Consider the following 57,671-nt stretch of genomic DNA (forward strand, 5'->3'; position numbering starts at 1 on the left):
TTAAATATGAAACAAGTTCATGGTAAACCAGGACATCCGCAAACGCAAGGTAAGATTGAACGCTATCATCGAACGATAAAAAATGTCGTTAAACTGGATAAATATTATTGTCCCGAAGAATTAGAAGCAGCTTTAGAAAAGTTCGTGAAAAAATACAACAACGAGCGTTACCACGAATCTTTAAACAATCTAACTCCGGCTGATGTCTATTATGGACGAGGTGACTTGATCTTGAAAAGACGAAAGGAAATAAAAACAAGAACTTTAAATGAAAGAAAAACTCAATATCTTAATCAAAAATTAATAGATTTATAAAACAAAACTCTCTCTAAGTGATTGTCCACTTTATTTTGAATACGTACAGCCCTAAAATACTGTTCAGATCCGTAAAGACAAGACTCTTCCGGTATTCAAAATGTTTCCTGCCAACTTGAAGAGTATAACACATATCCGAAAGATTTGGATCAGGATTATCTCTCAGAAATTTCTATAGTTTTCTCGCATACGACAACTTAAATGACTCAATAATAGGTGATTAAAAATCAAGTTCGAATCCCTCACTCTCCGCAAAACAAATCAAAAACCCTTTCATGCAAATGAGAGGGTTTTGTTGTTATTAGACCTTCTGATAGTTCTTCCAAACAGATCAGGCCAGCACTACAAAATAAACAACAAAAGTCACTTTACGCACAGCTACATGCAGCTAGCATCAAGACCATAAACCTTTCAATCAACTATAAAAATACGACGACTAAAAAGAACAACAGTTCGTCCAATTTCCCTTAAAAAGATGGCTAAAATCGATAAGTATACGCCATACACACTGTTTTTATTTAAATTAATTCTAAGGGTAAAAAGGCATTTAATTCCTAGAAATAAATATAAATTAGCCATTTTTATATAATTTTTAAAAGAAATAACACATTATTTAAGAATAATTAACAAAAGTCTTTGTGTAAACATGAATTTTTATTAAGTTGCTGCTATTACTTTTTGAAAAACTATAAGACTCCAAACTGAACCATGGATTTTTACTTAATAGTACTGGCTGTACTTGTATTGATCATTCTAGTTGTGTTTATACTTATCCTTAAATTTAAGGACAAGATTGCTATGATGTCTTCCGAAAATCGAAGACCTCCTGTAAGCTTTCTACCCAAAGTACCCGTTAAGAATGATAAGGTGGTATACATTGAAGGTCTTCCAGAAAAAGAGATCCAACATACCATACAAGAATTTTGCGATATATATAATCAACACAATTTCCAAGCCATTGTACGAATCAATACCATAAATGAAGAGTCTTTTACCATAACATTTCCATTTGATGTAGAGTTTCCTATTTTTTGCTACTTCATCAACTTTCTTACCTATCCTCAGCATATCGATGCAAAATTCAAACCTATAGGTTGGATGAGTTTAGATGAAAAACTCTTTTTGACTAAAGATATTATTTCCGAACAACCAGTAATGATATATGTAGACGAATACGATCAAGATTACGATCATGTCCATATGGTAACTGCGGAGCAAAGGGGTTTTATTTACGCATTGAATGAGCCTAAAGAAAATTTAATTGAAATCCAAAATCATGATCTATATTTAAGTCCCAGTTCTGTCATTCAACAAGTCTATCATCCTAAATTTATAGAAATACAATAAAAATCCTGCTTCTAATACAGGTTTTATTTATGTTAAGAGTTCATCAAGATTGAGTGCTGTTCATTCCCGATGAAAGCGTTAATTGCCTAAAATATAAATCAACAACATAAATATTGAGATTCATCAATACTTTACTCCTCAATTCTTTTTAAACTTACTTCCACTTCCCTATCCAAACTTGCTATTTATCATTTCCATGCGCCGCAGCAAGATTAGAGATGTTAAATAAATTAAATTATTATATTAAGAAATTAATTTTCTTTAACATCATTGTCGAAAAAAACGATATTTAAACCATTCACTCAATAAAGAACAAAGCCCTATGAAGTTCCTAGACAGGAAATTTATCCTCTATACCCCTTTAATAGTTATACTTATTAATGTATTTGTAGCCGTGTTTTTTGGTAGATTGTTTGGAAAATGGGTATTTATTCCCATTATTCTATTCGAATGGTTAGTATATGTACTCTTTATATCCTTGTTCAGTAGCAAAATCCAGCTTTTAAATTGGTTAAAACCCTCCAAAAGACAATTTGCGTGGCAAATACTAAGCATACTTATAGCCTTCATTCCCTTACCTATTTTCTTAAAATTCAATCATTTATTAAATCATTGGACCATATTTATACCATGGATTATATTAGCGCTGATCAACCCTTGGTTAGAAGAATTCTTTTGGAGAGGCATTTTACTGGAGGCGACAAAGAAATGGAGCACCCTGCAATCGGCCATGTATAGTTCTATCCTATTTTCTATCAACCATGCTGTTTTTGGCTTGCATTCAGAACTATTTAGAGGGCCTGAGGTATTTATTTCCACTTTTATTATGAGCGCCATTTGGACCATTACTTTTATGAAAACAAAAAGCTTACAATGGGTCATTGTCGCACATATGGTCGTTGATATTCTTAATTTATCCGTTCCAGCTTTCTTAGATTTATTCGAAGCAACTTTTTAAATAGCTCCATAAACAATTCATAAGAATTAAAATATAGCACTATTTCATTTGCTAAAATGTTTTTTCTCTACCAAAATCCTTTTATTATTAAATCTAATTAATTAACTTACTTCCTGTTTAGTTGATTTTACTTTATGGATAATTCCTTAAATCAATCACGAAACACCTTTGCAAGACAAGAATAAACTTAATTTTTTTGACCAGAAATAACCTATTTATTTCTTTAAATTCCTCATATACCTATGAAAAGGCGTCATTTTCTTAAATCCATGAACGTAGGATTAGCATCCTCCCTTCTGCTTAGCAAAGAATCAACTGCTTTAGATTTTATGGCTAATACATCCCATTTATCCAATCAAGCTGATTTAGCTTATCATACCATTGATAAGATCACTTACGGTTTTGTCAGGTTACAATACCCACGTCTCGTTGGAAAAAATGCACGATTAGATTTGCATGGCTATGGACCTAATGTAGAGATTTGCTGTATCCACAGCAAACAAGGGGCTATGGGTTGGTCTTCCCTTAGAGGCAACCGAAGAGATGCTGAACAACTAGCCAAAGAGCTAATTGGAAAAAAAGTATCTGACATATTTCAACCCCAATTAGGCACCCTACAAGATCGGCATATCCCTTTCGATATCGCCTTACATGATCTAGCGGGAGTCATTTTAAAAAAGCCCGTTTATGCTTTATTAGGATCAGAACAACCACAGATTACCGACTATTATAGCGGAATGATTTATTTTGATGATTTAGAACCTGCCAATAAGCCTATCGGAATTGACAAGATTCTCGAAGAATGCCGATACGATTACCAAGTCGGCTACCGACAGTTTAAATTGAAAATAGGTAGAGGAAATCGTTGGATGTCTTACAAAGAAGGACTTCAACGTGATATCGATGTCACCAAAAAGGTTGCTGAAGCATTTCCAGATTGCCAGGTTTTAGTAGACGGAAATAATGGGTTTGCCGTGGAAGAATTCATTAAGTATTTAAAAGGCATTGGTTCCATACCTTTATTTTGGATAGAAGAACCTTTTCACGAGAATATTCCCGAATACCAACGGTTAAGGTCCTACCTTCAAGAAATAGGTTCTAAAACCCTATTAGCCGATGGTGAAGCAGATCCTGACCCACAATTATTAAACAGTTTAATCGAGCATAAATTATTGGATGTTCATTTAACAGATATTGAAGGTTTAGGATTTACAAACTGGAGAAAATTAATGCCCGAATTGAAGAAGACGGGAACTTTGGCCTCTCCACATGCATGGGGAACGATCCTAAAATCCAACTATACCGCCCACTTAGCGGGAGGATTAGGCAATACAGTAACCATCGAAGGTGTAACAAGCACCTCCGACGATGTAGACCTTTCAGGATACCAAATTAAAGATGGTAAATTAATTCCAGCCAAAACAGCAGGATTTGGGATGGAATTGTTGAAAAAGATTTACTAAAAAAATAAAAGTATTATTCCTATATTTAAAGTAGAAGAAGGGCGCATTCATGGACTTTATAATAAATGAATATGCCTTTCTTCATTAAATGCCAGATAGAATATCAACCTAAATTGAATGGCTATGAAAATCATCATTACAGGAACGACAGGGATGATTGGAGAAGGAATATTATTATCCAGTTTAGATCATCCTGCAGTAAGTGAAGTATTATCAGTTAGTCGTAAACCTTCAGGAAAACAACATCCAAAATTAAAGGAATACCTTGTTGCAGATTTTCTAACCTTAACTTTAGACGACCCACAATTGCAGGGATACGATGCTTGTTTTTTTTGCGCAGGTATAAGTTCTCTAGGAATAGACGCTGCCCAATATAAACAAATTACCTACGACACGACCCTGCATTTCGCGAGGGCATTACAACCCAAAGAGCCGATGACTTTTATTTACGTTAGCGGAGGTGGTACTGATAGCTCTGAAAAAGGTAAATTGGCCTGGGCAAGAGTGAAAGGAAAAACAGAAAACGATTTAATGAAATTAGGCTTCAGACAAACTTTCGGATTTCGTATAGGTATGGTCCAAACATCACATCCTCAAATGCATGTATTATCTTATTATAAATATCTTAATTGGTTGATACCAATTCTAAAAATGCTTTCACCAAATATGATTAATACCATGGACGAAGTGGCAAAAGCGATGATTAAATTAGCACAAACCACCTACCCCAATACCATTATTCATGTAAAAGATATTCATCAACTCGCCAAATAAAACCATGATGAAATTGCTATTAATTAGTTTGTTTTCCTGTCTTTTTATGTGCACTCAGGCACAAGATAAATTGGACATCATAAAATCTCTTCAGGAATTAAAAAACAAATCCCACATCGATGGTGAAGATAGCACCATGTTAAAGCTATACCATGAACTTTACTTCAATTCATTACAGAAAGACGTATTTTCCTTGGATCCTGAACTGCTTAATAGAATCCAATCCTTGATAAAAGGCCCAAGGACTAAAAACGTTCACTTACTCGTGAGTCTGTTGAAATACCAAGATGCTATTCGGTTACGTGAAGAAGGGAAAATTAAATTTGATCAAGAAATGCAGCTAGCCATGATCAATTTTATGGATCAAGAATTCCTCGAGATCTATAATCAAACTCCGGCGTTAGTTTATATTTATAAAACCGAAACTTTAGAAATGAATGGACAATCTCCTGAACTGTTAGAAAATATAGAACAAGGATTAAAAGCATTTCCAGATTGCATACCCTTAAAATTATATTTATACAACAATTACAAAAACGAAGCGCTTAAAAAGGAACTCCTTCAAAATCATGCCTCACATTGGTTAGTAAAACTTAAATTAAGCCAAGCTAAATAAGGTCCTTCTACTTATTTATTAGGCTGCTTCCAAGCAATTTCCACACCTTGGTTTTGAATGAAAGCTTGAAAAGATTTAAGTAATTCTTGGTCCTCTCGAACCTGCTTTGCAGTAATTTGATTTTTTTTGATAAAATGAATTAATAAACCTACCGCTTCACCTATACTCCACTCTACAGGATGCAAGCGATAGCATCCATTGGTAATATGCGTAGTTCCAATATTTTTATTGGCAGGAAAGAGGTTCTCTGTTTTCTCAGGAATTAATGCGCCCAAAGGGATTTGAAAAGGTAAAGAAGGGAAATCCACATAATTTCTATGCATGCTTGGGTGCAAATCGATATGGTAATAGCCTATCCCCACACTATCTTCAAAAATCGCCGCATGATCCGCATCCTCGTTTGCTTTTGCAGTAAGCTTCCGCTGTTCCTTTCCTACATGCTCTTCTTTAATCGTAAATAAGGCTTTAATTCTTCTGGATTCTCGAATGTAAGGGTATTTAGCAAGACCATCTGCTGTTCCAACAGCCTCCTTATTTAAACGTAAACCTGGCCATCCTCTACCCCCATCTGGTCGTTCAACTTCCGTTTGTAACCAATACAGCAAGGAGAGGCTTAGTTGTTTAGCCGCATCGATATGTTTATGAAATTCCTTTTTAGGTACATCGATTAGATTACCGAGCATATAATCATTTTGCGGCCAATTAATGATAGTCGTATCTCCATTAAGAAATCCAGGTACAAAATTTCGCTTACTTAAAATCCTGCGATAATTCCATAAATTCAACACTTCTCCAGTTGGAATACCTTCTGGATGAAAGCCCAATGTTTTTGGAACCAATGTTTGTGGTAAAGAATACGTCAAACTTAACAATTTACCAGGCCATGGGGGTTGAATTTGAGGAATGTAATTTCTCCAAAAATCATATGATTTCGGTTTAGGGATTGTATGATTTTCTCCTGGATGATAGTCCACCGCAAACACCATCGTAAAAGATTGGTTATCTTTCGAGTTTCCAATCGCTGGTGCATGTAGCTCACCACTTTCTTCCTTAGACTCAGTTCCTGTTACATATGCCGTGTTGGTTAAAGGCAATACATCCCCTAATTCTGTAGCATCAACAAAGTAATTTGCTTTCAAAGCCACCATATGTTGGGTCGAAGTATGTCTCAAAAAAACCTCTTGCACTTGCTCTCCAACCTTTTTCGCATGAGTGACTTGATAATTCAACAATACACGAAGTTTATTATTCGCTATATAAGGCGCTAACATTCCTTCCAAAACAACTAAAGCAACTCGAGGTTCATGACATAACCTGGAAACGGCACCGTCACCTGGGTTTAAAAATTCCTTACTTTTTGCTTCTTCCGATAAGGGATAAAATCTGCGGTAATAATCGCGGATTTCGTTCCTGAATGTCCTATAGGATGCTGGAGCCCCATGCGTCTCAATCCAAGGATGTTCATCTGGAGGAACCGCTTGTTGCGTACATTGCCCACCAATCCAATCGGTTTCTTCTGTTAAAATAACAGACTCTCCATTTCGCAAAGCTGCCAATGCAGCTGCTACCCCCCCCAGACCAGCGCCTACAATAAGCACGTCCGATACTAAAGAGCTTGAGTTAACTATTAAAGATTTTTTATATTCAAAATCCTTTGCAGATAATACATTATTTCTTGTACTTAGGCCAAGTCCAGATATCAGTGTCAATCCTCCTAGAAATCCTCTTCTATTCATAAATAGGTTTATTTTTTTATAGCGATAAGCAAGATATGGTTTTCCGATTGGATCTACCTAAAAATAGGCTATAAAAGAAATATGTGAAAAGACCTAAGTTAACCTAAACCTCATTTACAATAAATTATACAACTATAATAAATCAAAAAATACGATATATTGTGTGGGACTGTACTTTGTTTTTTCTTTTACGAATTTTGCAAATTTACCATAGGAGGAAAAACCACAGATACTCGCCAAATAAGAAAGTTTTAAATTTCTACCTTCGGGAACGGTACGTAAATAATTATTTAAATATTCTAAACGAAGTTGATTTACATAATTCGGAAAATCAACCTTCATATGCTTATTTACGACATACGATAAGTATTTGGTGTTACAACCGATTTCTCGAGCTGCGGTGATGATTGAGCATGCAGGGTTTAAGAAATAATGGGATTTTTCCCAATCTTCCAGCGCTTTAAAAATCTTAAGCTCTGTTTCTAAACTCATGTAAGATTTTTTCTCAAGTATGGCATTCATGTTTTCCATAAGTAATAAGTTGGTTTTAGTGATAATAGGTGTGATTTTGGTTTTATTTTAATATTTCATCCTTAGAATGATTTATTTTATCTGTTTGTTTTCTTAAATAAGTAGCTTGAACTATTAACCTCAAAACTACTGGCTTTCCAACAATCATTGTTTCCAATATTAAAAATGAAACAGTTGATTTTTAGGAAATATGCCCTTCATCATTAGGTACGAAAAAGCTGATTGAAAAAATGATTTATGCCTGTTATTCGATTCAATGGATTTTAATTGATTCCCAAGATATAGGCTCCACGGATAATAATCCAAAATGAATACAGCATCATTCTTATCAACAACACAGGCCTTATCATAAAGACCTTTAACATCTTTAATTAAACAACATGTTAACAGTACGGATTCCGTCAATTGAGTAATCCTGATCAATAAATGCTGGATAAATTGCCTTATGTTTTCTCGTGAAAAATAGATAATCGAGGCCAATATGCGCATCATGACGTTTTTTAAACGATGATTAGCTCCTACAATAGTAGAACTATAGGGTTTAAACACTGATGTAAACCATAATTTATTCCGAAGATTTAGGACAAAAACAAATACACTTAAAATGATTAGAACTTCCATAAAATTCAACCAAAATGGGAATTCTAAAGAATAGATTTTCAATTCAAAAACGTAACGTTTTAGGTGTTCTGCAAGTTCCATAATGTGACATAAATTAAACTCAAGGGTAATTGCGCGGACGCTATATGAATTTAATTGGCCTGTTAATAATTAATAATTGTGCTTGTTTAAACAAATATACACTCAAAACGAATCATATTTGTCTCAATTTCAAACTTACTCGTCCAAAACACAAAATGAGACAAAAAATAACAGGCTAATATACTGTAATTAAACGAGTTAATAATACAAAGGGTAGTTCAAAAACTATACTTTCTATTTTCAAAAAATCAAAAAAATGAACTGGAAACAGCCATTTATAAGCAATAATTGGATTAATATTTAACTTTATAAGTAAGCTGAAGCTGTCGCAGAAAAGAAAAACATTAATTATGTGTTCAAACACTTAAATTGAATAGAAATTTATTTTTCTAAACTAAAAAAATGCATTTAGACGAATATAACGGTTTTTTGTTTACTAAATTTTAAATAATTTTTCCCTGAAAGTATTGCGAGAATTTAATTCAATTAATTGCTTAAAATCTAAGGATAAATCGTTCAAATTTTGAAGAGTTTTTCTTTGTAAAATCGCTTGATAAATTATACCCCAATTGGGTAATCCACCAAAATAACGATCATCAATAAATACATCAAAAGTGTGGTTAGTGTGTTAAACTAAGAATTTGGATCTCCTTAATTTATATTTAAGTCGTAATAAAAGTTTGTAACAGGTAAATAAAATATAATCTTAATCATTTACCAATATTCAAACCAACTAATAAGAAATAAATATTGCATACTACATTGAAAAACAATTAACTGTGTTTCAATATGGTATGCAACAACAGGCTCCGTATTGAATTAGTGACACCCAATCATTTACTTTTATATAAATGATTCAATAGGGCAAAACATAAAATAAAACTCATGATAAAGCCAAACCAGGAGAGTAATGGTATGCCCCACAATAAATAACCTACGCGTCCATGCGCTAAGATGCTTGCCCCTACTCCAAAGGTCATCGCTAAAATGGATAATAAAAACTTATTGCCCATCCGATGCAGAATCAATTGCAAATTATCAAAGTCTTGCATTCGATGGTTTAACGTTATTTTATCATTTTTGACTTTATCCAATAGTGTCAACAGATCATCAGGCACTTCTTCTAACACATCCTTAATCATCTTTGCTTTTTCCTTCAACTGTCCAAAGATGTAATCGGATGATAATTTTTGAGCAGCTATCTTCTGTGCAAATGGAGAAATGCTTTCAGGAATATTTAACTCCGCATCCAATTGCCGTCCAGTACCCTCTAATATCGATACTCCTCTGAGCAAAATGTAAACAAAGTCCGGTAATAGAATGTGATTGGTTTGCAAAACAATATTTAATTTTTGCAGCATAACTGAAATTTCAATGTCCTCTAAAGCATTCTGCTTAATCATTTCAAAAATTTCATAGGCATCCCTTTCTAACCTTCGCTCATCTTGAATATGATGAACAATAGCCAGTTTTTTAATGTTTTTTATTAAAGACCTTGCGTCATTAGCAAGAAAATCAATAACCATGGCTTCGATGATTTTACGATCTTCTGGAATCATAAAGCCCATGGCACCAAAGTCGATGAATACAATCTGCCCTCTTTTATTCACAAAAACATTCCCAGGATGCGGATCCGCATGAAAAAAACCATGCATGAGCACTTGCTCTAAAAATAAATCCAATACATTTTGTAAGATCGATTTGCGATGCAATCCATAATTTTCGAGCCCAGCAATATCATTTATTTTCACACCATCTATATATTCCATGCAAATTAACGTGTCCGTAGAATATTTACGATATACTTTGGGTATATACACATCCTTATTTCCTGAAAAATTACGCCGAAATCGTTCAATATTATTCAGTTCATTGGTAAAAGACAGTTCATTTAGGAGCGAACTTTCAAATGACAAGGCAATTTCATACAAATTCATCTTATTAATGACTTCGTATTTTTTACGTAATAAACGAACCAAGTCTTTTATAAAATCTAAATCTGCACGGATAATTTCATCAATGTTTTGTCTTTTTACCTTAAAAATAATGTCCTTCCCATCTTTCAATTCACCTTTATACACCTGTGCAATGGAAGCCGAAGCTAAAGGAACGGTTTCTATGGAAAGAAAATGATCATCCAAATCAATAGCCAGCTCTTTCTCCAAGCGCAATTTCAAATCTAATTCTTCGGTATTTACATTATCTTGAAGCTTCACCAATTCTTCTTGCAGATCTTTAGGAATAATATCTGGGCGATTACTTAATAATTGACCCAGTTTAATGAAGGTGGGCCCTAATTCCTCAATCGCTAAGCGTATGCGTACATTAAAATCTTCCTCAAATATCTTGCGCGTATGATTATTCCAATATAAAAAGCTATCGGGTAATATCCGATCTAAATTTGATCTGGATATTATTTCATCAAATCCATGCTTCGATAAAATTTTTAAAATTTGACCTACTCGTTTTATTTTTTGGAATCCTTGGATATACATCATAATCAATATGTTTTGATGAAATTTCTATTGCGATTTGGTATTAACTAGCAAATTTTTGTCCAAATTTTAACAATTAAAGTATATGTTATATAATGTAAATATTAATTCTTGAATTAGCTGCAAAATTTCGAAATGCGCTACAATTTCTAGGGAAGGCAACAATTCAAATGTTAAAATTAAAACAATTAAGTGCAATTCTTATTTTATTAACATAGATCAATAAATTTGATGTTAAAAGGTATTTAATTTGTATAAAATTAGATTATAATTAAATATTTAAAGTTCATGAAGCTAATTTTAATGCTAGTTTATGCTATTCTTTCCTCCTGGCAATTTGAATTTGCTTGAATGAATTGAATTGTGAAACTTATGCACAGCATTGGAGCCAAAAGTAGATACCAATGGTCCATCATGATTTATGCGGAAGTAGTCTTTTATAAACGATGCATTCGCACATAATATTGAAATCACACTAACAATCGTAATAAATGAGAAGGTTACCATTTCTAGGTACCTTCTCTCTTTTTATTTCCACCGCATTTAGAGGTAACCAAGTACATGGAAAATCTAAAAACACTATACATACTTTAAATTCATAATAAACTTATTAATAACACGATAGACAATATTATTCGAAGTATCACATTAAATAAACCGCTCAAGCAGTTTATCATTGACATAACGATTTTTTAGGTCCGTATTTTTTTTATTTCATCTATTTAATATCCAATTTCTAGTACGAAAAAGCGTATTAGATTCGAATATTGTTTGGATCTTCTTCGCAAAAATTCGTTCTTGATCCAAAGGAGATCCGAACAAGTTCCGAAGAATATGCCTACGATTAGAAAATTAGACTCCCATAAAATACAAAACGTTAATTTATTAGAAGTCAGGAAAATAAACTAAAATGAGGGTAAAAAATGGATTGAAAAGTCTTGTTAGGGGAAGGTTATCTTAAAATATTTCAGGTCTGCAACCAATTTGCCTGACCTGAAATACATCATAGATTCGATCTGAAGGATATACAACTTGCTCAGCATAGAGTTGTTTTCGTCTAAATATCCGAATTACTAATTTTATATTCACCGACCTTATTCGATGGTATTATCCGTTTCATAGGTCCACTGGGCTAATTTTTCTTGAAAAATACGAGAAATCTTATTAAAATAACGCTTGTGTTTGTATCCCATCACCCATTGCACGCCTTCTACGGCATTTGTACAAAAGATTTCATCAGCGACTTTTAAAATCTCTGGTTTGATTTCTGCTTCTACGACTGGGATTTCTTCCTGTTCAGCAATATCCATGATTACTCTTCTCATAACTCCAGCAATACAACCCTCCGTCAATGCTGGGGTATACAACACTTTATCGTAATAGATGAAAATATTGGATGCCAAGGCTTCACATAAGTTGCCAGATTGATTTAAAATAAGCACTTCATCAAAGGCGTTTTTTTTACGGAAAAGTCCCGCCATTACATAGATTAACGCATTATTGGATTTAATTTTTGAAAGTTCAGAATAGGCTTTTTTATATTCCGTATATACATCGATGATAAGGCCTGTTTTCTTATCCCTTAAGCTTTCAGGTTTGCGATCTACCTGCAGGATATAACTCGCTGTATTGCTTTCCGGTCCATAAAGCCCAGCTCCAGTTCTAAACACAATGAGTCGGACCCGAGCTTGTTGACCTAACATATTATTTTTCCGAACTAACTCTTCCACTTTCATACGGATAAAATAGGCATTAAAATGCTCTATATCTTCAAAATGAAGCATATTCATTCCATCCAACAACCTTTCCATGTGCAAGTTTAGAAAACGAATATCCCCGTCTTTCCAAAGCATCGTTTCAAACAATCCATCACCATATCGAAAGGCTCTACTGTCTGCATTAAGTATGGTCATATCTTCTGGAATGACCGATCCGTTAAAATTAATATAGTGTATAGGCATCATGTGTTGTAGCTAATTTAAGAAGTCTGTTCCGTCGTATAGGCTTTCCATTTCTCTAAACCTAAACGAAAATCTTCAGGAACTGGTACTTCAAAATGTAAAAATTCTTTAGTCTTCGGGTGTTTAAACCCTAAAGAGGTGGCGTGAAGGGCTTGGCGTGGTAACAAGGCAAAGCAATTTTCGACAAATTGTTTGTATTTGGCAAATTGCGTTCCTTTCAAAATTTTATGACCTCCATACGATTCATCATTAAAGAGTGGGTGGCCAATGGATTTCATATGCGCCCTAATTTGATGCGTTCGACCAGTTTCCAATTGACACTCAATTAAAGTAACATACCCAAAACGTTCCAATACGGTATAATGCGTTACCGACCATTTTCCCTTCTCGGGATCGTCATAGATGTCCATGATCCGACGGTCTTTGGCGTTGCGGCCTATATAGCCTGAAATCGTTCCAGCATCGGATAAATCTCCCCAGACCAAAGCGAGGTATTTGCGACTTATGCTGTGATCAAAAAATTGCTTTGCCAAATAAGTCATGGCCCATTCATTCTTTGCAATAACCAATAATCCGGAGGTATCTTTATCTATACGGTGCACCAAGCCAGGTCTACCCGTATTTCCTGGTAATATAGGCAATTGTTGAATATGAAATGTCAAGGCATTGACTAAGGTACCTGAATAATTATTAAAACCTGGATGAACCACCATTCCTGCTTGCTTATTGACTATTAATAAGTCATCATCTTCATAAATGATATCCAATGGAATATTTTCAGGATACACTTCCGTATCGCGTGGTGGATCTGGTAAGACGATCGTAATACGATCGAATGGTTTGACTTTATAACTGGCTTTAACTTCTTTTTCATTCACTTTAACAGAACCAGCATCAATCGCATTTTGGATACGATTTCTAGACGTATTTTCCACCCGATTCATTAAGAATTTATCTATTCTCAATAAGGCTTGGCCTTTATCGGCGACAATACGTAGGTGCTCGAATAATTCTTTTTCCTCCTGCTCAATTTCTAAGTGATCAACCATGCTACAAAAGTAGCATTTTTAGGTATTTATACGAGCTGCAATAAAAAGTTTCCCGAGTTTAATCCACAGCAAGGAAGGGTTTGATTGCTGCGGAATATAATCTTACCTTTACACATGCCTTATGAATTCCCAATCTATAGTCCAGAAGAAAGAATAACACATTCCGCTTTACGTAATCAAGGTGTCGAATTGTTTATCAAAAGGGATGATAAAATACATCCATTTATTTCCGGTAATAAATGGCGTAAACTAAAATATACGTTAGCAGATGCGCAATCCAAAGGATTTAAGCAATTAGTTACTTTTGGAGGTGCTTGGTCCAACCATCTCCTAGCGACAGCCGCTGCAGCTGCACAATTTGGTTTTCAAGCCCATGCATTTGTTCGCGGGGAATCGGTTGATAATCCAGTATTAGGGATGTGTCAATTGTTTGGCATGAGTCTTACTTTCGTAAACAGAACCGCCTATAAAGACAAAGTTCAATTGTTTAATGCTTATTACTCATCAGAGAATGCCTATTTTATAGACGAAGGAGGCAAGTCTGCTTTGGGCTTAGCTGGTTGTGCAGAACTAATTACAGAGTTGGAACAACGCTATGATTACATTGCCGTTGCTGCCGGTACAGGCACCACCACTGCTGGTATAAAGTTGGGTATCGAACAACAAATGCTACCTTGTATATTACAATCATTTCCAGTTTTGAAACTTGGTGATACTTTGCAATCGGAATTTGAACATTGGGGATTATCGTCCTCTCAATTTGAAATTCATGCGGATTATCATGGCAAGGGTTATGCAAAAGTCCATGAACCTTTAATCCAATTTATCCAAAATTTCACACAAGAAACCGGAATTATGATTGAACCAACCTATACTGGAAAACTATTTTATGGGGTCTTTGATTTGATTCAAAAAGGATATTATCCAGCAGGGTCCAAGATTTTACTCATACACACTGGAGGATTAACCGGCTTATTAGGTCATTTAAAACATTTTAAACAGAACAATAATCCCATAATCCCTGTTAATAAAGAGGATAAATAGTTTCATCAGCTGCAGTATATGAAAGCAAAATTAGCGTGCTAGAAAAACAAATATTTTGCAGTACTTTGCAGCGTTAACCTGAAGCTATTTTAGCATCTTACATGTATATAACTATGTCATTACGTCTTTTACCGTATTGTATTCTCCTGCTGAGCATAATTCTTAGCGTCAAATTAAGTGCTCAGGTGCAAGTTCAAGATTCTATTAGTACGAAAGCGCAAGTAGATAGTATCTACCCAACCGCGCCCCTATACGATATCGTCGATTTATTTAAAGATATTAATCCTTTTAAAAAGAAGAACGAACTGGATGTCAAACCTTCCAATAAGCGATCAGCAATCACTTATTTACCCAATTTAAATTATAATCCATCCATTGGTGGACAAATCGGAATTAAAGCGGTAGGTGGTATGGTATTAGGTAACCAGCCCAAAACAGCGATGTCAATCGCTGCGGCAGCATTAAGTGCTACTACACGAGGGATTTTGGTAGGCTATGTGATGCACGATGTTTATACTCCAGGGAATAAGTGGAATGTTAAAGGATCCGCTATGATTGCGAAAGCAGTAGGTTTAGATTATGGCTTGGGAATAGGTTCAGTTTTGGAAAATCCTAGCCAGGAGGAAGAAATTCTCAACAATCCGGAACGCAACAGGTTTGTAAATAAGTTCGTTACCTATTCCTTTAGCGAGCGGGTTTATAAACAATTATTGCCAGGAGCCTTTGTTGGGGTGGGTGTGTTTTTTGAAATGAAGCGTAAATTAGAAACGGTAGGCAGCGAGGAAGGAATGTCGCCTGTAGAAATTTACAGCCGTTGGAATAATTTTAATCCTAGCCGGGTAAATAACAATGGCTTAATGCTGAATATGCAATATATGACTCGAGATAATCCTAACAGCGCCTATAAAGGGTATTATGTCGATGTTGTATTGCGGATGAATCAGGCTTGGTTGGGCAGTGCCCATAATGCTTATCAATTACAAACCGATATTCGAAAATATTGGCAACTTTCCACTTTAAGACCCAATCATGTTATTGGATTTTGGAATTTTGCTTCCTACAACTTAGGAGGTGCGCTGCCCTATGTGGATTTACCAGGAACTGGCCGTGATCCTTATGCACGTAGTGGACGTGGATATACTATGGGCTACTTTAAAGGAAAATCATTTTTTTATACCGAGTTAGAATACCGTTTTCCCATATTAAGAAATCAATTTTTAAGTGCTGTGGTATTTGGGAATTTACAAACTGCAAACGATCAAATGGGAACCAAATTATTTAAAGTATGGCAACCCGCAGCAGGTACAGGCTTACGCATATTATTCAATAAAGCAACGCGTACCAACCTCTGTATTGATTATGCTTTTGGAAAATTTGGTCAACGTGGGCTATTCCTAGGGTTAAATGAAGCCTTTTAATTATATTTAGTGCTTTAGCAGATAACATGTTTAAAAAATCAAAACCTATTCTCCTTTTTTCAATCGCTACTCTTTGTTTCTCAACGAGCAGTTATGGACAAGGGCAAGCGCCCGATAGTAGTATCAATGAAATTGCCCCTGTAGAGGTCAAAGCCTATTTTCATAAACAGATGATGCTTCAATTGAGCCATTCAACCCAAGTAATTAGCCAACAAAGCATTAGTTCGCAAAACCCTTCTAGCCTTGTAAGTGCCTTAAACTCCAGTGCTGGATTGCGTATTGAAGAACGCTCTCCAGGCAGTTATCGCTTGGCTTTACGAGGAAGCATGTTGCGATCTCCTTTTGGTGTACGTAACAGCAAAATTTATATGGATGAAATTCCATTGACAGATGCCAGTGGGAACACCTACCTCAACTTACTGGATCCCATAGGGATCGAACAAGTATTGGTGATGAAAGGTCCTGATGGGTCTTTATTTGGGCCAAATTCTGGGGGTGTCCTTCAACTAACTCCGAATGGATTAGGCGAACGCCATTCAAGGAAAAGTTTTCATGTAGGTGGAGGGTCTTTTGGTTTATTTCAACAACAGTTGAGTTTCAGCCAGGAAGTTAATGATCGCTATCAATTCGCATTTGATCAAGCCTATTTGCGTTCCGATGGTTATCGTGAACAAACGGGAATGCAGAAAAAATATTTTCAGACTAGCCATCAATGGAATTACGCTAACAACAAACAGTTCAAACTGTTTGCAATCTATAGTGATTTAGGTTATGAAACCCCTGGAGGATTAAATGCTCAGCAAATGGAAGAAAATCCTCGCCAAGCAAGACCGGCTACAGCTACTCTTCCTGGAGCGATCCAACAACAAGCAGCCATCTATAATAAAACATTATTGGGTGGAATAACCCATGAAATTAACTTCAAAGATCATTGGAAGCATGTAATTGCCCTATTTGGTTCTACTACCGATTTTAAAAATCCATTCATTACCAATTATGAAGTTCGTGATGAAAAAAACATAGGCTATCGCACCTATTTATCCTATCAACAAGAAGATAATCCTAATTGGACTTATGAAATGCAGTTAGGTACGGAGGCCCAGCAAGGTCATTACCATATCCTTAACCATGAAAACAACTTGGGTATAAAAGGCACTTTAACAGACGATGATCAATTGGAAAATTTTCAGCACTTTTATTTCTATCGAATCAAAACGCAGATAGCCAATCGATTTTTAGCTGAGGGTTCTATTGGACTGAGTTATTATGACATGGAGTTTAATCGAAATATTCCTAATCAAGCTGCCGTAAGTGGACAAAAGAAATTAGACCCCAACTGGATGCCTCGACTGGGTCTATCCTACCTATTCAACCCGTTATTTGCTATCCGAGGAAGCATATCCAAGGGCTATTCCACCCCTACCATTGCGGAGGTTCGTTCATCAGATAATCAGATTAATGAGAACCTTCAACCGGAAGAAGGGACCAATTATGAGCTTGGCTTGCGCTTTGAATCTGTCAATCGGACGATTATTGCCGATATCAGTGCTTATTCTTACCAGATGAAGGATGGAATAATTCGCCAAGTGAATGAGCAAGGCAACGAATATTTTGTCAATGCGGGAGAAATAGATCAACAAGGGATTGAAGCAAGTTTATTTACGCATTTACTCGATCGTGAGCAGGCGAATTTCTTTAAAAACATGGTGTTTAGCAGTCACCTCACTTATCAAGATTACACGTTTAAATCCTATCAGTTAACGGATCAAAATTATAGTGGCAATCGGGTTACCTCTGTACCACAATGGATTTGGGTGAATAATTTAAATCTTCAATTGAATAAACAGTTCAATTTGACAATGATGCATAATTTTACTTCTAGAATCCCTTTAAATGATGCGAATTCAGTTTATTCCAACAAATACCATTTATTACAGGCTAAAGTTTCTTGGATAGTAGGTTTAAATGAACAGTTGAAATTGCAAGTATTCTTAGGAGGAGATAATCTTTTGAACGAAAAATACAGCCTAGGAAATGATATCAATGCTTTAGGAAATCGCTATTTCAATCCGTCTCCTACTCGAAATTATTATGCAGGAATTAAAATTATGTATTAACTATGCAGGTCATAATTTCAACTTATAGATTATAACTATCTTAATCAAAATCAATAAAAAAAATAAAAGATGCTGGATAGTTATTAACTCTATTCAAAGAGTCATTGCATCACTTCCAATCCTTATTTGGCTATAGGTTGTACAGCAATCTGTTTTTCATCTCCCTGCACATCGAGAATACTAATTTCCAACAGGTCTTTTGCAATTATAGACCCTACACGTAACCTCATTACATAATTTAATTAAGCTATCCTTACTTATTCCTTGCAGATTTTACTAGCAGCTTACAAGGCAGATTTTCAACCTAAAATTCCTAACGATTGAATTGTTAATTTATCTAGAGAAAGCGGAGTGTATTAAACTAAAGATCGTTGGTAAAAGAATTTTCAAGAATTGTGGTATAACTCAATGCGCAAATATCCTTTAAAATGCGGAAATAAAGCATATCAACTTCATCCATGAATTAACATAAGCACAAGAAATTCTATCTCACTAATTTCAATGATTGTTAGAAATTAATCAGCGTAAATTACTTTACTGGTATAAAGATCAGTCAAAAAAAAACGTTTAAAAAAATGGAATTAATTTAAACGAACCTATTAATAGTTAGAAATTTTATATTTTTCTGCCGTCCAGCCCCCTAATTCAGAAAGTTTTCTTCCTGCTTCTTTCAATAGTTTTGCAGGTTTAGCGTCTATTCGATCATCAAAGAGATCAATCTTACCCATTATCGTAATACCAGCATAGATCATATTAGAAAAATCTAAAATTGGCACAGATAAAGAAGTATAATCCGATAATAATTGTCCCCTAGAGGTACTTATTCCTTTTAGTTTTATTTGATCTAACATATCGTAAACCTCGGATAACGCGATAGGCTTTCCATTCAAGGTACCTTGTTTCTCAATTTCCTCCACAATAAAAGGTTCAATAAAAGATAAAGGAAGATGAGCTGCAAAATTTTTCCCCAAAGCAGAACTCAACAGTGGCAATACACTACCAATCCTTAAATCAAAGATTGTTTGAGAATATGGACCATCTACCCTATTGACTATCGTTGGGCCCCTATTCCCCCAAACACCTAAGAATACCGTTTGGCCAATTTCTTGAGCCAATTCTAGCATAATGGGTTGTGAGGACGTTAGAATATTTACTTGATCCAAATATCCTAATCCTAATTTCAAGCAGGTAGGACCTAGACTATAAAATCCAGTATTCACATTCTGTTCCACCATACCTAGCGTAATAAAACTCGTTAAATACGAGTGAATCTTACTAGGAGACAATCCGCTTTGCGCTGATATTGTCTTTAGTGGCAAGGGTGTAGCAGAATGTACTAAAACAGTTAGTATGGAGAATCCAACATCAATAGATTGAATTCCGTTCTTTTTTTTCTCCATGGAAGTTTAAGGAAATAACAAAAGGCGAATCTAAATGTTTTTTCTGAAGAGAAGAAACAAATTGAATCGCCAATTGCTAAAAATTAGTAATTACCAGAGAGCAAGGCCCCTCCCAAGGGAACGTGAGTCTTCAATCCTAGCTCTTTCAGCATTCGATAAGTGGTGCAGATCGCCGCTGTAGTAACAGGAATATTAATTTCTTTTTCTATATCATCTACTGCAGCAAGAGAAGGCATTTGTACACAAGCGGAAAGCACAAGTGCTTCAACATCGGTTAAATCGAGTTGTTTATAGATTGTTTTTAAGTTTTCTGGATCTAACGCCGCTACTTTAAGATTATCTGCAACTTCCAGAGCCACCCAATCTTTAACTACAAAACCCTGATCTTCTATATAATCAACTACCAGTTGAGTTAAGGGTTTCATATATGGCGCTACCAATGCAATCTTTTTGACACCTAAAGCCTTTAATCCTTCTACTAATGCTCCTGCACTGGTGACAATGGCTGTGGGGTAGTTATTTTCTACCGTTTTTTGATGCAATCTATTTTGGGAGACGCAATGATAGCCCTTGCCCATTGACATAATCGCTACCAAACAAGCATACCCCATGACATCTACTTGAGCGTCGGATAATTCAATGGCGCACACATCAGATTGAGCATCCATTTTCGCTAATTCATCCTTTGTAACATGCTTCATACGCATTCTCGCAGAATGAAAAGTAAAACGCTCCGGATAAATCGTTTCTCGCGCTTTGAATAAAGCAGGAACCTCTGTTTCCATGGTCACATTGGAGCTTGGTACAATTTGTCCAATTTTATAGTTTAATTTCGACATCCTTCTTCTGTTTAAGCTTTAACAATTGGATTTCTTAATGTTCCAATGGGTTCAATGGTTATTTCAACGACATCTCCCGGAAACATAAATTCTTGAGGACTACGTCCAGCCCCTACCCCTGCAGGAGTTCCAGTCGCGATAATATCTCCAGGTTCCAAAGTGATGACTTCAGAAATATCCTCAATAATGGCATTGATATTGAAAAGCATGTATTTCGTATTCCCATTTTGTTTCTCCACACCATTTACTTTAGTGATAATATCCAGATTATGAGGATCTGTCAATTCATCAGCTGTAATGATTACAGGTCCCATTGGCGCATAAGTATCCTGCCCCTTAGACACAATCCATTGTCCAGATCTACGACAATCTCTCGCCGATATATCATTTATGATGGTATACCCAAATACATAATCTAAGGCATCTGCTTTTGAAACTTGCGTTGCTTTTTTTCCAATGATGACAGCTAATTCACCTTCCCAATCCATCTGCTGAGTAACCGCTGCATTATGCTTAATAGAATCACCATGGGCAATCACTGAGGTTGGTGGTTTACTGAATATGACACATTTTTGAGGTAATTCCTTAGAGGTATCCAATGTTCTTGCCGATTCTGCCACATGTTCTGTGTAGTTTAAGCCAATACCAAAAATATTCTTTCGAGGTCTAGGTATTGGAGCTAACAATATCGCATTTTCCAAAGGTATACTAGATGCTGCAATTTCTGTTATTTTAGCATGATTTAACACCTGTTGAATCGCTTTAATGGATGTAGAACCGTTGTCAATTAAATCCAACATCGTATTCGGAAAGGAAAGTCCTAAATTGTCTCCCAGGTATTCCACATCTACAATTAAACCTTCATACACTACGCCTAATCTTCCTTCGGCTGCTGTATTTGCTCTGTATGTTACTAATTTCATTAATACAATTTAAAAGCTTATTAAATAAGTGTTTGATGTCCATCATTTTCAGTATAGGCCTTTTCTTGATACAAGCCTAATTTACTTATGGTTGGGAGGTCATTGAAATGGAATAAAAAGGCTTCTTCCGTGTCAGAAAGATTGACATGTTCATGCCATGCCCAAGCAGGTACACAAAAAGTATCTCTTTCTTTCCAATCGAAACGTTTACCATCAATAATAGTATATCCCTTTCCTTTTGCACACTGATAAATAAAGGAGCCCGTATGTTTATGAGCTTTGGTATGCTGACCAGGCTTCAACATTTGCATTGCTGCCCCCATAGTTTGCATCACATGACCACCTGTTAATGGATTAGAGTATTGCATGATAACCCCATCATATGGCGTTCCATCAGAAACCTTTCCTGCATTTACAAGAGCGTTATAAGTGCTTTCCCAAGAATATTTAAATAATGGCGAATAAGGATTGTTCCATTCTCTATCGACGGGGATTAATCCGCTACCGGAATAACTCATAGGAGAATAGTTCATTGGAACTAATTCTTCTTGTCCATCTTCATCATATACCGCATAATCATTGGCTTCAAGTGCATTAACCAAAGGAATATCTAAACCATCCATCCATACGCAGGTTTTTCCATCCGCATCTACACCATGTTCATGCCAGGTGCTATTTGGAGTAATTACAAAATCATTTACAGCAAGAGAAATCTTATTGCCATTCACAATGGTATATCCCTTATCACCTTCCATAATAAAACGTAGAGCAGCGGCTTTATGACGATGTGCAGGTGTGGATTCTCCAGGTTGCGTAACTTGAATTCCAGCATATAGCCATCCGCAAGCAGCCTTTACATTGGCTCTTTTTTTATTAATTAAGTATACGACCCTTCGCCCAGCTTGTCCAGGGGTTACTAAACGAGCAGACTCTAAAACTAGGTCTCTCAATTCATCGTATTTCCATAACATGGGTACCGAATTGGATATGGGTTCCCAAGGTTCAATTTCATTGGCTACTGTCCACAAGGCACCTGTATCTAATTCTGCAAGCTTATTATAATAAGCTAATAATTCCTCATTGTCTTGTACACGTGCTCTGCCATAAACATCATCCTTTCCTTTATAAATGTTTGTTTCCATGATGAGCTTGTTTAATTAAAAATTTATGAATTATAGGAGTTTATATTATTGTTTTCTAGCCATTGTTTAAAGGCCTGTTCTTCTTCCTGTTGCTTATAAGGTTCTTTATTCTCTGCAAAATTGATAGCATTTTGACTGGAAGTATTCACCTTTAAGTTGAAGATGTCGAAGCGATTATAATGTCCGAGTAAATCATGCATCTGTTTTGGTTGAATGCATTTTTCCAAATCAATTTCTGCATATACAATACCCTCTTCATCAATAATGGATTCCCCAATTTGTTGCCCATTAGGATCAATAAAGCCCGAATAAGAGCTGTTTTTTCTAGTGAGCAGTTCTCTTGCATTAGGAATTTCCGCTTCAAAAAGCTGAATAATCTCTTCCGATATAGTAGAGCAGGAAGTAATGGTATAGACTTTTCCTTCAAATGAATGAGCTGCAGCACGGATCTTAATTGCTTCAGCCATATTATAATCCGTTGGCGCAACTGGTAAAGCAATATAATTGGCAATATGGACAAGTTCGCCCTGAGCAAGAAGAGCAAATCTCGCCAATGTATTGGTGTTTTCACCACATGCTAATGCTCCCAGCGGGCCAATATTTGTTTCATGAACTTTTAACGAAGATCCATCCCCCCCACTCCAAGTAAGTTTTTCTGCCCAAGTAGGCACCAGCTTACGATGCTTACCTAGTATAGTACCTTCATTGTTTATGGTAATTATGGTATTATATAGTGTACCTATTTTTTCTTTTACACGTTCATTTAACCCAATTACAACATTGATATCATAATCTTTAGCTGTTTGGGCAATTTTATCGATTTCTGGACCGTCTGTAGTGATGGAATTTAAGTAAAGTTTTTTGAACCATTTACTTCCTTCCACTGGGCTCATGATCCAATTCCAATAAGGATATGCGGAAATAAATACTTCTGGAAATGCGATAAGCTTTGCACCATGATCTGCTGCTTCTTTAATTAAGGAACAAACTTTAGCCACCGTAGCATCTACATTAAAGTATACTGGTGAAGTTTGAACGGCAGCCGCTTTGAACTTTGGAAATTTCATAGTATCGTCTAAAGTATCTTAAGTTTATATTGAATGTTATTTCAAAACTACATAATTAAATTCAATAATACAAAATACAAAAGTATATAATTATATTTTTTAACATTAAACAGTGATAAAATTCAATATTTATGAATTAAATTTTGCATTAATAAAATTATAATTATATTTGTTTTAACAACCATAGGAGGAAATCCAAAATTTCTTCCTCATATAAACAAGATTATTATGGGAAACTTCGAACAAAAAGTTTGTCTTATAACAGGAGCAGCTACAATAGGCTTAGCAATCGCAGAAAAGTTTATACAACAGGGAGCACATGTTGTAGTTGGATCCTTATCCTTGGGATCTGAAAAAGACTTAAAAGCGATTTATGAAGATCAATTTGATTTTATTAAAACCGATATCACTAAGGATTTAGAATTAGCGAAATTATTAGATTTTACGATTAATAAACATGGAAGGGTAAATGTTCTCGTTAGTAATGCTGCGGCATATGCGGATGATGGCGCAGCTACTACGAGAGAAACCTGGCTAAATACTTTAAATGTAAATGTAGTATCTGCCGCCATTTTTGGGGAAATGCTAAGACCTTATTTAAAAGAAAGTGGCGGAAATATAATTAATATAGGTTCTATTTCAGGCGTATTTCCACATATTCAACGTTGGTCTTATCCAGTATCCAAAGCTGCGTTATTACATTTAACGAAAACACAAGCATTGGAATATGCTGCGGATAAAATCAGAGTTAATATGATTCGATTAGGTCATATATGGTCTTTACCATTTGAAGGGCTAACTAAAAATGATCGCAATCATGCCAATAAAGTAACAAGCCCATTTAATTTAATGGAACGCGTAGCAGATCCAGCAGAAGTTGCCAATGTAGTCGCATTTGTTGCTTCTGACGAAGCCTCCTACATGACGGGTAGTGAAACTGTGGTAGATGGTGGATATAGTGCACTCGGGCCAGAGCAACATGAGCCCTTATTTCCCAAGCTTGCTAAATAAAGAGACCAAATTATAAACAAAAAAAAATAATATGAGAAGAATTGCAATCGTAGGAGCTGGCCAAGCAGGATTACAAACTGCAATCGGGCTTTTAAAAAATGGAGGCTATGATGTTACCGTATTTAGTAACCGTACTGCAGATCAAATAAAAACGGGTAAAGTGATGTCTAGCCAATGTATGTTTGATATGGCACTCCAAAATGAACGAGATTTAGGTATAAACTATTGGGATGAGACTTGCCCACCAGTGGAAGGCTTGGGAGTAACTGTACCGAATCCAGAAAAACCCGGAGAAAAATTATTTACTTGGGCAGGAAGATTAAGTCATCATGCACAAGCGGTGGATCAAAGAATAAAAATGCCTAGACTGATTGATGAATTGGTAAAACTAGGTGGTCAATTTATTCTTGAAGATGTGGGTATAGCAGACATGGAGAAAATGTCTACAGCATTTGATTTAGTGCTTGTTGCAGCGGGTAAAGGCGAAATTGTCCGCATTTTTGAACGAGACGCAAGTAGAAGTCCTTTTGATGCTCCACAACGCGCATTAGCATTGACTTATATAAAGGGAATGGAACCCAATACCCCTTTTTCAAAAGTTTCCTTTAACCTAATTCCTGGTGTTGGAGAATACTTTGTTTTCCCATCAGAAACTATAAATGGCGATTGTGAAATTATGGTTTTTGAAGGAATTCCGGGTGGTCCTATGGATTGTTGGGGAGAGGTAAAAACGCCAGAAGAACATTTAGAAAAAAGCTTATGGATATTAAAAACATTTCTACCATGGGAATATGATCGTTGTAGAAATGTAAGGCTAACTGATGACAATGGTATACTCGCCGGAAAATTCCCGCCAACTGTACGTAAACCAGTAGCTACCCTTCCAAATGGGAAAAAAGTATTTGGAATTGCCGATGTTGTTGTGGTCAATGACCCCATAACAGGTCAAGGTTCTAATAATGCATCGAAATGTAGTAAAGTTTATTTGGACGAAATTATCGCTAGAGGAGATCAAGCATATACCGAAGAATGGATGAATGCAACCTTTGAAAAATATTTTGATTATGCGAAAACAGTCACCAATTGGACAAATTCCATGTTGACTCCTCCCCCTGCACATATCTTAAATTTATTAGGTGCAGCTTCGCTATCACAATCCTTAGCAGATTTAATTGCAAATAATTTTAGTGATCCTTCCAAATTTACACCATGGTGGTTTGATGCTGAACAGACTGAGGTAGTTATCGCATCCCATATGCCTCAAGTAATGAACTAAATAAAAATGCTGCTTATGAAAGAGTTTAGAAATGCCTGTGGAAAGTTTGCAACCGGAATCGTAGTGATTACTACCGAACATCAAGGAGTGGTCCATGGAATGACAGCAAACGGTTTTATGTCGGTATCATTAGATCCCAATTTAATATTGATTTCAATCGATAATAATAAAAAAATGCATGCACTTCTTCAGGGAAGTAACCGATATGCTATCAGCATTTTAGCACATCATCAAGAGAAATGGAGTAGACATTTTTCAGGTTCTACGCAAGAGGATCTGGTTGTCGAATTCAAAGATTTCCATGGTGCTAAAGTAATACCAGATGCTGTAGCCTATTTCGAAACAGCGATCATTTCGCAGCATGTGGAAGGTGATCATACATTATTTATAGGTAAGGTAAATCATTTCGAGTGTAATGAACAAGATCCATTAATGTACTATAAAGGATCTTATTTAAAACTAGCATAATCAATATCAAAATAAGATGAAGATATCCGTCATAGGTGGAGGGCCAGCGGGAATGTACTTTTCAATATTAGTAAAAAAGGCATTGCCACAAGTGGAGATAAACATTTACGAACAAAATAATATTACGGATTCCTTTGGATTCGGGGTAGTTTTTTCGGATGAAACGTTGAGTGAATTCTTAACCAAAGATGCACAATCTTATGAGCTTATCCGTAGTAAATTTGCTTACTGGGACAATCTGGATATCGCTAGGGATGAAGAAACAGTACGAATTACAGGGAATGGATTTTGTGGTTGTTCTAGGAAAACCTTACTAGAACTATTAGCTAAACGATGTTTAGAAGAAAAGGTAAATATTCATTCCCAACACCGAATAGAAGATTTATCCAGTCTTCATGATAGTGATCTTATTATTGCTGCAGATGGAATCAATAGTTTGATTCGAGCTAAGATGCAGGATGATTTTGAAACTACGCTAATAACGAAAAAGAATCGATTTGTATGGATGGGCTCTACAAAACCATTGGATGCCTTTACCTATTTCTTTAAAAACACGGCCTATGGTCCTTTTGTAGCACATTCTTATCAGTATGAGGAAGGAAAAAGCACATGGGTAATAGAAACCACAGAAGAGGCCTTTCAAAAAGCAGGCTTTGTTGTAGATGATGAACAAGGGACGAAGAAGAAATTAGAGCATATTTTTGAGAAAGAATTAGCTGGTCATCCCCTATTAACTAATAAATCACATTGGCGAAATTTCCCTTTGGTTACCAATAAAAAATGGTATAAAGACAATGTTATTTTATTAGGTGATGCTGTAGCATCTGCTCATTTTTCTATAGGTTCAGGAACCAAATTAGCTATGGAAGAGGCTATTGCCCTTGCCTCTTCGGTCATTCAACATGAGGGTGATGTAAAAAAGATATTCTCCCATTATGAGGAAACATTTAGACCTCGAGTAGAATCTATTCAAAATGCAGCAAATATTTCCATGGCTTGGTTTGAAGCTATGGATAGACATATCAAGCAAGAGGATTTTATGACTTTTGCCTTCGATGTCATGTCAAGATCAAGAAAGGTAACCTATGAAAATCAAGCGTTAAGAGATAAAAGCTTTACGGAAAAAGTATTAAAAGCTTTCAATCAAAGAAATAATAATCCTTCCGAAAAATCCCCAGCCTTTACTCCATTTAAATTAAGGGAAATGCGTCTTCACAATCGTATCGTTATGAGTGCAATGGGACAGTATTCTGCGGATAATGGATTAGTTAACGATTGGCATTTAATGCATTATGGCGCAAGAGCAACTGCCGGAGTTGGGTTAATCATGACGGAAATGTGTGCTATTGAAGAACGAGGAAGAATAACGCCTAAATGTGCCGGAATCTATACCGATGAACAAGCTGAGTCTTGGAAAAGGATCGTTGATTTCGTACATGAGAATTCTGAAAGCAAAATAAGCATACAAATTGGACATTCAGGCAGAAAAGGGTCCTTAGAGCGAAAATGGCAAGGAAGTTTTGCCGTATTAGAAGAAGATTCTTGGCCATTAATTTCAGCAGATGTTATGCCCTTTGCTGCAGGTTACCATATTCCTCATGCCATAGGTAAAAAGGAAATGGAGGTCTTAGTGGAACAATTTTCCATAGCAGCAACAAGAGCCGATAAAGCAGGGTTTGATATGATTGAGCTAAGTGCATGTCATGGAATGTTACTTGCAAGTTTTCTTTCACCATTAAGCAATAAAAGACAAGATGATTTTGGCGGCAGTTTAGTAAATAGAATGAAATTCCCTTTGCAGGTATTTAAAGGAATACGATCTGTTGTAGATTCTAGAAAGCCTATTTCCATAAAAATATCTGCGGAAGATTGGAAAGAAGGAGGAAATACCATAGAAGAGGCTATTGAAATAGCAAAAAAATTCAAAGAAGCTGGCGTGGACCTGATTTCTGTAAGCTCTGGCGGTACCGTAGTCGATCAAGAAAGTAAAGAAGGTCCGATGTGGCAAGTACCGCTAGCAGATGCCATAAAGCATGATGCTTCAATTCCGGTAATGGCTATGGGGCAATTCACAACCATAGATCAAATTAACACCACGCTATTGGCAAATCGGGCAGACTTGATTGCTTTAGGGAAAGCGCTGCTAGTCAATCCCAGTTTCGTTTTACAAAGCGCCGCTTACGAAAAGGAACAATTAAATGGCCAAGTTCCCGGACCTTATCAAGTAGGTATAGCACAATTATATAAAAACCAAGCATGGACAAGGAATGAATTTGAAAAAATGAAGATTGCTTTAAAACCACAGAGTCATAAGTAATAAGTCCAACTAAAAAACGAATTGTAATGAATCTAAAACATCATTTTCTAAAAAAAGACAAATTCTTGTTAGGTACATTTTCTAGCAATTGTGGAGGTGGCATGACCGTTTCTAAACTACCAGAGCGTTGGGTAGCCAATTGGGAAAACAATTTAAACCTTGCCTTATTGTTAGATGATGCAGGCATAGACTTCATGCTTCCCATTGCAAGATGGGTGGGCTATGGCGGTGAAACAGATTTCCACGGTGAAGTGATGGAAACCATAACATGGGCCACAGCACTATTGGCAAAAACAAAACAGATCACCATCTTCGCAACGCTACATACGGTTGCAAATCATCCAGTTGTTGTCGCAAAACAATTAGCAACCATTGCGCAGATTAGTGCTGATCGAATAGGTTTAAATATTGTCGCAGGTTGGAATAAACCAGAGTATGATGCACTAGGAATTCCCTTACCAAAAGATCACGAAACTAGGTATGGATATGCCCAAGAATGGTATGATTTCATAAAACGATTATGGAAAGAGGAAACTCCATTTAATTTTGATGGGCAATATTTTCATACCACAAGAAGCTATGGAAATCCAAAACCTAAAAGCTTACCCCCTATTTTTAATGCGGCAGGTTCCGGACAAGGGCGTGATTTTGCGATCAAAAATGCAGATTTCTTGTTTACTCCAGCGATTGATCTAAATCGTTCTAAGACAGAAATATTGGAATTAAAACAAAAGGGCATTGAACAGAATCGAGCGGTTAATGTATTGACATTCTCTCATGTAATATGCCGTCCTACAGCGGAAGAGGCTCAAGCAGAAAGACAGCGCATGTTGGACAATGCGGATTGGGAAGCAACAGACAACCTAATCAATTTACAATTTGCACATGCTCATAGCTTTCCGCATGATTTATTAAATACTATTCGAGAAGGCATGGCATTAGGCCATGGTGGTTTTCCTTTAATAGGTACACCGCAGCAAGTTGCTGATGGCCTAACCGCATTACATGTGGCTGGATTCAAAGGGACAACCTTGTCTTTCTTCAATTACGAAGCAGAGTTCCCCTATTTCCGGGATCATGTATTGCCAATTTTAGTTGAACGTGGAATTCGTTAAAACATTAAATATATACTTATGCAAACTTTACAGGATATGCTAACATTCGGAACCGTTCGTTTTGTAGATTTAACTCATACCTTAAACGAATCCTTTCCTGGATTACCACTTCCTCCAGAATTTGGACAAGTTGGAAACTTTAAAAAAACTGAAATCTCCCATTACAATGAATTAGGTCCAGGATGGTATTGGAATAACATCTCCTTAGGCGAACATTTTGGGACGCATTTTGATGCACCTATTCATTGGATTACGGGAAAAGATTTACAAAATAATACAGTAGACACCATTCCTACAGAACATTTTATTGCAGCAGGACAAGTCATAGATGCATCCAAAGAAGTCGCAGAAAACCCAGATTTTATACTCACTCCAGAATTTATACAAAAATGGGAAGCAGTGCATGGAAGTTTGCAAGCAAAAGCATGGGTTTTATTTCGCACAGATTGGCATAAAAGACCTTTAGGTTCCGAATTTCTAAATCTTGGAGAAGATGGCTTAAACCATACCCCAGGTCCCAGTAAGGAAGCGGTGGAATATTTAATCAGTAAAGATGTATTAGGTTTTGCGGTGGAAACTTTAAATACAGATGCCGGAACATCATTTACCTGGGAAATGCCCTTACCCTGTCATACCTTGATGCATGGGGCAGGAAAATATGGTTTACAATGTTTAAAAAACTTAGATCAATTACCGACCAGAGGAGCTGTAATAATTGCTGCCCCACTAAAAATTGAAAATGGCTCAGGCAGCCCTTTACGGGTATTTGCCATTATGCCAGGTTAAATTATAGGCTTCAAATATTCAAAATTGTAAAGAGAAAATCATGGCTGAAAAATCATTTAAGAAAGAAGTCGAAATCCTACGTAAAGGAGCAGGAGAAGTCTTCCACGGCGAAGGAATACTAGCCGTTACTAAAGCTTTACTACAATGTGGCGTTGGCTATGTGGGAGGCTATCAGGGCTCGCCTATTTCGCATTTGATGGATGTATTTGCAGATGCTGAACCATTACTCGAAGAGTTGGGAGTTTATTTTGAAAATTCAGCATCAGAGGCAGCAGCAGCAGCAATGTTGTCCGCATCGGTATATTATCCTGTACGAGGAGCAGTGACCTGGAAATCAACAGTTGGCACAAATGTAGCTTCAGACGCATTATCCAATTTAGCATCAGGAGGAGTCACAGGAGGCACATTAGTTATTGTTGGTGAGGACTATGGAGAAGGATCTTCCATAATGCAAGAAAGAACACATGCCTTCGCTATGAAATCGCAAATATGGCTTTTAGATCCCAGACCCAATTTGGAAAGTATCGTAAAATCTGTCGAGTTAGGCTTTGAACTATCGGAGGCAAGTAATAGTCCAGTCATCTTACAATTGAGAGTACGCAGTTGTCATTTGCACGGACAATTTATCGCCAAGGACAATCAGAAACCAAAAGTTAAGATTTCAGATTGTCTAAATGATCCAAAACGAGATTTAAGTAGAATCGTATTACCGCCTGCAACTTTTTTACACGAAAAAGAGAAAATCGAGACTAGACTTCCTCAGGCTATCCAATTTATAAAAGACCATAGCATCAATGAATTTCTTACGGCTGAAAGAAATGATATTGGAATTATTGTTCAAGGAGGTCTTTTCAATAACCTAAATAGAGCTTTAGTAGCCTTAGGATTATCTGATAATTTAGGGAATGTTAAAATTCCTATTTATGTGATGAATGTTGCTTATCCTGTAATCCCTGATGAAGTTTTAGCATTTTGTAAGGATAAAAAGTCGGTTTTAATGATTGAGGAAGCTCAACCGAACTACATTGAACAAAATATTGGCTATTTACTTCATAAAAATAATATAGACACAAAATTATATGGTAAAAATGTATTACCAGAAGTCGGTGATTATACTATTGGGATCGTAAAAGAAGGGCTTATAAAATATATGGAAGATATAGGTGAGGATCTAAGTAATCAACAAAAAGAGATATTCACTAAAAACATCACTGAAGAGGATAATATTAAGCTGTTAGAACAAGTTCCAGTAAGACCAGCAGGTTTTTGTACAGGATGCCCAGAAAGGCCAATATTTGCGGCATTAAAAATCGTCCAAGAACGACTAGGACAGCATCATGTTGCAGGCGATATAGGTTGTCATTTGTTTTCTATTTTACCGCCATTTAATATCGGATCGACCACCATGGGTTATGGATTAGGGGCTTCATCAGCTGCAGCATTTAATCTTTTTAACAGCCCTACACAAGCCGGACAAAAAAGACCAATTGCTATTATGGGAGATGGTGGGTTTTGGCATAATGGGTTAACCTCAGGTATTGGAAATGCCGTATACAATAAATTCGATGGTGTCATTATTATTATCGATAATTATTATGCCGCTGCTACAGGAGGACAAGATATTCCATCCTCTAGAGCATTTAATTTCTTGAGATCAACAAATAATCCTATCGAAAGTGCAGTAAAAGGTGTGGGTGTAAAATATGTAAAAATAATAGACTGGACCTATGATGTAGAGAAAATGACCAAAGAGCTCACTCAAGCATTAACAACAAAAGAGAAGGGTCCAAAAGTTATAATTGCGCAATCAGAATGTAGTCTCAATAAAGAACGTAGAAAGAAAAGAGTATTTAAGAAAAGAGTAGAGCAAGGAAAACGCGTTGAGAGTGAAAAATTTGGGGTAGATGAAAAAGTTTGCACTGGAGATCATGCATGTATGCGTTTATCGGGTTGTCCTTCATTAAGTTTAAAATATTCTGATAATCCGTTGCGGGAAGATCCTGTGGCGCATATCGAACAATCTTGTGTCGCTTGTGGAAATTGTGGTGAAGTCGCAGAAGCTGCAGCACTATGCCCTGCCTTTTATAGTGCAAAAGTCATCCGTAATGCTGGAGTAATGGAGCAGTTAATTCACAAATTTCAACATGGAATAATCAACTTTTTACAGAAACGAAGAGCTTCAAAACAATTGACCATATGATGGAAGAACGAGTAAACGTAATTCAACCTATAAAAGTTGCTTTGATTGCTGTTGGAGGTGATGGCGGTGGCGTATTAACTCAATGGATTGTACAATTGGCTTCAAGAAATGGTTATTGGGCTCAATCGACTACTATTGCAGGTGTAGCCCAACGAACTGGATCAACGGTTTATTATCTTGAACTATTTCCAGAGCATGCTATCCCAATTAAAGACGGTAAAAGAATTTCTCCAGTATTAGCACAAATGCCAGCTCCAGAGGATGTGGATATTGTCATGGCTACTGAACTTATTGAAGCAGGACGTGCAATACAAAGAGGATTTGTAAGTAAAAAAACAACCTTAATATTTTCTACTCATAGAAATCTAGCAATACAAGAAAAGGAAAAACCAGGAGATGGTATCTTGGATGGTACCTCTATTTTTGAGTTAGCACGTAAATATGCCAAAACCAGTGTTTATGCTAATCTAAAAGAGTTGGCAGATCATAATAAGAGCGTTATTTCTGCAACATTATTCGGGGCTTTGGCAGCATCCGATGCTTTACCTTTTCGGGTAGACCAATTTGAGGAAACAATTAAAGAAGGAGGAGTTTCTGTTCCGACCAGTTTGGCCGCTTTTAAAGCCGCATTTGGAATAGTAGGCTTAAGTCAATCTGCTAAGGAAGCATCACCTTATATTCCAGATTTAAAGCCTGCATCATTTGAAAAGATGCCAGCACAAACAAAGTCGAAAAAATTTAATGATCTACTGATAGATATTAAAACCAATTTTCCAGAAAACACACATGCTGTCTTATATGCAGGCATAAAGCACCTTATCGAATGGGCGAATGTCGCATGGGCCAAAGCGTATTTAAATCAAGTAAAAGCAATCCAGCAAGTAGATGTTGTATTTCCCAATAAGCACAATCAGCTTACTCAAGCTGTTGCTCGATATTTAGCATTAGCGATGGCTTATGATGATTTAGTCCATGTAGCAGATGTAAAGACTAGAGGCGAGCGATGGGATACGGTATATGAGCAAGTTGGAGCTAAGAAAGGAGAAATCGTAAAAACTGTCGATTACTTTCATCCTAGATTTGAAGAAGTCTATGGATTTATGCCTGTTAAACTTGGGAAGAAATTGGAAAAAAGTGCTTCAGCACAACGTTTTTTCACAAAATACTTGGATAAAGACCGAAGGATGAATACGCATAATGTATTTTGGTTTTTTGTTCTTTACAGCTTAGGTGGGTTGAAAGGTTATAGAAAGAAAACCTTGCGACATGCAGAAGAAATGGAGAATATAGATGGGTGGATAACTAGAATCTTAGCGGTCGTTTCAACGAATTATGAACTAGCCGTTCAATTAGCTAGAACCTATAGATTGAAAAAGGGATATGGAGATACTTATGCTCGTGGTCATTCAAAATTCAAACTCATAAATGAATTTGCTATTAAACATAAGTTAGTTTCCGAAATAGATGTGCAGGTCTCGAATTTAATAGATTTTGGATTAAAACATCATGAATCTGAACAATTACAAAGTCAAATTGCCCTTGTAGAAGCAGCATTAGAGACTCAGTCGACTACTTATTTAAAATAAAAACCAAATTATTGAACCTATATGAGTCAGGATGTTATTATCATCGGAAGTGGAATTAATAGTTTAGTTTGTGCAGCATTATTAGCCAAGAAAGGTAAGAAAGTATCCGTATTTGAACGATCAAATCACTTAGGAGGTTGTATACAAAGTGAATTTATTGAAGATTGTGTCATTGATACTTTTTCTACAGCCTATCCCCTATTTGTAACATCGGCAGCCTACCCCATTTTGAAAGATGATTTAGCAAATGAAGGCGTGCAATTTATTTCAAATGCAGTTCCTACAGCTGTGTTGACTTCTGATTTAAGTTGGACCATATTAAGAACGGATAGAAAAGCAAATATTGAAGCTTTCAACCAATTAAAACCTGGTGAAGGAGATAGATTTGACGAGCAGATGAATTGGGTAATGCAACATTCTGAACTGCTATTCAAGATCTTAGGTTCGGAGATAATGACCTTTAACATGGGAAGCTTTCTTGCGAAATACACTTGGAAAAATGGCATTGCAAATGCCTCATTACATGCACAAGCCTTTTTAAAAAGTGTAAAGGATGATTTACCCAATCATTTTTCATCTAAAGAGTTATTGGCCAATTTGGCTCCATGGGTATTGCATGCTGGTCTATCTCCTGAAAGCCCACTTTCAGCTACTATGGCTAAGATTACTGCAATGAGCATTGAAATGGTGGGATTACCTCTTGTAAAAGGTGGGAGCTATAAAATAGTTGATGCTTTCAAATCTATTATAGCGAAAAATGGAGGGAATTGCTATACGAATGCTCATGTCACTAAGATTCTTAGTGATTCTAAGGGATATGCTGAGGGGATCGTTTTAGAAAATCAAGAAATTCATTTAGCAAAACATATCGTAGCAAATGTTACACCTACGCAATTGTATGGGAATTTATTAAAAGATAATGATCGTATTTCTACAAAAGTAAAAAGCCAAGCAGCACAATATAAGTATGGTAAAGGAAATATGCAGATACATTTAATTCTTAAAGAAGCGCCACAATGGGTTCAACCAGCCTTAAAAGATGTCACATATGTGCATCTTACTGATGGTATAGATGCTGTTTCACAAGCTGTAAATGAAGCTTCAAGACAGGCATTGCCTACAAAGGGAACTATATGTATCGCTCAACCCTCAGCAGTTGACCCAACCAGAGCCAAGGCGGGAAAATCCGTACTATGGATTCAATTACCAGAATGTCCGAATTACCCAATTGCTGATGCTTCAACTGAATTGGATCATCTCTGTCAGGGAGATTGGACAGAAGAACTAAAAGAATCTTATGCTCATAAAATAATTGAACGCATAGCGGCTGTTATTCCTAATATTATGGATGCCATAATATATAAAAAAGTCATGTCTCCAAAAGATTTAGCGGAAGCAAACATAAATCTTGTACATGGTGATCCATACGCTGGGCAATGTAATTTGGATCAGTATCTACTATGGAGACCAATGTCATCCGTTAAAAACCATGAGACACCTATTAAGAATCTTTTTCATATCGGTGCATCTACACATCCAGGGCCAGGACTTAGTGGAGGATCTGGATATTTAGTCTCCCAAAAAATAAAATAAACAAAATTAGTGAAATCGTTATGGGTCTTACATTTTCAAAACCTCAGAAAGTAAAATTTCAGCATTGTGATGCTGCCGGAATAGTATTCTATCCTCGTTTTTTAGAAATGCTTAATGAGCTTGTAGAAGATTGGTTTGAAGAAGAATTAAACTTTCCTTTTAAAAAGTTACATCTAGCCGAAGGAATTCCAACAGCAGATCTAAAAATAGCGTTTGTATCCCCTGCCAGGTTAGGTGATGTATTCGAAAAATCATTATATGTAACCAGATTAGGAAATTCTTCGCTCACATATCAATTTAAATTTGCTTTTGAAGATAGGATTGTACTTCAAGGCGAATGTACCTTAGTGCATGTGGAATTGTTAGATAATTTATTAAAATCACAGCCATGGCCTAACAAGGTAAAAGAGAATGCTGAAAGGTATTTGAGTAACGAAAGCAAGGTAAATTAATCCATACTTAGCTATTGCTGATTAGCTTAGTTGGTATATAAGAATTCAAGAAATAGTAGTTCGAATAAATGGTTTTTTTAGGGAATAAATCACTGATATGGTTTATCTGTATCTTGATAATTCGTATATCATCTTTATAGCAGGATATAGCTGAGACCAGGATGGACGCTTAAGCAGGTACTTATACTGTGTTGAGGCAAAATTCAGTTGCAAGGCAAGTAGCTGAAGAAGCCTCTGCAACGCAAAATAACCTAAAAAATATGATAAACTGCTCTTTTGGGACTATTTCGATTTGATTATAAAAAAATTGGGGCAATATCCGCTATAACAGATATTGCCCCAAGCTAGTTAAATTATTAGCCTGTTTTAATTACTTCGGTAAGAAACTTTTACCGTTATATTGGCTGTTTTACTTCTGGAAGTCGTATTGTAGGCGCCACCATAAGAATATTCTTCATTGTCATTTTGTCCCGTAATCTGAAAAATCCCTAAATCTGCTTTGACTAATTCGCCTAAAGAAGAACCTGCTTCTTTGGCAATATTATCGGCTCTGGATTTTGCGTTTTGAGAGGCTTGAGATATTAGCTTTAATTTAAGATCCTCCAAACCAGAATAATAATAATTAGGAGTATTTGAGCTTAATTCAATGCCCTGAGAAATTAAGGTAGATATCTCTCGGGAAGCATTATCCACCTTATCCAATTCTTTAGATTCTATACTCACATTCTGGGAAAGACTATAACCATTGAAGGTATTGTGTGAATTACCATTTTGATCCGTAAAATAGCTAAACTCCCGATTGATGTTTACGGCATTGAACAGAATTTCACTCTCTTTAATGCCTTTACGAACTAAGAAATCACGTACCAGATCGCGATCATTCTTCAATTGTTCGGAAGCCTCACTTAAGTTCATGGATTTACGACTGTAAGAGGCAGACCACTTGACAATATCGGACTCAAAATCTGTTTTTGCATTTCCTGTAACGTTTATTGTATTGGAATTTTTGTATTTATACTGATAAGCATTGGAAAAAATCCATGCAAAAATAATGACTGCCAGCGCTGAAATGATGCTGATAATGACGGAATTATTCTTCATATAGTGATAGTTTGCTAAAATTTATATTAAAAATGTTATCAATATGCTAACCCAAGTTACTAAATTTTTAGCTATACTTGGATTCCAAAACACATATTTATGAAATGCTTTCGCTTAGTTGCAATTCCACTCCTTGCAATGTTATCTGACGTACATGCACAAAAAAAACCAGTAGATCATAGCGTTTATGATGCCTGGAAATCGATTAGCCGATCCGAAATTAGTAGGTCAGGGAATTTAATTTATTATACCATTTCTCCTCAAGAAGGTGATGCGCTTTCGGTACTAAAGGATCAGCAGAACACTAAAATTGTAGAAATACCGCGATCTACTGAACTTGTTCTTACAAAAAATGAAAAGTTTTTAGTGAGTAGTATTAAACCAGCATTCCAAGAAACTAGGCAAGCAAAAATTAAAAAGAAAAAAGCCGATGAACTGCCCAAAGATTCTTTGCTGGTATTTGACATTGTAAAAAAAAGCAGCTTAAAATTTCCATTATTAAAATCATTTCAACTGGCTAGAAATTCTAAAAATTATGTGGCATTTATTTCGGAAGTGAACGAAGTCACTACGAAATCCGTAGCTGATACAGCCAGTAAAAAAGAATCCAATAAAAAACCGAAGACGAGTCCTGTCCTACATGTATTAGACCTAAACACAGGCGATACCACTCAAATTTGGAAGGCCGAAAACTACCAATGGAGTGACAATGAAGCGTATTTAGTGTATACCAAAAAAGGGGCTGAAAAAGATTCGCTAAATGAAGCAGGTGTATATCTCTATGATTTAGCGAAAAAACAAACTAAAAAGATCAGTCAGGGTAAGGGTACATACAAAGGATTTACTTTTGATGACGAGGTAAAACAATTGACTTTTCTGGCCGATAAAACTCCCGAAAAATCTTTATTAAAAGAATTCAATTTATATTATTATACAGCAACACAGGATAGTGCAATAATTCTTGCGGATAAAAATACGGCAGGTATCCCTAAAAATTGGTTTGTATCAGGCGATGGAAATGTTAGTTTCAGTCAATCTGGAGAACGCCTATTTTTTGGATTAGCACCGATTCCAAAGGTGAAAGATACTACCCTAGTGGATTTTGAAACGGCTAAGGTAGATATTTGGCATTGGCAAGATGAGTATATCCAACCCATGCAATTAGTAAATGTAAAAAGAGATCAGGCTAGGAATTTTACCGCCATGATCCAATTGAATAATCGCCGTACGGTAAAGCCATTATCTGATGATACCTATAATCGTATTTCGATGACCGGCGATGGAGATAAAGAATGGGCTCTTGCAACCTCAGACCAAGCCTACCGTATCGCTACGCAATGGGAAGGATCATCAAAATCAGATATTTACTTGATTTCAACGATCACAGGACAAACGAAATTGGTAGCAAAAGGCATTTCCGGATTTAGCACGTTGGCACCAGAAGGCGATCAGGTCGTTTATTTTAATCGTGAAAATAGCAATTGGTATAGCTATTCCATAAAAACAGAGAAAACAACCTTACTAAATGAAGGTCTTTCTGTAAGTTTTGTCGATGAAGAAAACGATGTGCCAGCAGCAGCGAATTCCTATGGCTTAGCAGGTTGGTCTAAAGATGGTCAAGCAGTTTACCTAAATGACCGATACGATATTTGGAAAATCAGTTTAGACGGAAAACAAAAACAATCCATTACTCAAGGTAAAGGACGTGCAAATCAAATTACGTATCGGTACCAATCGGTAGAACGATCCGACAACCCAAGGTTGCGCGTAACGTATATTGATGATCGTAAACCTATTTATTTAAGTGGCTTTAACCATACCAATAAACACAATGGTTATTATCAATTAACGAAAAAAGAGATACAAGACTTGTGGTCTGGTCCATATACCTATAAATCGCTTCAAGCAGATGATCAAATAAAACACATCATCTATACCAAAGAAAATTATCAAGCTTATCCTGATTTATATGTAATAAAAAACTTTAAAACGGAAAATCGATTGACAGACATCAATCCTCAACAAGCAAATTACAATTGGGGAACGGCAGAATTGGTAAAATGGACTACGCCAAAAGGTTATGCTGCGGAAGGTATTCTATATAAACCAGAAGATTTTGATCCAAATAAGAAATACCCAATCATCGCATATTTCTATGAAATTCTAAGCAATGGTCTACATACTTATCAAGCCCCTGCTCCTACAGCTTCTCGATTAAACATCAGTTACTTTGTGAGCAATGGCTATTTGGTTCTAGCACCCGACATCCGATATGAAAAGGGTTATCCAGGAAAATCAGCGGAAGAATTTATTAATTCCGGAATGGAGTATTTAGCAAAAACCCATACGTTTGTGGACGCATCTAAAATGGGTATTCAAGGACAAAGCTGGGGAGGATACCAGGTGGCTCATCTAATCACTAGAACCAATATGTATGCAGCAGCTTGGTCAGGAGCTCCAGTTGTGAATATGACTTCGGCCTATGGTGGTATTCGTTGGGGAACAGGGATGTCACGTCAATTTCAATATGAAAACACCCAAAGCCGAATAGGCAAACCACTATGGGAAGCATTAGACCTTTATATCGAAAATTCACCATTATTTTTTATGGATAAGGTAAATACGCCCGTAGCAATTATGCACAACGATCAAGATGGTGCAGTGCCATGGTACCAAGGAATTGAATTTTACACGGCTTTACGTCGATTAAATAAACCTGTTTGGTTATTAAACTATAATGGGGATGATCACAATTTAATGCAACGTCAAAATCGTAAAGATATCCAAATCCGTGAAGCACAGTTTTTCGATCATTTCTTAAAAGGTGCCCCTGCTCCTACCTGGATTAGTAAGGGCGTTAAGGCAACGGAAAAAGGAATCGATTGGGGACTCGATACTAAGTAAACTTTATAAGTTTTTCCAAAAAAGCAGGTGATTTTAATAAATCACCTGCTTTTTTTATGGTGTTTTTCGAGAAAAAGCATTTTTTTTCACTTTTTTTTCAAAAAAATATTAAAAATTTAAGAATTTCCCATATTTTTGAAATGTTTTAAGATTGAAATCATCCAAAATCAATATACAACTTATAAAATTAGAATTAGACCATGTCAAACAGCAGATTCGCCGCAGTTGAAGCAGCTTCAAAACATCAGTTCAATGCTATTACAGAAGTAAGCAGTGAACGTGCTATCCATGCTTATGGAAAAAATGTTTTCACAGTATCCAAAATGAGGGATTACCTTCCAAAGCCTGCCTTTAAAGATTTAAATACGGCGATCGAAGAAGGAACGCAAATCAGCAGAGATATGGCTGAATATATTGCACAAGCAATGAAAGCATGGGCATTGGAAAATGGTGCTTCACACTATACTCACTGGTTTCAACCATTAACAGGATCTACTGCAGAGAAACATGATGCTTTCTTTGAACCAGATTCAGATGGTTCAGCTATTGAAAAATTTACAGCAGATGCATTAGTTCAACAAGAGCCTGATGCTTCTTCTTTTCCAAATGGAGGAATTCGTAATACTTTTGAAGCGCGTGGATATACCGCATGGGATCCATCTTCCCCAGCATTTATCTTCGAAACTGGGGCTGGCAAAACCTTATGTATCCCTACCGTATTTGTTTCTTACACTGGTGAATCTTTAGATTATAAAGCGCCTTTGTTAAAAGCAATCGCTGCAATAGATAAAGCATCTACCGATGTTGCACAATATTTTGATAAACAAGTAACGAAAGTCAATGCTTCATTAGGTATTGAACAAGAGTATTTCTTAGTAGACCTTGCCTTATATCATGCACGTCCGGACTTACAATTGACAGGTCGTACCTTATTTGGACATATGTCTGCAAAAGGGCAACAATTGGAAGATCATTACTTCGGAGCAATTCCAGAGCGTGTTTTAGCGTATATGGTAGACTTAGAAAATGAAGCTATAAAATTAGGTATACCGTTAAAAACTCGTCACAATGAGGTAGCGCCTTCTCAATTCGAATGTGCTCCAATGTATGAGGAAATCAACTTGGCAATCGATCACAACCAATTGTTGATGAATTTAATGGATTTAGTGGCTATTCGTCATAATTTCAAAGTATTATTACACGAAAAACCATACAGTGGTGTAAATGGTTCAGGAAAACACAATAACTGGTCATTAATTACCAATACAGGTGTGAACTTGTTATCTCCGGGTAAAACACCTAAAAATAATTTAATGTTCTTAACGTTTTTCGTAAATACGATCAAAGCGGTTTATGAGCATGCGGATTTATTACGTGCATCCATTGCTTCTCACTCGAATGACCACCGTTTAGGTGCGAATGAAGCACCTCCAGCAATTATTTCTATCTTCTTAGGTTCTCAATTGGATGAGCTATTGGAAGAGGTAGAATCTGCTCGTGTAGCGAAGAAAGTAAAAGCAGACGCCAACTTATGGCATGGTATTCCTAAAATCCCAGATTTGAAATTGGATAATACCGATAGAAACAGAACATCACCATTTGCTTTTACAGGAAACAAATTTGAATTCCGTGCAGTAGGTTCTTCAGCAAACTCTGCTTTACCTATGACGGTTTTAAATACCATTGTTGCTGCGCAATTGATTGAATTTAAAACAGAAGTTGATAAGCAAATCAAAAAAGGAACGAAAAAAGATTTAGCAATCTTAAATGTTGTTCGTAAATACATTAAAGATTCTAAAGCAATTCGTTTTGAAGGAAATGGTTATAGCGAAGAATGGGAAAAAGAAGCTGAGGCGCGTGGTTTATCGAATATCAAATCGACTCCAAAAGCATTAGATATTTATGTAACTCCAGAATCATTAGCATTATTCGAAGGATTAGGAATCTATAACAAACGTGAATCGGAAGCGCGTCATGAAATTTTGTTAGAGAACTTCTATAAAAAGCTACAAATCGAAGCACGTGTTATAGGTGATACCGTGACTAGCCAAATCGCTCCTGCATGTTTAATTTATCAAAATGAATTGATTGAAAACGTTAAGGGATTGAAAGAACTAGGCTTGAGTAAAGAGGCTTATAGCTCGCAATTAAACTACTTAGAGCGTATTTCAAAACATGTAAATACCATCTTAGAATTGACAGAAGAAATGCGTCAAGCACGTAAGAAAGCAAATACCATTGAAGAAATTCGTGAAAGAGCCATCGCTTATGATGAGATCGTGAAACCGTTCTTTGATGAAATCCGTTACCACGTTAATAAATTAGAGAAAATCGTTGACGATGCGAAATGGCCTTTACCTAAATTACGTGAGTTATTATTCATAAACTAATCGAATACTAAACAATAACACATCATATAAAAGTCCAGCCTGTAGGCTGGACTTTTTTTGTTGCTATAATTTTAATTGGCTTAATTCTTATAATCTAAGGCTATAATTTACCCTGCTGGATGTTTCCAATTCCCGCGATAGGATCTTTTCAACATTTTAGTAGCCTCAGGATCGTTCAAGCATGTTTTCGTTTTGGGATCATACTGAACAGGTCGTTTTAATTCCATGGAAATATTTGCCAAGATACAACTGGAACTAGAAATGTGCCCTTCTTCAACATCCGCTACTGGTAAATGGTTATTATCAATTGCCGAAAGTAAGTTTTGCATTTGACGGCGAGTAGCTGGAGCAGCATTCATTTCTATACGTGGTTCTTTTTCATCTTCCGGGTAGGCTTCGCGTTCATAGACTACGTCTTTAATAATGCGTTCTCCTTTTCCGACAGGTATAAACTCGTATTTCATGGTTGATCCTTTAAGGGTTCCTTTTTCCCCATAAATGATGAATGCCCAAGGGTAATCTGGGTCGGCAAAGGTACCCCAAGTTCGATGTTGCCAAACACAGTTTAAATCCTCGTATTCAAAGATTGCGGTTTGGGTATCCGCTATATTGGATTTACTATCTTTTTGCAAATAAATACCTCCACTAGCAGTGATTTGCTTTGGCCATTTTAACTTCAACAACCAGCGAACCGTATCAAACATGTGTACACACATATCGCCAGTAATGCCATTGCAATACTCCATATAAGACCTCCAACGACTATGTGGAGATCCATCATAAGGACGCATTGGCGCCGGACCTGTCCATAGCTCATAATTTAAATGCGTGGGTACTTCTTGCACTTCCCGTTTGGCATTATCTCGCATATGGTAATAACAACACATGTCTACATGAGATATTTTACCTAAAAGACCTTTTTCGATGATGTTTTCTTTTGCATCAATCATATGTGGTGTACTACGGCGTTGGGTGCCTATCTGTACCTTTTTATTTAATTTTCGAGCAGTTGCAACGATGGCCTCCCCTTCTAAAACATCTCGTGATATGGGTTTTTGTAAATATACATGCGCCCCAGCCTTCATTGCCGCTATAGCCTGCAAGGCATGCCAATGGTCAGGTGAACCAATAACAACTAAATCCAGTTTATGGGCTTTTAATAAATCGCGATAATCTTCATAGGTTTTAGGGGTATTCTTAGATTTCTGCTTCTGCGCGATCAGTTGTGCTGCTTCCTCCAAATGTTTTTTATCTACATCACAAACTGCAACAACTTCAACATCAGCAACTTGGAGTAGCCGAAATAAATCGCTCTTTCCATACCATCCAGCACCGATAAGTGCGACTTTGCGTGGATTATTAGTACTCGAGTTGGGTATTTTTCCTTGCAATAAGGAGGCGGAAACTAAGGTGCTTGTACTTAAAATAAAGGTTCTTCGATTCAGTTCGATTTTACTCATCTTAAAAAAGGTTTATTTATGGTCATTTGTAGATGAATACAATATACTGAAATCTACAGAGATACGATGCATCGTCCTTCAATTATTTGATAAAATTACCTGCTTCATATACGTTTATTGGAAAAGATCGACTAATTTGAACGCTTAGGTGCTATCACGTAGCCATATGCTTTAGCAGTTTCCTCTTGTAAAGCCTTCAATTTGCCCATATATTCTTCCTCAAATTGTGCAATGCCTTTTAAATTTTCAAATTCATTGTTGATTTCTTCAAAACTGGATTGGCTATCTAGGTACTCAAACCGAACCATGGAGGACTGCACAATTAACTTTTCAATGGTTAAAAAATCAATTAATGCTATTTTAAGTTTATCTAAATCTGAGGCATTTTTATACCTAAGCACCTCCAATTGCTTGCGCTCAAGATATTCAAATAGTTTTCTATTTATGAAGGATAGCTTATGGAAGGTCTTGGTTTCTTTGTATTCTACGGCTTTATTACCCCATTCAACGCCATATTGATAGACCGTATCTATCACTTCCACCATATATTCATTAAATTTCAAAGCGTCAGCTTTTTCTTTGTCGGTTTTTTGGGCATAGGCCATACTGAAACATGCCAACAACAACATGGACCAAAATATCTTTTTCTTCATAGTATTGGGTTTAAATTCTCGATAAATGTAGAATAAAAGTCCTGTTTGAAAAATACCTCATTTAAGGTAATTTTCGAGAAAATTATAAGCTAGAACTACTGATAAATAGTACTTGTAATTATAGTGTCTGATGTTTAGGTTAAACTAAACAAAGGTTTTTTATCGTCACTCTATTATGTACCTTTGCATCATGTCAAAAGAGGGATTAATATCACAAGATACCATTATTGCTTTAGCAACTTCTCCTGGTGTGAACGGGGCTATCGCAGTGATTCGATTATCAGGTTTGGAAGCTATTCGATTGGTAAATGAGTTGTTTAAAGGGAAAGATTTATCTAAACAGGCTTCTCATACTATTCATTTTGGTACGATTCGGGATGCTGAACAGATTATTGATGAGGTGCTGGTGAGTATTTTTAAAGGCCCGAACTCGTATACGAAGGAGGATGTGATCGAAATTTCGACGCATAATTCCAAATTTATTATCGAGCGTATTATCCAATTATTGATTGCCAAAGGGGCGCGTGCAGCTCGTGCGGGTGAATTTACACTGCGTGCATTTTTGAATGGCGGATTGGACCTTTCGCAAGCGGAGGCTGTAGCGGATTTGATTGCTTCTAATTCTGCTGCTTCGCACCAGATCGCCATGCAACAAATGCGTGGTGGTTTTTCGAATCAGCTAAAACAACTTCGTGAAGATTTGGTAAACTTTGCCTCGCTCATTGAATTGGAACTGGATTTCGGTGAAGAGGATGTGGAATTTGCTAATCGTGATCAGCTGAAAGTATTAATCGAAAAGATTTATTCCGTGATTCGGAAATTGATCCTTTCTTTTGAACAAGGGAATGTGTTGAAAAATGGCGTTCCTGTAGTGATTGCAGGTAAGCCCAATGTGGGGAAATCAACTTTATTGAATGCATTACTCAATGAGGAACGTGCCATCGTTTCAGATATCGCTGGTACAACACGGGATACTATCGAGGATGAAATTAATATTCATGGGGTTACTTTCCGGTTTATTGATACTGCAGGTATTCGAGAAACATCGGATGTTGTGGAAGCTATCGGCGTGGAACGTACGCGCGAAAAAATGCGCTTAGCACGATTGATAATCTATTTGTTTGACCCTACTCAGGATGTGCTGTCTGAGGTTCAATCGCAAATTGAAGAGGTTCAGGATTTGAATATCCCATTTATCACAATTATTAATAAGGAGGATCTGCTCTCTCCTACTCAGAAATCTACCTTTGAAGTGTTAAAGCCTTTGTATATCTCGGCTAAGAATCAAACGGGAATTGAGGAATTAAAAGATGAATTGCTGAATCAGGTGAATTTAGCAAATTTCAATTCCGAAGATGTGATGGTTACGAATATTCGTCATGTGGAAGCATTGAAGTTAACTCATCTTGCCCTGGAAAAAGTGTTGTATGGAATTGATAATCCAGTGACATCGGATTTTTTGGCCATGGATATTAGACAGGCACTACACCACCTTGGCGAAATTACAGGTAGCGTTACAACGGATGATCTATTGGAGAATATTTTTAGTAAGTTTTGTATCGGGAAGTAAACCTTGACTACCTTAACAAAATTATCAAGCATCACCTCGTTTTCATGAAGGACATTCATTCCTTTCGTAACGAATTCAATTGGCTCACTGTAAATTACTTGTTGCTCTTTTAAATGAGGACTTTGTACAATTGCGCTCAGGAATATTTTTATTGCTCACCAATGTTCCACACACTATCTTTCAAACCCGTATTTGAAAAATATCGCACACTGTCATTAAATGTAGGTATCCCCTTTTCACTCCAGCAAACACCCATATTTTGAATACTAGATGGGCTAAGATCTTGTATAGAAGTCTCGATTTACAAATCATCAAAACCCAAAAGTCTATACTTAGTAATCGATATTTTTGGAATAGATTCTGTGTTTTTTTTTACAGGAATAAGAAAATATAAGAACCTACCATAGAATTAAATAATTAGTAGTCAGCAAAGGATAAGCCTTAAAAGTCTTTAAACTACTCATAATCAAGGTTATTTTTTTCAGGTACAACAAAATGGTTAACTCAATTTACCCATGATTTATCCAAGAAGCAAGCGTATAAAAAAAATCAATCACTTTTACAGCGGGGTTAAAACATTAGCACATTACCCAAGACAGAAGCGTATCTAGCTGTAGTCCAACACTTACAATTATTTCAATCTTTCCATGTTCCTGCTTTTTTATAAATTTCATTCCTTTTATTTGTACTACACTAACAAACCAATTAAGAACAATTGACTTACCTCAAGTCACTTGTTGTTATAGTATAAATTAAAAAACAGCAGATGGAAAAAGGGAAAATTCTGATTGTAGAAGACAATAAAATTCTATTGACGATGATGCGTAGCTTTTTAGAGCGTGCTGGATTTGAAGTAAAAGTAAACATGAATGGTAAAGGAGCTATAGAGTTGATCAACACAGAGATGTATGACCTCTTTATCATAGATATTATGTTACCCTTAATTAGCGGCATTGAACTAGTGCATAGCATTCGTCAGAGTCCATTAAATGCAGAAGCAAAAGTGATAATTGTTTCTGATTTCGCAGATGACAGCACCATACACGATGGTTTTCGAATAGGTGCTAATGATTTTCTAAAAAAACCAATTACACCCAATGAATTGGTAACAAGAGTTAATCATCATTTGAGTTTAGTCTTAGCTTAGTTTCATAAAATGAACATAGCTTAGAACACACATTAAGTACGATTTACCTAGAATCACAAATTATAAAAAAGGCAGCCATGATCTTGATCTGGCTGCTTTTGTTTTAGTGTACATGTTTAATTTGAATTATAGGTTAGCTCTATCTTAAATTGCTAAACGAAACATTCATACTTAAATAATAAACTCCCATTAATTTTTCATTCCAAAGGAACAAATGAGATAAAACACAAAACTGATCCAATTGCCAACGGAATTCTAAACACCATTTAGAAGAAGATCATCAACCTTAGGTTTCATAAGTAGATTAATTCCCAATACCTATAACCTCACTCCTACTTTAAAGACTTTTTTACAACTTTATACACGCTCATTATAATTGAATAGCAAATTCTAAAAATCAGCTGGTATTCTAAGATCCATCGAAATAATTCAATGAATCAAACAACTAAACAATCCAGCTTTCAAATTAATCCATTAGCTATCAAAAGATTCTTAGCATAATTGAATAAGACCAGAAACTGCTAATCCTTAAATTTCAAATAAGATAAATACGGCAATGTTTTATAGGTGATTCAAAGCCTCTAGTAAATTATTTGTAAACAAATTGTTTGTAAAAAAATACTCAACACATGAACAATAATATTCAATATAAGGTTGAATTTTCCTATCCCTATGAAGTATTTCATTTTATACGGCTAGAAAATTGTTTTTCATAAACTTACCTCGAATAACTTAAGAATTAAGCTACCCTAAAATCTTATGAACGATTTACAATTATATACCCAAAAATAACTCTTTCTATTTAGTCAGTTTCATTAACGAATTCCCAACATTAAATCCCAAAATAAATATCACCATTAATAAAACAATAATGAGTATGATGTTTATTGCATTAGACTTCTTCATATCCCAAATTAGTACACCCTAAAAACTGAAAGATAACAATAATAAAAAACACATCGCTAATTACTTGATCACAATCTTACATTTCGAATAAGCTACCTAACCCATGTTACAATAATTAACGTTACCACATAGAAAAACCCATGTTTAAACAAAAAAATTAAATACTGATTTCAACTATGTATTCGACTACCGATTACCAATAAAAACAGCTATTTAACAATAATTCAACCAGTTAAATAGAAATTCACACAATTCCATTCAATAAATATTAAACCAATATTATAAAATTACTGTTTCAAAGCATGATGGCGCAGGATAGTTTAAGTTAATATTAACCATAGATTTAAATTATACAATAATAAACATAAACTGTATCTGAAACTTAAATAAGTAAAGAATTTTAGTGGAAAGGTTTCATTTCTATTGGTCTAAAAAAACCATAGAAATTCAATATTAAGTATCAACTCATAACCAACACCAGCTCTTAATGGAATATGACCTATTCCAACTACAGGATTTGGCTATACGGTCATGCACTATGAGTTCCGGTATTTATCCATTAGAGCTTTGATTATTTTTTTTAACACGAATAAATTATGATTATCAACAGATTTGACCTGAGCTTATCGACCCTATCCATCCTTTCGTATAGAATTTGGACGTTCATCCATCAGAACGTTGTCCTTACTATTCAAATTAATAATCCTAGAAAGCAACTCGTAAAATTCCACTGAGACGAATTCCATATATTTTTTCACCTTAAATTCTAATGCTAATGAACCTATAAATCGCTCTCAAAAAACAACTAATAAATAATCAAAAGTAAAATTTTACAACAATTTAATTATGAGAATAACCAATAACAAAAGTTTACCATTGCTCCTCGCCTTACTTTGGACTCTGCTAGTCTTTCCAGCCCATGCGCAAGATTTAAAAACTATTAATGGTACGGTAAGTAGTACCGAAGGACCACTATCCAATGCCACTGTAACTTCCATTTCTACAGGAAAATCAACAAAAACAGATGCGGCTGGACAATTCCGTTTAAATGCAGCTTTAAACACCCAATTACGAATAAACTTATTAGGTTACAAAGAAGTCCTAATAACCATCAATTCCGAAAATCTAAGCATTTCTTTAGAGAAATCTACTGAACAAATAGATGAGGTCGTGGTGGTCAGTTACGGGACACAACAAAAATCTAAAATTACAGGAGCCATTTCCGAGCTAGATGCTTCCAAAGCGAAGGATTTACCCGTTGGTCAATTCACGCAAAAAATTCAAGGACGAATTGCTGGTGCTCAGGTAACCCAAATTAACGGGAGACCAGGACAAGGTATGGCCGTTCGTATCCGTGGATCAGCATCTATGAATGCCGGAAATAACCCTTTATATGTAGTCGATGGTCAAGCAATTACAGGAAATATCAATAACATCAACCCCGATGAAATCGAAACATTCTCGGTATTAAAAGATGCTTCCGCGACTGCATTGTACGGTTCTCGTGCAGCAAACGGTGTAGTACTTATTACCACAAAAAAAGGTAAAGGTGAGGGTGTCTCCATCGATTTCTCCAGTTATTATGGTGCTCAATATCTTCCCCAACGTGGACGTCCTGATGTGATGAATGCGCGTGAGTTTGCCACATGGCAAAAAGCCTTTTATGAAGATAAAATCAAATATGAAAATTGGAAATTACCAGCCACAGGTATAGCAGAAATTCCTGAAGATTACCGCAATCCTGAACAATATGGTGAAGGAACGAATTGGTATGATGTTTTATTCCAAAATGCAGCTCCTATCCAAAACTATTCATTATCGGTATTAGGTGCTGGTGAAAAATTCAATGTTGGCGTTACAGCTGGATATTTTAATCAACAAGGTATCTTACTAAATACAGGCTACCAACGTTACTCTTTTCGCGCAAATACGGAATACAGACCCAACAAACGACTAACCTTAGGATTCAATGTTGCCCCATCCTTGCAAATGGACCATAACACCTTACTTAATCTGGATGGACAACGTCAAGTAATCGATGGTGCCTTTATCACAAGTCCTATTTCTCCAGCTATCAACCCAGATGGGTCTTTACCGCTTACGACCAATACCTATGGTATGTTTGCCAATCCAAACTGGTTAAGAGTGTTGAAAGAAAAACAAGATAATTACAAACGCTTTCGAATTTTAGGTAATATATCGGCCAAGTACAACATTTGGGATAACTTAAATTTTGCTACACGTGCCGATTATGATTTAGGTAATGATGTCTTACAAAACTTTACACCATCTACAGCAGGCGGTGGACTCTTTGTTGCGCCACCACAATTAGCTACTGGGGCCTATAATACGGCCAATTATTACTCTTGGTTAAATGAAAATGTTTTTACGTACAACAAATCTATTGGTGACCATAACTTTGATGTATTAGCGGGTTATACTACCCAACGTTATATGACTCAAGGAGGATGGTTAAGTAAAACAGATTTCCCGAATGATGACATTCCATGGCTATCTGCTGGTGCTACCGTAACTGGTGCGGGAAGTAATACGGCCTCTTGGACCTTAGAATCCCTGATCACAAGGCTAAACTACGATTATCAAGGTAAATACTTATTGTCTGCAGCGATGCGTAGAGACGGTTCCTCTCGCTTTGGAGCCGAAAAGAAATGGGGATCTTTCCCTTCCGTATCCGTAGGATGGTTAGTATCTAATGAAGATTTCTTAAAAGAAAATGCTACAATTTCTCAATTAAAATTGAGAGCTAGTTATGGTATCGTAGGTAACAACAACATTGGTAATTATACTTCTATTGCCATGATGGGTGGAACAAATTATACGTTTAACAACATATTAAATCAAGGTCTATCCATAACTTCCTTAGGAAATACCCTCTTAAGTTGGGAGAAAACCGATCAATGGGATATTGGTTTTGATTTAGCGATCCTTCAAAACCGCGTTCAATTCCATTATGATTACTACCACAAAGTTACAGACGGCATGTTATATCCTGTTGAACTACCTCGTGCTTCTGGATTCTCAGCCATTTCCACCAATATTGGTACGTTCAAATTCTGGGGACATGAACTATCCATTAATGCGAATGTACTTCAGCGCAATGAGTTCTCATGGGATGCTGACTTCAACATTAGTTTCAACCGCAATGAGGTGGTAAAATTAGGAACTAATAATACACCTATTGGCGGATATAGCAATCAAGGAGATTTTAATAGAACTGAAGTTGGTCAACCTATTGGACAGTTCTATGGTTATATTTTTGACGGTGTATATATGAACCAACAAGAATTTGATGCTCAACCAAAACATCAATCTTCTAAAGTAGGAACAGCGCGCATGAAGGATTTGAATGCAGATGGGGTAATTGACATCAACGATAGAACCTTTATTGGAAATCCAAATCCAGATTTTATTTTTGGGTTCAATAACACTTTTAGATACAAAAATTGGGATTTAGGTCTCTTATTTACAGGATCTGTTGGAGCTCAAACCATGGCCGCTACATTCGAAAACTTAGAGAATATAGATGGTGTCTTCAATATGAGAAAGGAAATGCTAAACATGTGGAGATCGGAGGATAACCCTGGAAATGGACAGGTTCCTAGAACCTTAACTGGAACGACAGAATTATACCGATTTAATAACTCCCGTTGGGTCTATGATGCGGATTACCTTTCACTAAAAAATATAACCTTAGGTAAAAGGTTCCAAATTCAAACGGATTACATTAAATCCATTCGTCTATATGCTAGTGTGCAAGAAGCATTTATGTGGACCAAATACCCATACGCTAATCCTGAAGTAAGTACTAGCGGAAGTAATCCTTTAGCATTAGGAATTGACCAAACCGCCTATCCTATTCCTAGAACTTTCACATTTGGTTTTAATATTGGATTTTAATTAAAGAAAACATGAAACTTAAATATATATTTTTCGCAACAGCCTTAGCATTTACCTCCTGTTCTGATGACTTTCTAAACTTAACTCCAGACTCAGAACTTAGTGCCAATGACTTTTATCAAACCGAAGAGCAGTTTACTCAAGCTTTATCAGGAGTTTATCAAGTATTAAGAAGATCTGTAAATGAGAGCGGCTATTTAATGGGTGAAATGCGTTCAGACAATACCCATTACGATTATTACGCTCCTGATCGAGGAATTCATATCGTACGCAGGGAAAACATAGATGATATTCTTGATGACTCACAAAATCAATGGACCAATGATTATTTTAACAACAGCTATGTAGGTATCGCAAGAGCCAATACCATTTTAGATCGAATATCCAATGCTTCATTCGACCAATCTGTAAAAGACAGAATCATTGGAGAAACAAAATTCTTACGGGCATATTTCTATTTTAACTTGGTTCGTTATTTTGGTGAAGTACCTCTTTATTTAAAAGAAGTTAAGAAGGAAAGTGATGCTTTTTTAGGAAAGTCTTCTGTAGCGGATGTTTATAACCAAATTATAGAAGATAGCCAAGACGCCATTTCCAAATTGCAAGCTCCTACATTCCCTCAAAATGGGCGTGCAACTAAAGGTGCAGCTAGCGCTCTATTGGCAGAAGTTTATATGACGCGTAAAGACTATACTGCAGCATTGCCATTATTAAAGTCCATAACCACTATGGGGTATGCCTTGCTTCCGATATACGCAGATGTTTTTGAAACCAGCAAAAAAAATAGTACGGAATCTATTTTTGAAATTCAATTTATGATGGGCGACCAAGGCCAGCAAAGTATGTTTTCATATTGGTTTATTCCAAAATCTAATAATGTAGAATTAATCACTGGAGTCGTTTCGAACACCTTAAATTACGGAGGTTTTAATGTCCCAACTGATGATATGTTACGTGCCTATGAAGCTGGAGATGCTCGCAAAAATGCATCAATTGGAATTGCTGAAGGAATTATTGGCGCTGATGGAAGTTTTGTTATTCAAGCTGTGAAACCTAGTACAGGATACGTAACTCCTAGCGGTAAAACAGCGAAGCCTTTTATCAAAAAATACTTACATGCCCATAACCGGGAACGTAATACGGATGATAACTGGCCTGTTTATCGCTATTCAAATATACTATTATTGCTAGCAGAATGTTTAAATGAAACGGGTACCCCTACAGAAGCTTTAACTCATTTAAATACAGTACGTCGTCGCGCTGGAAGTACACTGCCATTAATCAGCACGACAGATAAGAACACGCTAGCGGATCTAATTCTTAAAGAAAGAAGAGTTGAATTGGCATTTGAAAATCATAGATGGCATGATTTAGTGAGAACTGGCAAGGCAATCGCGGTTATCAACGAACATGGAAAGGAAATGAAAGCTAAATATGGTTTTTTGGCAAGTAATTCCTACAATTTAACCCAAGAGCGCTTGATATTCCCACTTCCTTATTTGGAACTTCAATTAAATAAATTACTAACTCAGAACTCAGGCTATTAATTCCATTTTTTAAACATAAAAAACTGTTCCCTGTCTCACAACAGTGGAACGGTTTTTTTTATAATTTAAAGCATAGCTCCCTAAGACGCCAAGTAAAAACGTATACGGCCTGAATTAAAGGAAATATAACACAAAGGGCTGTTGGTTCAATTCATTCAACCTTGTTTCAACAAGGGACATACCACATTCTCGGAAGTATAGCTATACAACAAATTGTTGTCGAATTGATACGAATTAAATGCTCCTTATAAGGAATTCTTCCATCTAAGCAATAGTCAAAAAACAATAAATAATTTGCTATTTTAGGTAGAATGTAGTTTTTTAGATAGTTCAGATTGTGTTTTCATGCGTTGTAGATTGTAGATGGTTTACGTAATTAAAATAATTTAAGCATCAACATACGCTGATGAATAAGTCAAATAATAGTACTTTTCCCTAAGAAATTTATAGAATCTCGATTTAATAGGTGCCAATTCTTCCTGACTACGGCTATTAAAATTTAAATCCTCGAACCGTTTACTCCTGGCAAAGTTACCTCTCTCAAATTCACAAGCTACGCGCTCTTCAAGAAAAATAAATTTTATACGGTCGTTCTCCAATTTCATAATTAAATAGGACTTCATTGTTAATACTAGTTTGCAAACCATAAGTGTGATTTTATGGTTTAGGTGATTAAAAACTTTATTGCATATTTCAACTTTCAAGAATATTGGATGATGATGATTGGAAGATTTTCCAATTACAAAACGAATTGAATATGTATTCGTTTATTTGTGAAGATGTGTATTATCCAATACGCTTTTTCATTGTTAATTTTTGCTTTATTACTTTTACTAAAACAAACAATAAAACTATTCCCGCAAATTAATTTACCTTGATAATCTATAATTTAATTTTAAATAGGCAGTGTGATCCATAGTTTTATCTAGTTAATGATTTGGTACTCAAATTTAACCATTATATTTAAAATAACTAAAGATTACGTAGCTAACATTTAACTTTTTAGAAATATGTAGACAATCCTCTATAGCGTCGTAAAAAAAACTAATAAACTCATTCAAAGCTTGTTACAACACACACGACCTGACTTTGTCCTCAAAAGACTACTATATGACTATACTTTAAACCATGCCTCATGTTAACTAATTAAATCGATAAATTAAATATTAACTAAAAATATAGGTCATGAATTAAAAATCTAAATACTAGCTAAAACTTGACAGGCAACCTATGACAAGAATTTAACAATGGACAATAAAGGATGGGACTGGAATATAATTGACAACAAATTAGCCAGGTCGATCAAACATTCGCCAATTTGACATTTACTTATTTATATAGGTATAAGCTTCGTAATTCTTTGATTTTACTGGAATTTTTAATGTAATTCACTTTCTTATTCTTAAATATCATATAAGAAGCCTTTTTTTCACTATGCAATACAAACTGATAAAAACTTCTAAAATTAAGCATGCGTTGTTTTTGATCAGCGGTTTTATGATTATTTATATATTCAACGATCAGGTCATTAAATGAAAAGTGAACATTATAATCCTCATCATGGTACATTTCAAACAATGGAAAATCAAAATCAGCAATATAAATTGCATAGGACAATGCCCTATCTTCTCTTTCAATAACAAATCCTTTGAAATTTAATCGACAAATATCTATTTCCTCAACAAATATTAATTTCTTCATAAAAGCAATTTGGTCGCTGGTTTAGGTTGTTAGATCTAAATTTACAGAAAATATTCGAGCTGTTCAAGCCTTCCAACCAATAGCTTGAGAAAAAATTCGTTTATTGGCTTTTAATTATTTCATGGAAAGAAATCAAGCGTAAATAAGAAGGACACTTATCTATTTCCTTTGTCCAATTAGCACAGGAGGTAAATTGTGTATTTAAAAATTTATTAATATCTACTACGGTGGCGTGTTTGCCAAACACGATTTTTTCTGGATAAGTTTTTCCTAATAATTCTTGTTTTAACTCCTCGATGCTCATTTCTACAAATTTAGTATTATATGACAAATGGGAAATCTTTCAATAACAGAAAACCAATAAAATGGGATCCAATAATCCCTATCTTTTTTTGTTTTTCCTTGTCATCCTTGCCTTCAGACCACTTCCATAATTGTACGTCTTACTGTTACTTTCTTTCTTTTTATGGAAAGCTCCACCTCTACTTTCATCCAATTCAAACTTATCTTTTGAATTATCGGAAGGTTTGTAAATCAGTAAGTTTTCCGGCAAAGGCATAACACTAAATTTCTTCCCAAGCTTTTGTTCTACTTTTTTAAGCTCAGGCAATTCTAAATCAGTACTTAGTGTGATCGCCACCGCTTCTTCTGAAGAAGTTTTAAGCACTTGATTAATATAGTCCGCTTTATTTTCTGGAAGTTCAAAATGAAATATAAATGGAATACCTGATAAATCGATTCGATTCGATAATTCATTGGCTATTATGAGTACCCTAGCTTTTGGATTTTGCTTAAAATCTTGAATGCTGTGCAATTGAGTTTCTTCGGATGGTTCCGGTAAATATACAGATGCTTCTGAGTTTTTCACTTGCAAACGTTCCAACAGTGTTTCTGAAGTATATTTACTATTTACGAATATGACCAATTTATCAAAAACATCTTCATCATGCAGTAAGCTGTTGATTAAATTAATTTTTGTCGTAAAATTCGGAACTTGATACAACACGAGTTCATGAGTATCTAATTCCTCTTCTGCTAACTCTTCTACTTCCACCAATGTAGCGAAAGGCATAAAAGGATCGATCATGAGATGTAGCTTCTCATGTTCCACACTACTAAAAGATAAATATTGTACATCACCACAACTTTGCGCTAATTCCCGAACATTCGTCTGCATCCCTTGCTTCACAATTTCTTCCGCATCGTCGATAATAAATGTTTGAATACGATTCAAATTAAGTCCTAACTTAAGATAAACTGCACGAGCACGATTAGGGGTAGCGACAACAATATCTACACCACGAACTAAATCTTCAATTTCTTCTTCCATACTTCCACTAGATTTTAATCCCATGATGTGTAAATCCTTATTTTTGCTGATCGTTATAAATCGATCCACAATTTCAGAAATTTTATCATCATTAGGGGCTAAAATTAATACTTTAGGAGCATCGTCTTCTGAATATTTCAAGCGCATCAACACGCCTAACACATAAGTTGTAGTCTTTCCTGCACCCTCAGGCGCAATACCTATCACACTATGACCACCAATAATTCGAGAGAGTATTTTCGTTTGAATTTCTTTAGCTGTGAAATAGCCCAGCTCTTTCATATTGGATTGAAGACGCTTACTAAGTTTTAATTTTTCTATAGCCACTATGGATGTATTATTT

Annotated in this window: 43 protein-coding genes; 25 read left to right on the forward strand and 18 right to left on the reverse strand. The window is 35.9% G+C overall.

Translation table 11 applies throughout. The annotated features are described in order from the left end of the window. A partial coding sequence (locus ACFRAE_RS12660; protein ID WP_422797531.1) for an integrase core domain-containing protein occupies positions 1-315 on the forward strand: 315 nt, incomplete at its 5' end. A 13-nt stretch (positions 316-328) separates the two neighbouring features. Here ACFRAE_RS12660 and ACFRAE_RS12665 read toward each other — a convergent pair. Beyond that, positions 329-481: a hypothetical protein gene (locus tag ACFRAE_RS12665; protein ID WP_422797647.1), complete on the reverse strand. Its 153-nt coding sequence runs from the start codon at positions 479-481 to the stop codon at positions 329-331. 542 nt (positions 482-1,023) lie between these two features. Between ACFRAE_RS12665 and ACFRAE_RS12670 the strand changes: the two genes are divergently transcribed. From ACFRAE_RS12670 to ACFRAE_RS12690, 5 genes are all read left to right on the forward strand, one after another. After that, positions 1,024-1,662, forward strand: coding sequence for a hypothetical protein (locus tag ACFRAE_RS12670; RefSeq protein ID WP_422797532.1), 639 nt, complete (start codon positions 1,024-1,026; stop codon positions 1,660-1,662). Between the two features lie 322 nt (positions 1,663-1,984). Beyond that, positions 1,985-2,620, forward strand: coding sequence for a CPBP family intramembrane glutamic endopeptidase (locus ACFRAE_RS12675; RefSeq protein ID WP_422797533.1), 636 nt, complete (start codon positions 1,985-1,987; stop codon positions 2,618-2,620). A 242-nt stretch (positions 2,621-2,862) separates the two neighbouring features. Then, entirely contained in the window at positions 2,863-4,083 is a 1,221-nt protein-coding gene (locus tag ACFRAE_RS12680; RefSeq protein ID WP_422797534.1) for an enolase C-terminal domain-like protein, read from the forward strand. A 123-nt stretch (positions 4,084-4,206) separates the two neighbouring features. Beyond that, the gene (locus ACFRAE_RS12685) at positions 4,207-4,857 is read left to right on the forward strand and encodes an epimerase (RefSeq protein WP_422797535.1); all 651 of its coding nucleotides are present in this window, start codon (positions 4,207-4,209) and stop codon (positions 4,855-4,857) included. Positions 4,858-4,861: 4 nt separating this feature from the next. Next, a complete protein-coding gene (locus ACFRAE_RS12690) occupies positions 4,862-5,473 on the forward strand; it encodes a hypothetical protein (protein WP_422797536.1) in 612 nt (203 codons plus the stop codon). An 11-nt stretch (positions 5,474-5,484) separates the two neighbouring features. On the opposite strand, the gene ACFRAE_RS12695 is transcribed toward ACFRAE_RS12690, so the two are convergent. The 5 genes from ACFRAE_RS12695 to ACFRAE_RS12715 form a co-directional block, all read right to left on the reverse strand. Continuing rightward, entirely contained in the window at positions 5,485-7,209 is a 1,725-nt protein-coding gene (locus tag ACFRAE_RS12695) for an FAD-dependent oxidoreductase (RefSeq protein ID WP_422797537.1), read from the reverse strand. A gap of 132 nt (positions 7,210-7,341) precedes the next feature. Beyond that, positions 7,342-7,731 carry a helix-turn-helix domain-containing protein gene (locus tag ACFRAE_RS12700; protein WP_422797538.1) on the reverse strand — a complete coding sequence of 130 codons (390 nt, stop codon included), beginning with the start codon at positions 7,729-7,731 and terminating at the stop codon, positions 7,342-7,344. A 1,544-nt stretch (positions 7,732-9,275) separates the two neighbouring features. Beyond that, positions 9,276-10,940, reverse strand: a complete 1,665-nt coding sequence (locus ACFRAE_RS12705) for an ABC1 kinase family protein (RefSeq protein WP_422797539.1) — start codon at positions 10,938-10,940, stop codon at positions 9,276-9,278. Between the two features lie 1,091 nt (positions 10,941-12,031). Continuing rightward, entirely contained in the window at positions 12,032-12,901 is an 870-nt protein-coding gene (locus tag ACFRAE_RS12710) for an aminotransferase class IV (protein WP_422797540.1), read from the reverse strand. A gap of 14 nt (positions 12,902-12,915) precedes the next feature. Beyond that, on the reverse strand, positions 12,916-13,947 hold the full coding sequence (locus tag ACFRAE_RS12715; protein ID WP_422797541.1) for an RluA family pseudouridine synthase: 1,032 nt from the start codon (positions 13,945-13,947) through the stop codon (positions 12,916-12,918). A gap of 114 nt (positions 13,948-14,061) precedes the next feature. On the opposite strand from ACFRAE_RS12715, the gene ACFRAE_RS12720 reads away from it, so the two are divergent. The 3 genes from ACFRAE_RS12720 to ACFRAE_RS12730 all read left to right on the forward strand — a co-directional run bounded on the left by ACFRAE_RS12720 (position 14,062) and on the right by ACFRAE_RS12730 (position 18,526). Further along, positions 14,062-14,991, forward strand: coding sequence for a 1-aminocyclopropane-1-carboxylate deaminase/D-cysteine desulfhydrase (locus ACFRAE_RS12720; protein WP_422797542.1), 930 nt, complete (start codon positions 14,062-14,064; stop codon positions 14,989-14,991). Positions 14,992-15,104: 113 nt separating this feature from the next. Beyond that, positions 15,105-16,409: a BamA/TamA family outer membrane protein gene (locus tag ACFRAE_RS12725; protein ID WP_422797543.1), complete on the forward strand. Its 1,305-nt coding sequence runs from the start codon at positions 15,105-15,107 to the stop codon at positions 16,407-16,409. Positions 16,410-16,435: 26 nt separating this feature from the next. Next, a complete protein-coding gene (locus tag ACFRAE_RS12730; protein ID WP_422797544.1) occupies positions 16,436-18,526 on the forward strand; it encodes a TonB-dependent receptor in 2,091 nt (696 codons plus the stop codon). Positions 18,527-19,125: 599 nt separating this feature from the next. On the opposite strand, the gene ACFRAE_RS12735 is transcribed toward ACFRAE_RS12730, so the two are convergent. The 5 genes from ACFRAE_RS12735 to ACFRAE_RS12755 form a co-directional block, all read right to left on the reverse strand. Beyond that, positions 19,126-19,926 (reverse strand): IclR family transcriptional regulator, encoded by an 801-nt coding sequence (locus ACFRAE_RS12735; protein ID WP_422797545.1) that lies wholly within the window; start codon positions 19,924-19,926, stop codon positions 19,126-19,128. 83 nt (positions 19,927-20,009) lie between these two features. Beyond that, a complete protein-coding gene (locus ACFRAE_RS12740) occupies positions 20,010-20,765 on the reverse strand; it encodes a maleate cis-trans isomerase family protein (RefSeq protein WP_422797546.1) in 756 nt (251 codons plus the stop codon). Between the two features lie 11 nt (positions 20,766-20,776). Then, entirely contained in the window at positions 20,777-21,688 is a 912-nt protein-coding gene (locus ACFRAE_RS12745) for a fumarylacetoacetate hydrolase family protein (protein ID WP_422797547.1), read from the reverse strand. A gap of 20 nt (positions 21,689-21,708) precedes the next feature. Then, positions 21,709-22,830 (reverse strand): cupin domain-containing protein, encoded by a 1,122-nt coding sequence (locus ACFRAE_RS12750; RefSeq protein ID WP_422797548.1) that lies wholly within the window; start codon positions 22,828-22,830, stop codon positions 21,709-21,711. A 23-nt stretch (positions 22,831-22,853) separates the two neighbouring features. Next, a complete protein-coding gene (locus tag ACFRAE_RS12755; RefSeq protein WP_422797549.1) occupies positions 22,854-23,897 on the reverse strand; it encodes a carbon-nitrogen hydrolase family protein in 1,044 nt (347 codons plus the stop codon). A 228-nt stretch (positions 23,898-24,125) separates the two neighbouring features. Here ACFRAE_RS12755 and ACFRAE_RS12760 point away from each other — a divergent pair, with 228 nt between their 5' ends. From ACFRAE_RS12760 to ACFRAE_RS12805, 10 genes are read left to right on the forward strand one after another with little or no spacing between them, the layout of a single operon-like run. Next, positions 24,126-24,908 carry an SDR family oxidoreductase gene (locus tag ACFRAE_RS12760; protein ID WP_422797550.1) on the forward strand — a complete coding sequence of 261 codons (783 nt, stop codon included), beginning with the start codon at positions 24,126-24,128 and terminating at the stop codon, positions 24,906-24,908. A 31-nt stretch (positions 24,909-24,939) separates the two neighbouring features. After that, positions 24,940-26,184 carry a styrene monooxygenase/indole monooxygenase family protein gene (locus ACFRAE_RS12765; RefSeq protein WP_422797551.1) on the forward strand — a complete coding sequence of 415 codons (1,245 nt, stop codon included), beginning with the start codon at positions 24,940-24,942 and terminating at the stop codon, positions 26,182-26,184. 15 nt (positions 26,185-26,199) lie between these two features. Then, complete coding sequence (locus ACFRAE_RS12770; RefSeq protein WP_422797552.1) at positions 26,200-26,652, forward strand: flavin reductase family protein; 453 nt, start codon at positions 26,200-26,202, stop codon at positions 26,650-26,652. A 16-nt stretch (positions 26,653-26,668) separates the two neighbouring features. After that, complete coding sequence (locus tag ACFRAE_RS12775) at positions 26,669-28,969, forward strand: FAD-dependent monooxygenase (RefSeq protein WP_422797553.1); 2,301 nt, start codon at positions 26,669-26,671, stop codon at positions 28,967-28,969. 26 nt (positions 28,970-28,995) lie between these two features. Beyond that, positions 28,996-30,084 (forward strand): LLM class flavin-dependent oxidoreductase, encoded by a 1,089-nt coding sequence (locus ACFRAE_RS12780; RefSeq protein ID WP_422797554.1) that lies wholly within the window; start codon positions 28,996-28,998, stop codon positions 30,082-30,084. An 18-nt stretch (positions 30,085-30,102) separates the two neighbouring features. Next, on the forward strand, positions 30,103-30,870 hold the full coding sequence (locus ACFRAE_RS12785; RefSeq protein WP_422797555.1) for a cyclase family protein: 768 nt from the start codon (positions 30,103-30,105) through the stop codon (positions 30,868-30,870). A gap of 40 nt (positions 30,871-30,910) precedes the next feature. Beyond that, positions 30,911-33,070, forward strand: coding sequence for a thiamine pyrophosphate-dependent enzyme (locus tag ACFRAE_RS12790; protein WP_422797556.1), 2,160 nt, complete (start codon positions 30,911-30,913; stop codon positions 33,068-33,070). Further along, positions 33,067-34,656, forward strand: coding sequence for an indolepyruvate oxidoreductase subunit beta family protein (locus ACFRAE_RS12795; protein WP_422797557.1), 1,590 nt, complete (start codon positions 33,067-33,069; stop codon positions 34,654-34,656). Before ACFRAE_RS12790 ends, ACFRAE_RS12795 begins: the two co-directional genes overlap by 4 nt. 21 nt (positions 34,657-34,677) lie before the next feature. Next, positions 34,678-36,249 carry a phytoene desaturase family protein gene (locus ACFRAE_RS12800; protein WP_422797558.1) on the forward strand — a complete coding sequence of 524 codons (1,572 nt, stop codon included), beginning with the start codon at positions 34,678-34,680 and terminating at the stop codon, positions 36,247-36,249. 20 nt (positions 36,250-36,269) lie between these two features. Continuing rightward, positions 36,270-36,701 (forward strand): acyl-CoA thioesterase, encoded by a 432-nt coding sequence (locus ACFRAE_RS12805; RefSeq protein ID WP_422797559.1) that lies wholly within the window; start codon positions 36,270-36,272, stop codon positions 36,699-36,701. Positions 36,702-37,067: 366 nt separating this feature from the next. Here ACFRAE_RS12805 and ACFRAE_RS12810 read toward each other — a convergent pair whose 3' ends face one another. Beyond that, positions 37,068-37,802 carry an SIMPL domain-containing protein gene (locus ACFRAE_RS12810; RefSeq protein WP_422797560.1) on the reverse strand — a complete coding sequence of 245 codons (735 nt, stop codon included), beginning with the start codon at positions 37,800-37,802 and terminating at the stop codon, positions 37,068-37,070. Positions 37,803-37,901: 99 nt separating this feature from the next. On the opposite strand from ACFRAE_RS12810, the gene ACFRAE_RS12815 reads away from it, so the two are divergent. Together ACFRAE_RS12815 and ACFRAE_RS12820 are read left to right on the forward strand one after the other, a co-directional pair. Next, positions 37,902-40,706: a prolyl oligopeptidase family serine peptidase gene (locus tag ACFRAE_RS12815; protein ID WP_422797561.1), complete on the forward strand. Its 2,805-nt coding sequence runs from the start codon at positions 37,902-37,904 to the stop codon at positions 40,704-40,706. Between the two features lie 200 nt (positions 40,707-40,906). Continuing rightward, complete coding sequence (locus ACFRAE_RS12820) at positions 40,907-43,096, forward strand: glutamine synthetase III (protein ID WP_422797562.1); 2,190 nt, start codon at positions 40,907-40,909, stop codon at positions 43,094-43,096. Between the two features lie 107 nt (positions 43,097-43,203). Here ACFRAE_RS12820 and ACFRAE_RS12825 read toward each other — a convergent pair whose 3' ends face one another. Together ACFRAE_RS12825 and ACFRAE_RS12830 are read right to left on the reverse strand one after the other, a co-directional pair. Further along, positions 43,204-44,556, reverse strand: a complete 1,353-nt coding sequence (locus tag ACFRAE_RS12825) for a Gfo/Idh/MocA family protein (RefSeq protein WP_422797563.1) — start codon at positions 44,554-44,556, stop codon at positions 43,204-43,206. Positions 44,557-44,687: 131 nt separating this feature from the next. Then, positions 44,688-45,209 (reverse strand): hypothetical protein, encoded by a 522-nt coding sequence (locus ACFRAE_RS12830; RefSeq protein WP_422797564.1) that lies wholly within the window; start codon positions 45,207-45,209, stop codon positions 44,688-44,690. Positions 45,210-45,399: 190 nt separating this feature from the next. Between ACFRAE_RS12830 and mnmE the strand changes: the two genes are divergently transcribed. The 4 genes from mnmE to ACFRAE_RS12850 all read left to right on the forward strand — a co-directional run bounded on the left by mnmE (position 45,400) and on the right by ACFRAE_RS12850 (position 54,297). Then, the gene (gene mnmE, locus ACFRAE_RS12835; protein WP_422797565.1) at positions 45,400-46,779 is read left to right on the forward strand and encodes a tRNA uridine-5-carboxymethylaminomethyl(34) synthesis GTPase MnmE; all 1,380 of its coding nucleotides are present in this window, start codon (positions 45,400-45,402) and stop codon (positions 46,777-46,779) included. Between the two features lie 766 nt (positions 46,780-47,545). Further along, on the forward strand, positions 47,546-47,926 hold the full coding sequence (locus ACFRAE_RS12840; protein WP_422797566.1) for a response regulator: 381 nt from the start codon (positions 47,546-47,548) through the stop codon (positions 47,924-47,926). Positions 47,927-49,678: 1,752 nt separating this feature from the next. After that, positions 49,679-52,750, forward strand: a complete 3,072-nt coding sequence (locus tag ACFRAE_RS12845) for a SusC/RagA family TonB-linked outer membrane protein (RefSeq protein WP_422797567.1) — start codon at positions 49,679-49,681, stop codon at positions 52,748-52,750. A gap of 11 nt (positions 52,751-52,761) precedes the next feature. After that, on the forward strand, positions 52,762-54,297 hold the full coding sequence (locus tag ACFRAE_RS12850) for a RagB/SusD family nutrient uptake outer membrane protein (protein ID WP_422797568.1): 1,536 nt from the start codon (positions 52,762-52,764) through the stop codon (positions 54,295-54,297). 386 nt (positions 54,298-54,683) lie between these two features. Here ACFRAE_RS12850 and ACFRAE_RS12855 read toward each other — a convergent pair whose 3' ends face one another. The 4 genes from ACFRAE_RS12855 to ACFRAE_RS12870 form a co-directional block, all read right to left on the reverse strand. Continuing rightward, a complete protein-coding gene (locus tag ACFRAE_RS12855) occupies positions 54,684-54,902 on the reverse strand; it encodes a hypothetical protein (RefSeq protein ID WP_422797569.1) in 219 nt (72 codons plus the stop codon). Between the two features lie 724 nt (positions 54,903-55,626). Then, complete coding sequence (locus ACFRAE_RS12860; RefSeq protein WP_422797570.1) at positions 55,627-55,998, reverse strand: hypothetical protein; 372 nt, start codon at positions 55,996-55,998, stop codon at positions 55,627-55,629. Positions 55,999-56,098: 100 nt separating this feature from the next. Further along, on the reverse strand, positions 56,099-56,302 hold the full coding sequence (locus ACFRAE_RS12865; protein ID WP_422797571.1) for a DUF6965 family protein: 204 nt from the start codon (positions 56,300-56,302) through the stop codon (positions 56,099-56,101). A 78-nt stretch (positions 56,303-56,380) separates the two neighbouring features. Next, entirely contained in the window at positions 56,381-57,655 is a 1,275-nt protein-coding gene (locus ACFRAE_RS12870) for a DEAD/DEAH box helicase (RefSeq protein ID WP_422797572.1), read from the reverse strand. Positions 57,656-57,671: the final 16 nt, after the last annotated feature.

The organism is Sphingobacterium sp. HJSM2_6, from assembly GCF_049316305.1.
In the GTDB taxonomy this organism is placed as follows: Bacteria; Bacteroidota; Bacteroidia; order Sphingobacteriales; family Sphingobacteriaceae; genus Sphingobacterium.

Coding starts and splice junctions, on each gene's coding strand:
- ACFRAE_RS12670 (WP_422797532.1), top strand. CDS start 1,024: ATGGATTTTTACTTAATAGTACTGGCTGTACTTGTATTGATCATTCTA.
- ACFRAE_RS12675 (WP_422797533.1), top strand. CDS start 1,985: ATGAAGTTCCTAGACAGGAAATTTATCCTCTATACCCCTTTAATAGTT.
- ACFRAE_RS12680 (WP_422797534.1), top strand. CDS start 2,863: ATGAAAAGGCGTCATTTTCTTAAATCCATGAACGTAGGATTAGCATCC.
- ACFRAE_RS12685 (WP_422797535.1), top strand. CDS start 4,207: ATGAAAATCATCATTACAGGAACGACAGGGATGATTGGAGAAGGAATA.
- ACFRAE_RS12690 (WP_422797536.1), top strand. CDS start 4,862: ATGATGAAATTGCTATTAATTAGTTTGTTTTCCTGTCTTTTTATGTGC.
- ACFRAE_RS12695 (WP_422797537.1), bottom strand. CDS start 7,209: ATGAATAGAAGAGGATTTCTAGGAGGATTGACACTGATATCTGGACTT.
- ACFRAE_RS12700 (WP_422797538.1), bottom strand. CDS start 7,731: ATGAATGCCATACTTGAGAAAAAATCTTACATGAGTTTAGAAACAGAG.
- ACFRAE_RS12705 (WP_422797539.1), bottom strand. CDS start 10,940: ATGATGTATATCCAAGGATTCCAAAAAATAAAACGAGTAGGTCAAATT.
- ACFRAE_RS12710 (WP_422797540.1), bottom strand. CDS start 12,901: ATGATGCCTATACACTATATTAATTTTAACGGATCGGTCATTCCAGAA.
- ACFRAE_RS12715 (WP_422797541.1), bottom strand. CDS start 13,947: ATGGTTGATCACTTAGAAATTGAGCAGGAGGAAAAAGAATTATTCGAG.
- ACFRAE_RS12720 (WP_422797542.1), top strand. CDS start 14,062: ATGCCTTATGAATTCCCAATCTATAGTCCAGAAGAAAGAATAACACAT.
- ACFRAE_RS12725 (WP_422797543.1), top strand. CDS start 15,105: ATGTCATTACGTCTTTTACCGTATTGTATTCTCCTGCTGAGCATAATT.
- ACFRAE_RS12730 (WP_422797544.1), top strand. CDS start 16,436: ATGTTTAAAAAATCAAAACCTATTCTCCTTTTTTCAATCGCTACTCTT.
- ACFRAE_RS12735 (WP_422797545.1), bottom strand. CDS start 19,926: ATGGAGAAAAAAAAGAACGGAATTCAATCTATTGATGTTGGATTCTCC.
- ACFRAE_RS12740 (WP_422797546.1), bottom strand. CDS start 20,765: ATGTCGAAATTAAACTATAAAATTGGACAAATTGTACCAAGCTCCAAT.
- ACFRAE_RS12745 (WP_422797547.1), bottom strand. CDS start 21,688: ATGAAATTAGTAACATACAGAGCAAATACAGCAGCCGAAGGAAGATTA.
- ACFRAE_RS12750 (WP_422797548.1), bottom strand. CDS start 22,830: ATGGAAACAAACATTTATAAAGGAAAGGATGATGTTTATGGCAGAGCA.
- ACFRAE_RS12755 (WP_422797549.1), bottom strand. CDS start 23,897: ATGAAATTTCCAAAGTTCAAAGCGGCTGCCGTTCAAACTTCACCAGTA.
- ACFRAE_RS12760 (WP_422797550.1), top strand. CDS start 24,126: ATGGGAAACTTCGAACAAAAAGTTTGTCTTATAACAGGAGCAGCTACA.
- ACFRAE_RS12765 (WP_422797551.1), top strand. CDS start 24,940: ATGAGAAGAATTGCAATCGTAGGAGCTGGCCAAGCAGGATTACAAACT.
- ACFRAE_RS12770 (WP_422797552.1), top strand. CDS start 26,200: ATGAAAGAGTTTAGAAATGCCTGTGGAAAGTTTGCAACCGGAATCGTA.
- ACFRAE_RS12775 (WP_422797553.1), top strand. CDS start 26,669: ATGAAGATATCCGTCATAGGTGGAGGGCCAGCGGGAATGTACTTTTCA.
- ACFRAE_RS12780 (WP_422797554.1), top strand. CDS start 28,996: ATGAATCTAAAACATCATTTTCTAAAAAAAGACAAATTCTTGTTAGGT.
- ACFRAE_RS12785 (WP_422797555.1), top strand. CDS start 30,103: ATGCAAACTTTACAGGATATGCTAACATTCGGAACCGTTCGTTTTGTA.
- ACFRAE_RS12790 (WP_422797556.1), top strand. CDS start 30,911: ATGGCTGAAAAATCATTTAAGAAAGAAGTCGAAATCCTACGTAAAGGA.
- ACFRAE_RS12795 (WP_422797557.1), top strand. CDS start 33,067: ATGATGGAAGAACGAGTAAACGTAATTCAACCTATAAAAGTTGCTTTG.
- ACFRAE_RS12800 (WP_422797558.1), top strand. CDS start 34,678: ATGAGTCAGGATGTTATTATCATCGGAAGTGGAATTAATAGTTTAGTT.
- ACFRAE_RS12805 (WP_422797559.1), top strand. CDS start 36,270: ATGGGTCTTACATTTTCAAAACCTCAGAAAGTAAAATTTCAGCATTGT.
- ACFRAE_RS12810 (WP_422797560.1), bottom strand. CDS start 37,802: ATGAAGAATAATTCCGTCATTATCAGCATCATTTCAGCGCTGGCAGTC.
- ACFRAE_RS12815 (WP_422797561.1), top strand. CDS start 37,902: ATGAAATGCTTTCGCTTAGTTGCAATTCCACTCCTTGCAATGTTATCT.
- ACFRAE_RS12820 (WP_422797562.1), top strand. CDS start 40,907: ATGTCAAACAGCAGATTCGCCGCAGTTGAAGCAGCTTCAAAACATCAG.
- ACFRAE_RS12825 (WP_422797563.1), bottom strand. CDS start 44,556: ATGAGTAAAATCGAACTGAATCGAAGAACCTTTATTTTAAGTACAAGC.
- ACFRAE_RS12830 (WP_422797564.1), bottom strand. CDS start 45,209: ATGAAGAAAAAGATATTTTGGTCCATGTTGTTGTTGGCATGTTTCAGT.
- mnmE (WP_422797565.1), top strand. CDS start 45,400: ATGTCAAAAGAGGGATTAATATCACAAGATACCATTATTGCTTTAGCA.
- ACFRAE_RS12840 (WP_422797566.1), top strand. CDS start 47,546: ATGGAAAAAGGGAAAATTCTGATTGTAGAAGACAATAAAATTCTATTG.
- ACFRAE_RS12845 (WP_422797567.1), top strand. CDS start 49,679: ATGAGAATAACCAATAACAAAAGTTTACCATTGCTCCTCGCCTTACTT.
- ACFRAE_RS12850 (WP_422797568.1), top strand. CDS start 52,762: ATGAAACTTAAATATATATTTTTCGCAACAGCCTTAGCATTTACCTCC.
- ACFRAE_RS12855 (WP_422797569.1), bottom strand. CDS start 54,902: ATGAAATTGGAGAACGACCGTATAAAATTTATTTTTCTTGAAGAGCGC.
- ACFRAE_RS12860 (WP_422797570.1), bottom strand. CDS start 55,998: ATGAAGAAATTAATATTTGTTGAGGAAATAGATATTTGTCGATTAAAT.
- ACFRAE_RS12865 (WP_422797571.1), bottom strand. CDS start 56,302: ATGAGCATCGAGGAGTTAAAACAAGAATTATTAGGAAAAACTTATCCA.